Consider the following 55,585-nt stretch of genomic DNA (forward strand, 5'->3'; position numbering starts at 1 on the left):
CCTCGCCCCTGTCCTGCCCAAGGCCCGCGAGCTGATCGCCGACCGCGGCTACGACAGCAACCCGTTCCGCACCGCTCTCGCCGAGCGCGGCATCGCCGCCTGCATCCCGCCCAAGAAGAACCGCAAGCAGCCCATCCCCTACGACAAGGCGCTCTACCGCCTGCGCCACCGCATCGAGATCGCCTTCGGCCGACCCAAGGACTGGCGACGCATCGCAATCCGCTACGACCGATGCCCCACCACCTTCTTCGGCGCCATCACACTCGCCGCCATCGTCATCTTCTGGCTCGGACAATGAGTCCTGAGCCTAGAAAAAGATGATGGTGAGGGGTCTGGGGAGAGGAAGAATTCCTTCTTCCTCTCCCCGGGACAGACCGCGAGATCGAAACAGGCGCTGAAGCCCCGCTTCACCCAGCCGACGCATCGAGCGCCTGGCCGAGATCCGCCAGGATGTCCTCCGGGTGTTCCAGCCCGATGGAGAGCCGGACATAGCCGGGGGAGACGCCGGTCGCGAGCTGATCCTCGGGCGAGAGCTGGGAATGGGTCGTGCTGGCGGGGTGGATGGCCAGGCTTCGCGCGTCCCCGATATTGGCCACGTGGTAGACGAGGTTGAGGGCGTCGATGAAGCGCCGCCCGGCCTCCACCCCGCCCGCCAGCTCGAAGCCCAGCAGCCCGCCATGGCCGCGGGTGAGGTATTTCGCCGTGCGCGCCGCCGCCTCGCCCTTGAGGTATTTCGGGTGGATCACCCGCGTCACCTCCGGCCGCCCCGCCAGGAAGTCGGCCACCGCCTCGGCATTGCGGCAATGCTCGCGCATCCGCAACGGCAAGGTCTCGATACCCTGGAGCGTCAGGAAGGCGTTGAAGGGGGACATGGCGGCGCCCAGGTCGCGCAGCAGCGTCACCCGCGCCTTCAGGATATAGGCGATCGGCCCCATGGCCTTCGCCGCCTCCGCCCAGACCGCGCCGTGATAGGAGGGGTCGGGCCGGTGCAGCGCCGGCTGGCGCTGGGGGTGCGCCGCCCAATCGAAATTGCCGCCATCGACGATGATGCCGCCGATGCTGGTGCCGTGCCCGCCCAGGAACTTGGTGGTGGAGAGCATCACCACCGCTGCCCCGTGCTCGAAGGGCCGCACCAGCGTCGGGGCGGCGGTGTTGTCCATGATCAGCGGGATGCCCATCGGCCGGCCGAGCGCGGCCACCTCCGCGATGGGGAAGACCTCGAGCTTCGGGTTCGGCAGCGTCTCGGCATACCAGGCGCGGGTGCGGTCATCCGAGGCGCGGACGAAGGCTTCCGGGTTCGCCGCATCGACGAAGCGCACCTCGATCCCCTGGTCCTTCAGCGTGTTCGCGAAGAGGTTCCAGGTGCCGCCATAGAGCGCGGTGGAGGAGACGATGTTGTCGCCCGCCACCGCCAGGTTCTGCACCGCCATGGCCGAGGCCGCCTGGCCCGAGGCGACGGCCAGCGCCGCCACGCCCCCTTCCAGCGCCGCCACGCGCTGCTCCAGCACGTCGGTCGTGGGGTTCATGATGCGGGTGTAGATGTTGCCCAGCTCCTCCAGCCCGAAGAGGCGGGAGGCATGGGCCGCGTCGTCGAACTGATAGGAGGTGGTCTGGTAGATCGGCACCGCCACGGCCTTGGTGGCCGGGTCGCGCCGCCAGCCGGCATGCAGGGCGAGGGTTTCGGGGTGCTGGGGCAAGGCTGTCCTCCTGGGGCCGTCTGCGCGGCGATGCCCCGCAGCATCGCCCGGCGGCCCGGGGAAGGACAGGGGGAGGGCCGGGGAGGGCGCTTCAGGCCGGGCCGAAGCCCGCCATCTCCCTCCATTCGGCCTCGGTCAGAGTCTTCAGCTCCAGCTCGGCCGCCTTCTTCGCCTTGGATCCGGCATCCGCGCCGACCACGACGAAATCCGTCCTCTTCGAAACCGACTTCACCACCTTCGCGCCCAACGCCTCGGCCCGCGCCTCGGCCTCCTGCCGCGTCATTGTCTCCAGGCTGCCGGTGAAGACGATGGACTTGCCCGAAAGCGCGCCCTCCGCCACGGCCTCGGCGGGCTCGGGCGAAACCTCGCGCAGCAGGTCGTCCAGCGCCTCCACGTTCCGCCGCTCGGCGAAGAAGCTCACCAGCTCCTGCGCGATGGCGGGGCCGATGCCCTGGATGCCGCCCAGATCCTCCCGCGCCTCGCTGCCCACCACCCGGGCGGCCAGCATCGCCTCCCGCCAGGCTTCGGCCGTGTGATAGTGGCGGGCCAGCAGTCGCGCATTCTGCTCGCCGATGCGGCGGATGCCGAGTGCGAAGATGAAGCGCTCCAGGCTCACGCTCCGCCGCGCCTCGATGGCGGCCAGAAGGTTGGCGACCTTCCTCGATTCCCCCTTGGCGCTGCCGCCCCAGCCCTTCCAGCCCCGCAGCGTCTCCACATGGTCCTTCAGCCGGAAGATGTCGGCTGGGGTGGTGACGAGCTTCGCCTCGTGCAGCAGCACGACGTTCTCGATGCCCAGCCCCTCGATATCCATGGCGTTGCGGGCGGCGAAGTGGATCAGCCGCTCCACCTGCTGCGCGGGGCAGATCAGCCCGCCGGTGCAGCGGCGCACCACCTCGCCCTCGGGCCGGATTGCGGGGCTGCCGCATTCGGGGCAGGTGGTGGGCGGCTGCCAGGGCGGGCCGCGATCCGGGCGGTCCGGATCGACCACCCGGATGATCTGCGGGATCACGTCGCCGGCGCGCTGCAGCTCCACCGTGTCGCCCAACCGCACATCGCGCCGGGCCACCTCGTCCTCGTTGTGCAGCGTCGCGTGCTGCACCATCACGCCGCCGACATTCACCGGCTGCATCACCGCGCGCGGGGTGAGGGCGCCGGTGCGCCCGACCTGGATCTGGATTTCCAGCAGCTTCGTCACGGCACGCTCGGCCGGAAACTTCCAGGCGATGGCCCAGCGCGGCGCGCGGCCGACGAAGCCCAGCCGCGACTGCCAGTCGAGCCGGTCCAGCTTGTAGACGACGCCGTCGATATCGTAGTCGAGCCCCGCCCGCCGCTCGGCCATGCTGGCCTGGAAATCCGCCGCAGCGTGCTCGTCATCCAGTAGCTGCGAGAGCGGGTTCACCTGGAAGCCCCAGCGCCGCAGCGTCTCCAGATAGGCCCAATGCGTCTCCGCCACGGGGGCGGAGGAGGCGCCCTGGGCATAGGCGAAGAGCTTCAGCGGCCGGCGCGCCGTCACCTTCGGGTCCAGCTGCCGCAGCGACCCCGCCGCCGCGTTGCGCGGATTGACGGGAATGCGCACGGCCTCGCCCACCTTGCCCCCGGTCTCGCGGCGATGCTCGCGCTCCTCGAACAGGCGGGTCTGCTCGGCATGGAAGGCGAGGAAGTCCGCCTTGGTCATGAAGACCTCGCCGCGGATCTCGATCCGCTCGGGGAAGGGGGCCTTCAGCGCGCGGGGCAGCTCCGCCAGGGTCTTGAGGTTCTCGGTGATGTCCTCGCCTTCCGTGCCGTCGCCGCGCGTCGCGCCCTTCACGAAGGCGCCGTTCTCATAGGTGAGGTTCACGCTCAGCCCGTCGATCTTCGGCTCGGCCACGAAGCGCAGCACCTCCTCGGCCGAAAGGCCGAGGAAGCGGCGGATGCGCGCCGCGAACTCCGCGAAATCCTCGGGCGAGAAGGCGTTGTCGAGCGAGAGCATCGGCGTGCCGTGCCGCGACTTGGCGAAGCCGGCCGCCGGCTCCTCGCCCACCTTCCTCGAGGGGCTGTCCGCCCGCACCAGCTCGGGGAAGCGCGTCTCGATCGCCTGGTTGCGCCGGAACAGCGCATCGTATTCGGCGTCCGACATGATCGGCGCGTCATGGAGATGGTACGCCGCATTCGCCTCGGCGATGCGCGCGGCGAGGGCTTCCAGCTCCCGCGCGGCCTCGGCCTCGGTCAGCTCCTCGGCGGGCATGGCTTGGGGAAGGGCGGGGGAGGGGGTCTTCGCGGCCATCGCCCCGGGAGATAGCAGGCCCCCGCCCGCCACGGAACGCGCCCGCGCGGCGTTGTGCCCCCATGACCCCCGAGGACTGGATCCGCCCCGCCCATCTGGACGCCGCCCGCAAGGCCCAGCACGAGATCGCCGCCCGCGCCGAGACCGCGGACCGCCTGCCCGAAGCCCCCGCCCTCGTCGCCGGGGTGGATTGCGCGGGCGCCGCCCGTGGCGCGCCGGACCGGGTGCGCGCCATGGCCGTGCTGCTGGGCGCCGAAGCCCGCTCCCGCCCCCTGGCCACCGGCCTGGCGGAAGGCGTGCCGGCCTTTCCCTACATCCCGGGCTTCCTCGGCTTCCGCGAGGTGCCCTTCGTGCTGGAGGCGCTGGCGAAGCTGCCTCAGCGGCCGGAGCTGATCCTGGTGGACGGCCATGGCGTCAGCCATCCCCGCGGCTGCGGCATCGCCACCCATCTCGGCGTGGTGTTGGACCTGCCGAGCATCGGCGTCGCGAAATCGGTCCTCGTCGGGCGGGTGGAGGGCGAGCTGGGGCTGGAGGCGGGCAGCACCGCGCCGCTGGTCTGGAAGGGACGGCGGATCGCGACCGCTCTCCGCAGCAAGCGCGGGGTGCAGCCCCTTTTCATCTCCACCGGCCACCGCGTCTCGCAGGATCGCGCGGTGCGCCTCGTGACGGAATGGCTGGCCGGCTACCGCCTGCCGGAGCCCACGCGGTTGGCCGACAAGCTAGCCGGGGAGGCGCGCCTTGCTGCGAAGGAGGGCGCCACGCTGCTTTAGGCCGCGCCCGCCAACAGCTCGTCAGCCGCCGCCCGCGCCGCCTCGGTCACGCGTTCGCCCGCCAGCATGCGCGCGATCTCCTCGCGCCGCGCGGCCGGCTCCAGCGGGGTGACGCGCGTCTCCGCCCGGTCGCCCCGCACGCCCTTGGCCACCTGGAAGTGCCGGTTGCCGCGCGCCGCCACCTGGGGCGAATGGGTTACCACCAACACCTGCAGCCGCTCGGCCACCCGCGCCAGTCGCTCTCCCACCGCCGCGGCGGTCGCGCCGCCAATGCCGCTGTCCACCTCGTCGAAGACCAGAGTGGGCACGGGCGATCCGCGGGCCAGCACCACCTTCAGCGCCAGCATCAGGCGCGACAGCTCGCCGCCCGAGGCGATCTTGGCGAGCTGCCCCGGCTTCTGGCCGGGATTGGTGGTGACGAGGAAGGTCACGCGGTCCTGCCCATCTGGGCCCCAGGCGCTCTCCTCACGGGCCGCGATCTCGATGTGCAGCCGCGCGCGGTCCAACTTCAGCGGGGCCAGCTCCTTCGCCACCGCCTTCTCCAGCTTCTCGGCATGGGCGCGGCGGTCGGCGGTCAGGGCCCCGGCGGCGGCCACGTAGCGGCCCCGGGCCTCCTTCGCGGCCGCATCCAGCGCGGCCACCCGGCCCGTGCCGGCATCGAGATTGGCCAGGCGCTCCTTCAGCCCAGCGAGCGTCGCGGGCAGGTCCACCACGGCCACGGCATATTTCCGCGCGGCGGCACGGAGGGCGAAGAGGCGCTCCTCCACATGCTCCAGCCGGCGCGGATCGGGCTGGGCATCGCTCGCCAGCCGCTCCAGCACGTTCTCCGCCTCCGCCAGCGCATCCTGCGCGGCCGCCAGCGCCGTGAGGGCGGCGGTCACCTCCTCGGTGGGCGGGGTCAGCCGCTCCAGCGCCCGGGCCGCGTTCCGCAGCCCCGCCGCCGGCGCCCCGCCGCCACGGCGGTCGCGCGGCTGCAGCTCGGAAAGAGCCGAGGCGATGGCCTCGGCCCGCCGCTCGCTGCCCTGCAGCCCCTGGCGTTCGGCGGCCAGCGCATCCTCCTCGCCATCGGCGGGGGCGAGGTCCGACAGCTCGGAGACGGAGTGGCGCAGCCATTCCTCGTCGCGCTGGGCAGCGGCGATGGCCTCCTGCGCCTCCTTCAAGGCGCGCTCGGCGCCCCGCCAGCCCCGATAGGCCTCGGCGACGGCCGTGCGGCGGGGTTCGAGGCCGCCGAAGGCGTCCAACAGCCCGGCATGGCTGGCCGGGTCGGCCAGCCCCACCTGGTCGTGCTGCCCCTGCACCTCCACCAGCAACGAGCCGAGGCGCCGCAGCAGGGCCACGCCCACCGGCTCGTCATTGACGAAGGCGCGGGAGCGGCCGTCGACGGTCACGATCCGGCGGACGACGATCTGGTCCTCGCCCTCGATCCCCTGTTCGGCCAGCAGCGCATGGGCGGGGTGGTTGGCGGGGGGCTGGAAGACGGCAACGACGCCAGCCTGGCTTTGGCCCGCGCGCACCATGCCCGCCTCCGCCCGCTGTCCCAGCGCCAGGCCGAGGCTGTCGAGCAGGATGGACTTGCCCGCGCCGGTCTCGCCGGTCAGCACCGAAAGGCCCGGACCGAAATGCAGGTCCAGGCGCTCGATCAGCACCACATCGCGGATGGAAAGGGAGGCGAGCACGCCTGCCCTTTAGAAAACGGCGTCCACGGCACGCCGGAAGAAGCCCGGCCGCTGTCCATCGGCCCGCGGCGCGCCCTCCACCAGTAGCGCGTAGCTATCCTGGTACCAGGGATTGCCGGGATAATTGTGGCCGAGCACCGAGGCGGTCTTGCGCGCCTCCTCCGTCAGGCCGAGGGCGAGGTAGATCTCGGTCAGCCGGTGCAGCGCCTCGGGGGTGTGGTTCGTGGTCTGGTAGCTCTCGACCACGGTGCGGAAGCGCGCGATGGCGGCCGCGTAGAGCTTCCGGTTCTGGTAGAACCGGCCGATGTTCATCTCCTTGCCCGCCAGGTGGTCGCGGGCGAGGTCGATCTTCAGCCGGGCGTCGCGGGCATAGGTGGAGTTGGGGAAGCGGTTCACCACGTCCTGCAGCGCCGCCATGGCCGTCTCGGTGCCCTGCTGGTCGCGCTCGGCATCCGCGATCTGCTCATAGTAGCAGAGGGCGCGGAGGTAATAGGCATAGGCGATGTCGCGATGCGCCGGGTGCAGCTGGATGAAGCGGTCGAGCTGGCCCAGCGCCTCGGTGTAGCGGTTGCGCGAATACTCGGCATAGCCGCTCATCAGCCGGGCATTGGTGGCCCAGGTGGAATAGGGATGGTCCCGCTCCACCGCGTCGAACAACTCGACAGCCTGGGCGTAGCGCTCCGCGCGCAACGCCTCCAGCCCGGCGGCATAGACCGCCTCGGGCGACATGTCGGCATAACTCGCGCCCCTCGGGCGCAGGTTATCGGACTTGCCGTCCCAGAAATTCAGGCTCTCGCAGCCACCCAGGGCGAGGGGCGCGAGGAGCAGGGGAAGGATCGCGATGCGGCGGATCGTCATGGCGGCGGCTCTATAGCACGCGCTCCCCGGGGTGCGACATAGCGGGCGAGGGAAGGGCGGGGGAGGTGACCTCTGGCGCATGCGGCCCGGCGGAACCCGGGCCCGCCGGTCAGGCCGGCGCGGCCGCCATGGGCAGGCGGGCAGTGGCGCCGGACATGGCCGGCATCGCATCGCCATCCACCCGGCGCCAGGCGCGGGGGTCGGCCAGCAGGGCGCGGAGAAGGCGGTTGTTCAGCGCATGGCCGGAGCGGTGGCCGCGGAACTTCCCCCGCAGCGGGGCACCGGCCAGGGCGAGGTCGCCCACTGCGTCCAGCAGCTTGTGGCGGACGAATTCGTCGGCGTGCCGCAGCCCGCCCGGATTCACCACCAGCGGACCATCCACCACCACCGCATTGGCGAGGGAGCCGCCGCGGGCCAGGCCCACGGAGCGGAGGCGGGCGATGTCCTCGGCCATGGTGAAGGTGCGGGCATCGGCCAGGATGGTGCGGAACCCGTCCTCGGTCACATGCATGGCCAGGGACTGGCGGCCGATGGCGGTGGCTCCGAAATCGATGCTCAGCTCCGCCTCGAAGCCCGGGCCCTCGGCCGGGGAGAGCTCGGCCCATGCGGCATCCGGGCCCTCGCCCTCAGTCACGCGCACGGTGCGCAGAACCTCGATGGCGCCGGCCGGGGCGTCCAGCTCCACCACGCCCGCGCAGTCGATGAGGAAGACGAAGGGGGCGGCGGAGCCGTCCAGGATCGGGATCTCGGGGCCATCGACCTCGACCAGCGCATCGGTCACGCCCAGGCCGGCCAGCGCCGCCATGACATGCTCGATCGTGCCGATCCGCGCCGCGCCCTCGCCGATGGCGGTGCAGAGGCGGGTGTCGGTCACCTCGTCATGCCGGGCGGGGATGTCCACGCCCAGATCGGTACGGCGGAAGACGATGCCGTGCCCGGCCTCGGCCGGCCGCAGCGTCAGCGCCGCACGCGCGCCGGAGTGCAGGCCGACGCCGACGCAGCCGATCGCGGACTTGAGGGTCCGGGCGCGCGCCGTGCCGATCGGGAAGAAACCGTCCATTGAAGTCCCCGGAGAAAACTGTTCCGTGCCGGGATCAACGCTCCGGCAGGAGGCAACGTCGCACCGCAACACGGTCGTTGCCAGTCAAGCCTTGTTTCTCCGTATTTCGCTGTAAGTGCTTGTTTGAACAGGCTTCATGAAAGAAGAAGGGCCCCACCGACATGGTCGGCGAGGCCCTTCCTGAAACCGTTCCGCCCCAAGGGGAGCGGCGCGACCGGCGGTGTCAGTTCCCCTGGCGGCGGAGGAAGGTCGGGATATCCAGCCCCATCCCGTCCTCCTGCGGCTGCTGGGTGCGCGGGGCCGGGGCGGCCGCCTGCGGGGCCTCCACCTGCTCCGGCAGGGTACGGCGCATGCCGCCGATGCCGGTCGCGCGGCGGAAGATCCCGCCCAGGCCGCCGGTCGGCGCCGGAGCCTGCGGGGCCGGGGCCAGGCGCGGAGCCGGGGCGGCGTTCAGCGGAGGCGCCGAGACCGGCGCCATGGCGGGGGCCTGCATCTCGGCCACCGGCTCGGCGGCGACGCCACCGGTCTCGATGGTCGCGGCGCGGCGCACGCCCATGGGCAGGCGCGGACCGGCATTCGGGGCCGGGGCCGCGACCGGCGCCATGCTGGGCGCGGCCGGAGCCATGGCGACCGGGCGGGGCGCACCCACCATCGGGGCCGGGCGGCCGGCGCCGGGCTGCACCACGGAGGGGCGCATGGACGGGGCCTGCGGGGCGCCGGGCACGGAGGCAGGGCTGCCCACCGCCGCCACCGGGGCGCCGCCACCAATGGCGACGACGCGCTGCGGCTCGGCCTGCTCGGCCGCCTGCTCCTGCACGGCGTCGATGCCCGTGGCCACCACGGAGACCCGCAGGCGGCCGTTCAGCGTCTCGTCCACCGAGGTGCCGAAGATGATGTTGGCGTCCTCGTCCACCTCGCGGCGGATGCGGTTCGCGGCCTCGTCGACCTCGAACAGCGTCATGTCATAGCCGCCGGTGATGTTGATCAGCACGCCGCGGGCGCCGCGCATGGAGGTGTCCTCCAGCAGCGGGTTGCTGATCGCGGCCTCGGAGGCCTTGACCGCGCGGTCCTCGCCCTCGGCCTCGCCCGTGCCCATCATCGCCTTGCCCATCTCGGCCATGACGGTGCGGATGTCGGCGAAGTCCAGGTTCACGAGGCCCGGATTCGTCATCAGGTCCGAGACGCCGCGCACGCCCATGTAGAGGACGTCGTCGGCCATCTTGAAGGCCTCGGCGAAGGTCGTCCGCTCATTCGCCTTCCGGAACAGGTTCTGGTTGGGGACGATGATCAGCGTATCGACGTACTGCTGCAGCTCCTCCAGCCCCTGCTCGGCGGCGCGCTTGCGCTTCGGGCCTTCGAAGTCGAAGGGGCGGGTCACCACGCCCACGGTCAGCACGCCACGCTCGCGCGCCATGCGGGCGATCACCGGCGCCGCCCCCGTGCCGGTGCCGCCGCCCATGCCGGCGGTGATGAAGATCATGTGCACGCCTTCGAGGTGGCGGGCGAGGTCCTCGGTGGCCTCCTCCGCCGCCGCGCGGCCGATCTCGGGCTTGGCGCCGGCGCCGAGGCCCTGCGTCAGATGCGGGCCAAGCTGCACGCGCCGCTCGGCGCGGCTGTTCACCAGCTGCTGCGCATCGGTGTTGGCGACGAGGAACTCGACCCCGTCAAGCCCCATGCCGATCATGTTGTTCACCGCGTTGCACCCGGCGCCCCCAACGCCGATGACGGTGATGCGCGGCGTGAAGTCGGTATGCTGCTGACGCGGGATGGTCAGGTTCAGCGTCATCGTTCTGGGCCCCCTTCGAAGACGCGATGATTACGAATCGCCCCCAGGCCCTTATGCATCACACACGGTCCCGGAGCCAATTGACGAAACGCGTGAAAACGCCACGCGATCCCTGTGTTGCATAATCGAAATCCAGCGCCGGCCGTCCCTCGCCGCCACCCCAGGCGAGAAGGCCGAGCGTGGTGGCAAAACCGAGGGCGTGGAAGGCTTCGGGAAGGCCGCGAACCGGCGCCGGCCGCCCCAGGCGGACCTGCCGGCCGAGGATCCGCGCCGCCGCCTCACGCACGCCGACCAGCTGGCAGGCGCCGCCCGTCAGCACCACGCGCTGCCCGGCCTCGGGGCCGAGATTCGCCTCCGCCAGCCGGTCCCGCACCAGTTCCAGCGTCTCCTCGACGCGGGGCCGGATGATCGAGAGCATCAGCGCCCGCGGCACGCGCGACAGGATCTCGCCTTCCTCCCCCAACTGGGAAAGGGACAGCATCTCGCGCTCGTCCTCGATGGTGCCGATCATGCTGCCATGCATGGTCTTCAGCCGCTCCGCCTGGTCCAGCGGGGTCGAGAGGCCGCGGGCCAGGTCGTTCGTCACCTGCCAGCCCCCCACCGGCACCTGCGCGGTATAGAGGAGGTTGCCCTCATGCAGCACGGCGAGGCTGGTGGTGCCGCCGCCCATGTCGATGACGACCGCGCCCAGCTCCCGCTCATCCTCCGAAAGGGCGGAGAGGGCGGCGGAATAGGGGGCCGAAACAGGCTCCTCCACCTCCAGGTCGCAGCGCGCCAGGCAGGTGCCGAGGTTGCGCAGCGAGGCCGAGGCGGCATCCACGAGATGCAGCCGCACGCCCAGGCTCTCGCAGATCATCCCGCGCGGGTCGCCCACGCCGGGGGTGGCGTCCAGGGTGAAGTTGAGCGGCAGGGCATGGACGGCCTCGCGGCCCTCCTCGGCCATGCGGCGCCGGCCCTCGCCCACCATGGCGCGCAGGTCGGCCTCGGTCACCGCGCGGCCGCCGATGGTCCATTGCACATGCTGCTGGCGGCTTTCCGGCTGCCCGCAGGAGAGGTTGACGATGACGCCGGACAGCTTCGTGTCCGCCATCTCCTCCGCATGGGCGACGGCCGCGCGGATGGCGCGTTCGGCGGCGGCGAGGTCGACGATGTTGCCGCCCTTCACCCCATGGGAGCGTTGCCAGCCATAGCCCAGCGCGCGGGCCATCCCATCCGGCTCGATCCGCGCGATGATGCAGACGATCTTTGTGCTGCCGATGTCCAGCACGCCGAAATTGCCCACCCGCGCCTTGGGGTGGCGGGCGCGGGGCGGCGGCAGGCCGGGGCCCGATCCGTCGGGAAGGCGGGACACGGCGTTCACCCGTTCCGCCCCGCGCGCGCACGGGTCGCGGGCGGGGTGGCGGGCTCCGGCGAGGCGACGGGGCGCAGCACCAGCCGGTCCGGCAGGCGCAGGTCCACGGCCTGCATCGGGCGGTCCAGCAGCTGGTTCTGCCGCTGCATCTCGGCCAGGCGCTGAATGGCGGCCTCCTCATGCCCCTCGGGCAGCAGCACGTCGGTGCCGCTGTGCAGCCGCAGGTTCCAGCGCCGCTCGCCGATCCGCACCAGCGCCTGGGTGCGGGCCATCACATCCGGCGCCTCGCGCAGCATGTCATGCAGGGCGGCGGCGGTCTTCTCTGCACCCGCGCCGACGATCAGCGGCAGCGGCCCGAAGGCGTCCAGCCGGTCGGTCGCCACCGTGCGGCCCTCGCGGTCCACCACCGCGAAGCGGCCGTTATTCTGCCAGATCGCGAAGGGCGCGCGCTCCTTCACGCGCACGAGCACGAGGCCGGAGAGGTGGCGCTGCACCTCGGCCTGCTCGATCCAGGCGATGGCCTCCAGCCGCTCCCGCGCCGTGGCGGGGGCGAAGCCGAGAACGGGGTCGCCGGCCTTCACGCCCAGGGCCTGGCGCAGCAGGGCGGGGGGCGTGTTCTTCGCCCCTTCCACCCGCACCTCGTTCACCACCAGCCCGCCCACCCGGGCGCCCAGCGTCGCCATCGCGCCATCCAGCGCGGAGGAGAGGCGGCTCGCCGGGTCGAGGCTGGCCACCCACATCGCCGCCACGCCGAACAGGGCCAGAAGCATGCCGACCTTGCCCGCCGGCTTCAGCAGCGGCTTGCGCCGGCGCAGCCAGAGGCGGAACGCGCTCGGGCGGACGGGCTCGGGCGGGGCGGGGCGCGCGCGGACCCCGGCGGCGAGCTTACGCGGCATCGCGCATCCCCTTCGCCCCCCGCTGCATCCCGTCATGCCGCGCCTGCCGCACCATCCAGGCGCAGAGCTCGGGGAAAGGGATGCCGCGATAGGCCGCCTGCTCCGGCACCAGCGAAGTGGGCGTCATGCCGGGCTGGGTGTTCACCTCCAGGAGCACGAGCCCTTCGGCGCCCGGGCGGGAATCGTCCCAGCGGAAGTCGGAGCGCGAGATGCCGCGGCAGCCCAGCGCCGCATGCGCCGCGACGGCGACCTGCATCGCCCGGTCCCGCACCGCATCCGGCACGGGCGCGGGGATCGTGTGATGCGACCCGCCATCGGCATATTTCGCGTCGTAGTCGTAGAAGGCATGGCCCGTGGCGATCTCGGTCACGGCCAGGGCCCGGTCCTCCATCACCGCGACGGTCAGCTCCTTCCCCGGGATGAAGGGCTCCGCGATGATCTCGCCCCAGCGCCAGCCGGAAGCGATCTCGGCGCGGCGGTTGTCCCGCTCGCGCAGGATATGCACACCGACGGAGGAGCCCTCCCGCACCGGCTTCACCACATAGGGCAGGGGGAAGGGATCGGCTTCCGCCAGCTCGCCGGCATCGAGCAGCCGGTGCGGCGCGACCGGCAGCCCGGCCGCCGCGAAGGCCGCCTTGGCCGCGGCCTTGTCCATCGCCACCGCCGAGGCGCGCAGCCCGGAATGCGTGTAGGGGATGCCCATCCAGTCCAGCACGCCCTGGATGCAGCCATCCTCGCCGAAGCGGCCATGCAGCGCGTTGAACACCACATCCGGGCGCGAGGCGGTGATGCCCGCCACCACCGCGCCGAGATCCGGCCCCGGATCGAAAGTGGTCACCTCGAAGCCCGCTTCCCGCAGCGCCTGCGCGATCTCGCGGCCGGAGGAAAGCGACACCTCGCGCTCGTTGGAGAGGCCGCCCAGAAGGACCGTGACGCGCGTCATGCGGAACGCTCCCCGATGCGCCTGATCTCCCATTCCAGCGAGATGCCGGAATGGGCCAGCACGGCGGCGCGCACCGCCTCGCCGAGATCCTCCAGATCCGCGGCGGTGGCCGCGCAGGTGTTCAGGAGGAAGTTGCAGTGCTTCTCGCTCACCTGCGCGCCGCCCAGCACCTTGCCGCGGCAGCCCGCCGCGTCGATCAGCGCCCAGGCCTTGTGGCCCGGCGGGTTGGCGAAGGTGGAGCCGCCGGTGCGCGCCCGGACGGGCTGCGTCGCCTCGCGGCTCTCGCGGATATCGGCCATGCGCGCCGCGATCGCCTGCGCGTCGCCCGGCACGGCATGGAAGCGCGCCCGCACCACCACCCCGCCGGGCGGAAGCTGCGAGCGGCGATAGGTCAGCCGCAACTCGGCGGCGCGGACGCGGAGCAGCCCGTCCACCGTCGCGATCTCGGCCCAATCCAGCCGGTCCGCCACCTCGGCGCCATAGGCGCCCGCATTCATCGCCACCGCGCCGCCGATGCTGCCGGGAATGCCCGAGAGGAATTCCAGCCCGGAAAGCCCGGCCGCCGCCGCATGCTCGGCCACCGTCGCATCCAGCGCCGCGGCCCCCGCCACCACGCCATCGGCCTCGACCTCGACATCGCCGAAGCCCCGGGCCAGGCGCAGCACGATGCCGCGCACGCCGCCATCCCGCACGATGAGGTTGGAGGCCGCGCCCATCACGGTGATCGGCGCCTCGGCCCGGCGCAGAAGGCGCAGCAGGTCATCGACATCCGCCGGGCGCACCAGCCAGTCGGCCGGCCCGCCCACGCGGAACCAGGTCGCCGCCCCCAGCGGCGCATCCCGCTGCACGCGGCCGCGCAGCGGGGGGAGGGGGCTTTCCGTCATGCTGACGGAGGCGCTCATGCGGCGCCCTTGATGCGGCGCGGGCCGGTCTTGGCCTGCAGCTCGGCGAGCTGCGCGGGCAGGGCATGGGCCCAGCCCGTGATGTTGCCGGCGCCGAGGCAGACGACGTAGTCGCCCGGCCGGGCGATGGCATGCACCATTTCCGCCAGATGGTCCGGCCCCGGCAGCGGCACCACGCTGCGATGGCCATGGGCGCGCAGCCCCTCCACCAGCGCATCCTGGTCTCGCCCCTCGATGGGCTGCTCCCCGGCGGCATAGACATCGGCGACGATGACGGTGCCGGCGTCGTTCATGCAGGTGCAGAAATCGTCGAACAGCGCGTCCAGCCGGGAATAGCGGTGCGGCTGCACCACGGCGACCACGTCGCGCGCGCCCGCCTGCCGCGCGGCCTTCAGCACAGCCGCGATCTCCACGGGATGATGGCCATAATCGTCAATCACGGTGATGCCGCCAGCTTCCCCGGCGCGGGTGAAGCGGCGCTTAACGCCCTTGAACCCGGCGAGCGCCATGCGGATCGTCTCCTCCGGCACCTCCATCTCCACGCCGATGGCGATGGCCGCCAGCGCGTTGAGGACGTTGTGTTGACCGAGCATCGGCAGGCGGAAGGGCTTGAAGGCGCGGGACCGGCGGGTGACGCGGTCCTGCACCACCACCTCGAAGGTGGCGCCCATGCGGTCCGTGATCACGCGCTCGGCCCGCACATCCGCCTGGGGGGAAAAGCCATAGGTGATTAGGCGCCGGTCGGAGAGGCGCGGGATCATCGCCTGCACCTCCGGGTGGTCGGCGCAGAGAACCGCGAAGCCGTAGAAGGGGATGTTGCCGACGAACTGGGCGTAGCCCTCCTTCATCGCATCCGCCGTGCCCCAGTGGTCCAAATGCTCGGCATCCATGTTGGTGACCACGGCCACCACGGCGGGAAGCTTCAGGAAGGAGCCGTCGCTCTCATCCGCCTCCACCACCATCCACTCGCCGGCACCGAGCCGGGTGTTGGTGCCATAGGCGTTGATGATCCCGCCATTGATGACCGTCGGGTCGATCTTCGCCGCTTCCAGCACACAGGCGACGAGGCTGGTGGTGGTGGTCTTGCCATGGGTGCCGCCGATGGCGATGGACCATTTCAGCCGCATCAGCTCGGCCAGCATCTCGGCGCGCCGCACCACGGGCAGGAAGCGCGCCCGCGCGGCCTGCACCTCGGGATTGTCCTTCTTCACCGCCGAGGAGATGACGACGACCTGCGCCTCGCCCAGATTGGCCGCGTCATGCCCGATGGAGACGGGGATGCCCGCCTCGCGCAGGCGGGTGACGTTGTAGCCCTCCGCGATGTCGCTGCCCTGCACCTGGTAGCCGAGATTGTGCAGCACCTCCGCGATGCCGGACATGCCGATGCCGCCGATGCCGACGAAGTGGATAGGGCCGATGTTCAGCGGCAGGGCGCGCATATCAGGCTGCTTTCCCCAAGGAGGGCTGCGGCGTTTCGGCCACAAGGGACAGAACCCGGTCCGCCAGCCTCTCGGCCGCGTCCGGTCTTCCCAGGGATGCCGCAGCCCGGGCCGCTTCGTCCAGGGTTTCCGGTGCGAGAATCCGATTTTTCAGCGCCGTTGCAAGGGATTCCGCCGTAAAGCTCCCTTGGAACATCACCTCGGCCGCGCCGGATGCCGAAAGGGAACGGGCGTTCTCGCTTTGATGGTCGTCGATAGCATGCGGCAGCGGCACGAGAATGCTCGGCCGCCCGGCGCAGGCGATCTCGGCCACCGTCGAGGCCCCGGCGCGCGCGATGACGAGATGTGCGGCCCTGTAGCGGGCATCGACATCGCCGAAGAAGGGCGCCAGCTCCGCCCTCACCCCCGCCGCGGCATAGGCGGTGCGGGTGCGATCCATGTCCTCCTGCCGGCATTGCTGCACGACGCGAAGGCGCCGTCGCAACTGTGGAGGAAGCGCGGCGATGGCGGCCGGCACCACATCGGCGAAGATGCGCGCGCCCAGCGAGCCGCCCAGGACGAAGACCCGCATCTCCTCCAGCGGCGGCTGGTAGCCCTGCCCATGCAGCGCCGCGATGGCGGGGCGCACGGGATTGCCCAGCACCTCCGCCCGCAGGCCCGCCGGGACGCGCCGCGTGCCCTCGAAGCACAGCGCGAGCAGGTCCGCCCCGCGCGCCAGCGCCCGGTTCGCCCGGCCGAGCACCGCATTCTGCTCGTGCAGCACCACCACGGGCCGACGAGCTGCCGGCAGCAGCCGCGCCGCGACCAGGGGCGGCACCGAGGGATAGCCGCCGAAGCCCACCACGGCGGAGGGGTTGAGGTCGAGCAGCAGGCGCCGTGCCTCCAGCGTGCCGCGCGCCAGCGCCACCGCGCCCCGCGCCGCGCCCAGCACGCCATGGCCGGCGAGGCCCGAGCCCTTCAACACGAAGCGCTCCGCATTGGCGAAGACCGGGCTGGCCAGGGCGGAGGAGCGGGCGTCGGTCATCAGCGCGATCCGCTCGCCGCGCCGGATCAGCGCGGCGGCCAGCGCCTCGGCCGGGAAGAAGTGTCCGCCCGTCCCGCCGGCGGCGATGACGATCGGCCGCGCCCCGGGCCCCCTCACCGATAACCCCCTTGGGCCGCCCCTTCCTCGCCCCGGTTCATCCGCCTCCGCGTGAGGGCCAGCAGGAAGCCCATGCCCAGCGCGATGGCGATGACGGAGGAGCCGCCATAGGAGACGAAGGGCAGGGTCATGCCCTTGGTCGGGATCAGGTGCAGGGAGGACGCCATGTTGATGAAGGCCTGCAGCCCGAACTGGGTCAGCAGCCCGGCCGCGGCCAGGATGACATAGAGGTCCGTCTCGGCCAGCAGCCGCATCAGCCCGCGCACCACCACGAAGGTGAAGAGCCCGAGGATGAAGAGACAGATGAGCAGGCCGAACTCCTCGCCCACCACGGCAAAGACGAAGTCCGCATGGGCGTCGGGCAGCACGTTCTTCATCCGGCCCTCGCCAGGGCCCACGCCCATCATCCCGCCGGCGCCGAAGGCTTCCAGCGCCACATCCACCTGGTAGTTCGCGCCGCCCTCGCCGAAGAGGAACTGGTCCACGCGCCGCTGGACGTGGTGGAACACGAAATAGGCGCCGACCAGGCCGGAGACGCCGAGCCCGCCGAGCGCCGCCACGATGGCCAGGTTGATGCCGGCGACGAAGACCTGGGTGAAGAACACCGTGGTGACCACCAGCAGCATGCCGATATCCGGCTGGCGCTGCAGCACCAGTGCCACCAGCCCGTAGAGGCCGAGTACGATGGCCCAGGCCACCCAGCCCCGCCGCCCCGCCGTCTTCGCCTCCGCGATCAGCCAGGCGGCGACCACGGCGAAGCAGGGCTTGAGGAATTCGGACGGCTGGAGCGAGCCGAGCATCGGCAGGTTCAGCCAGCGCCGCGCGCCCTTCACCTCCGCGCCGATCACCAGGGTCGCCATGGTCAGCAGCAGCGCGCCGGCAAAGCCGAGCAGGGCCAGCCGCTTCACCCCCTTCGGGCTCAGCAGCGAAATGCCCGCCATGACCGCCGAGGCGCCGGCCAGGTAAACCACCTGACGGACGAAGAACATGTTGCGGGAGGAGGCGCCGATGCGCTCGGCCACCGCCGGCGCGGCGGCCAGCACCATCACATAGCCGAAGAAGACGAGGGTCAGCAGGGCCGCCAGGGTCCAGCGGTCCACGCTCCACCACCAGCGCCCGAGGGTGGATGTATCGGCGCGCGACAGGGCCATCAGGCGGCCTCCGCTTCACGGTTGAGAAGATCGGCGACCAGCGCGCGGAAGGCATCGCCCCGCGCCTCGAAGCTGCGGAACTGGTCGAAGGAGGCGCAGGCCGGGGAGAGCAGCACCGCCCCGCTTCCCGTGCGCCGCGCCGCCTCCAGCGCGGCGGGCACCGCCGCCTCCAGCGTGGTGACGGTCCGGTGCGGCACGCCATGGGCGGCGAGGGTGGCGGCGAATTCCTCCGCCGCCTGGCCGATGAGAAGCGCCTCCGCCACGCGCGGGAACCATTGGGCAAGCGGGGCGATCCCCCCCGCCTTCGGCACCCCGCCCGCGATCCAGACCACCCGTTCCTGGCAGGCCAGCGCATAGGCGGCGCTGTCCGCATTCGTCGCCTTGCTGTCGTTCAGAAAGGCGATGCCGTCGATCTCGCCCACCCGCTCCTGCCGGTGCGGCAGGCCGGGATAGGTGAGCAGCGCGGCCGCCACCACCTCCCGAGAAATTCCGAGGCCGAAGGCCAGGGCGCTGGCGGCTGCCGCATTCTGCGCGTTATGCGGGCCGGGCAGGGCCGCGGCGCGGGACAGATCCGCGATCACCCCGGTCTCGTCGCGCAGCAGCGGGCCCTCGGCCCAGATGCCGCCGGGCTGGGGCGTGCTGCCGGAAATCCGCACCATGGAGCCGCAATGCGCGGCCGCCACGGCCCGCGTCTCCGCGTCGTCCATGCCGAAAACCGCAACCGCATTGCCCTGCATCACCCGCGCCTTGGCCGCGGCATAGCCGGCCATGTCGCCATGCCGGTCCAGATGGTCCGGGGAGAGGTTCAGCAGCGCGCCCAGATCGAACCGCGCCTGGTCCAGCCGCTCCGCCGAATAGGAGGACATCTCGAGGATATAGGCCCCGGAATCGGGCAGCACGGGCATGTCGAGCGCCGCCGGGCCGAGATTGCCGCCCGTGGCCACCGCCATGCCGGCCGCGCGCGCGAGGTGGTCCAGCAGCGCCGTGGTGGTGGACTTGCCGTTCGTGCCGGTGATGCCGACGAAGCGCGCCTTGCTTCCCGCCGCCCGCACCGCGCGGAAGAGGAACTCCACGTCGCAGAGGACCGGCGCGCCGATCGACGCCGCCCGCTGCGCCACCGGATGCGCCTTCGCGCCCCGGTGCGGGATGCCCGGCGAGATCATCAGCAGGTCGAAATCGGTGGGCTGCCCGACGGTCAGCCCGGCCGCCTTCGCGGCGTCCCGCGCCACCTCGCCATCATCCCAGGCCGTGACATCGGCGCCCCATTCGCGCAGGCGCAGGGCCGCCGGAAGCCCGGCCCGCCCCAGGCCGAGCACCGCGATCCGGCTTCCGGCGAAGGGGCGCATGCCGCTCACCGGATCTTCAGCGTGGAAAGGCCGACCAGGGCCAGGATCATGGAGATGATCCAGAAACGGATCACGATGGTTGGCTCCGCCCAGCCCTTCTTCTCGAAATGATGGTGCAGCGGCGCCATGAGGAAGACCCGCCGCCCCGTGCGCTTGAACCAGAAGACCTGGATGACGACCGACAGCGTCTCGACCACGAACACGCCGCCGACGATGGCCAGCACCACCTCATGCTTCGTCGCCACCGCCACAGCGCCGAGCGCGCCGCCGAGGGCGAGGCTGCCCGTATCGCCCATGAACACCGCGGCCGGCGGCGCGTTGAACCAGAGGAAGCCCAGCCCCGCGCCGATCAGCGCCGAGCAGAACACCGCCAGCTCGCCCGTGCCCGGCACGAAATGCAGCTGCAGGTAGTCGGAGAAGACGCGGTTGCCGACGAGATAGGCGATCAGCGCGAAGACGCCGGCCGCGATCATCACCGGCACGATGGCCAGCCCGTCCAGCCCATCCGTCAGGTTCACGGCGTTGGAGGCGCCGACGATGACCAGCATTCCCACCAGCGGGAAGAAGATGCCGAAGGGGATCATCAGCTCCTTGAACACGGGCAGGGTCAGGCTGCTGTCCAGCCCCGGCGGCAGGAACCACAGGATGGCCACCGCCACCATCAGCCCCAGGCCGAACTGCACCACCAGCTTGCCGCGCGCGGAGACGCCCTTGGTGTTCCGCTTCGTCACCTTCAGCCAGTCATCGGCGAAGCCCAGCAGCCCGAAGCCGAGTGTGACCAGAAGCACCGCCCAGACCATACCGTTGCGCAGGTCCGCCCAGAGAAGCGTGGACACGGTGAGCGCGAGCAGGATCAGCACGCCGCCCATGGTGGGCGTGCCCTTCTTCTCGATCAGGTGGCGCTCCGGCCCGTCCGTGCGAATGGGCTGCCCGCCCCGCTGGAAGCCGCGCAGCCAGCGGATCACCATCGGCCCGAAGAGCATCGAGACGATCAGCGCCGTGATGCAGGCCGCGCCGGCACGGAAGGTGAGGTAGCGCAGCAGGTTGAAGATGATGAGGTCGCCAGGGCCGGCGAGCAGGGCGGGGATCATGCCGCGGCTCCCTGGCCGCCAAGGCCCTTGATGGCGCGCACCACCACCGCCATGCGGCTGCCGAGCGAGCCCTTGACCAGCACCGCGTCCCGCGCGCGCAGCGCATCGGCCACCATCGGCGCCAGCGCCGCGCTATCGGCCGCATGCGCGCCGCGCTTCCCCGCGGGAAGCGCGTCGTGCAGCGCCGCCATCTGCGGGCCGCAGGTGAAGACGAGGTCGGCGCAGTCCGCCGCATCCGCGGCCAGCGCGGCATGCATGGCCACTCCCTCGTCACCCAGTTCCAACATGTCGCCCATCACCGCCACCCGCCGCATTCCCTTCTGAGCCGCCAGGACGGCAAGGGCCGCACGCATGGAGGTCGTATTGGCATTGTAAGATTCATCGAGCAGCAGCACCGTGCCGCCCGGGACGGGGATTGCCACGCGCGCCCCCCGCCCGGCCAGCGCGGAAAACGCAGAGAGCCCTTCAGCAAAACGCGATGGATCGGCCCCCAGCGCCCGCGCGGCCGCGAGCGCCGCCACCGCATTCATCGCCATGTGCCGCCCGGGAACCCCGAGGGTGACGGCGAATTCATCCCCGTCGAGTCCGACGCGGAAGGACTGCCGGTCCGCGCCGCCCTCCCAGCGCAGGAGCCGCGCGTCGCCGCTCTCGCCGAAGGTGATCACGGAGGCACCCGCCGCCTCGGCGCGACGCCGCAACAGCCCGGCCTGCGGGCCTTCCGCCGGCAGCACCGCGACGCCGCCCGGCTCCAGCCCGGCGACGATGTCCGCCTTCTCCTGGGCGATCGTCTCCATGGAGCCGAGCCGCCCGAGATGCGCCGGCGCGATGGTGGTGATCACCGCCACATGCGGCCGGGCGAGGCGCGAGAGCGGCGCGATCTCGCCCCGCGTGTTCATCCCGATCTCGATCACGCCGTACACGGCCGAAACCGGCATGCGGGCGAGGGTGAGGGGCACGCCCCAATGGTTGTTGTAGCTGGCCACCGCCGCATGCACCGCGCCGCAGGCCAAAAGCCCCGCGGCGAGCATTTCCTTCGTGCTGGTCTTGCCCACGCTGCCTGTCACGGCGACGAAGCGCGCGGCGGAGCGCGCCCGCCCGGCAACCCCCAGGGAGGTCAGCCCGGCCAGCGTCTCCGCCACCCGCAGCAGCGGCCCGGAACCGGGGATGTCGCGGTCCACCATCGCGCAGGCCGCCCCGCGCGCCAGCGCATCCGGCACGAAGTCATGCCCATCCCGCGCGTCGCGCAGCGCGACGAAGAGATCGCCCGGCCCGATCGCCCGGCTGTCGATGGAGACGCCGGTGATGGCGACGCCATCCGGCACCGTGCCCCCCGTGGCCGCGCGGAGCGAGGCCGATTCCCAGAGAGGCGCGGTCACGAGAGGGTTCCCGCCAGGCGCCGCACCACCTCGACATCATCGAAGGGGTGGATCACCCCCGCGATGGTCTGCCCGCTTTCATGCCCCTTGCCGGCGACCGCCAGCACCTCGCCCGGCCCGAGCGCCGCCATGGCCTCCGCAATCGCGGCCTCGCGCCCGCCGATATCGACGGCGCCGGGGCAGGCGGCGAGCACGGCGGCGCGGATCGCCGCCGGATCCTCGCTGCGCGGATTGTCATCCGTCACCACCACCCGGTCGGCATGCCGCGCGGCCGCGAAGCCCATCAGCGGCCGCTTGCCGGGGTCACGGTCCCCGCCCGCGCCGAACACCACATGCAGCCGCGCCGCATGGGGCCGCAGCGCGAGCAGCAGCCGCTCCAGCGCATCCGGCGTGTGCGCGTAATCGACATAGACGGCGGCACCGTTCGGCAGCCGCGCCGCGAGCTCCATCCGCCCGCGCACGCCCGCCAGATGGGGCAGGGCGCGCAGCACCCGGTCCGCCGGCATGCCGGTGGCGACGGCGAGGGCGGCGGCCACCATCACGTTGTCGGCCTGGTAGCGGCCGACGAGCGGCAGATGCACCGCCTCCCGCCGGCCGAAGAGGCTGATCTCGATCTCCTGCCCATCCGCCTTCGGCGCGTGGCGCAGCAGGCGCAGGTCCGATCCGGCCTCGCCCACGGTCAGAAGCCGCAGCTTGCGGCTGGCCGCGATGGCGCGCAGGGCGGCCAGCGTCGCGCCCTCCATATCCGCATTCACCACCGCCGGGCGGCCGGGCTCCAGCAGCGTGTCGAACAGCCGGAGCTTGGCCGCCCGGTAGGCCTCGATGGTGCCGTGATAGTCCAGGTGGTCACGCGTGAGGTTCGAGAACCCCGCCCCGGCGAGCGCCACCCCATCCAGCCGCCGCTGCTCCAGCCCATGGGAGGACGCCTCCATCGCGGCATGCGTCACCCCGCCGCGCGCGATGGCTGCGAGCGTGGCGTGCAGGGAGACCGGATCGGGCGTGGTCAGCGAGGGGCCCTGCGGGAACCCGTCGGCCACCAGCCCCAGCGTGCCCATGGAGGCGGCGCGGGAGCCGCCATCGGCCCAGATCTGGCGGAGGAAGTCGGCCGTGCTCGTCTTGCCGTTGGTGCCGGTGACGGCCACCACCGTGCCGGGCTGCACGCCATGGAAGCGCGCGGCCATCAGGGCCAGCGCCCGCCGCGGGTCGCGCGCGGTCAGCAGCGGGCGGGGTGGCACGCCGGGCGGCCATTCCGTACCCTCCGGCGCCAGCACGGCGGCGGCGCCGCGGCGCACGGCCTCCTCGATATGCGTGCGCCCGTCGGTGCGCGCGCCGGGCAGCGCGGCGAAGAGCGCGCCCGGCACCACCTGGCGGCTGTCCGCCGTCAGCGCCGTCACATCCGGCCGGTCCTCGATCCCCGGGGCGAAGCGCCTCTCGATCGGGTCCAGCCGGGCCATCAGCTCATCGAGCCTCATGGCTCTCGGGCCGCGTCAACGTGGCGGCCTGGGCTGCCATCGAGAAGCGGATCCGGCTCACCGACTGCTCCCGCATCTGGTCCAGCTCCGTCACCCGCAGCGGCACGGGCGGCGCCAGGGTGGGGGTGGAGGGCACGGGCTGCGGCGTGGCCGGGCGCGGCGCGATGGCGGGCGTCGTCGCCGGGCGGGTCGGCGAGGCGGGCGGCGCGGCCGTCGTACCCGGGCGGGCCGCCGGCGCGGAAGCGGTCGCAGGGCGCGGGCCGGGCCGGCCGGGCTGCAGCGGGATGCCGACCGCCTGGAGGATGGAGGGCTCCTGCGGGTTCTCGGGCACCAGCCCGAGCACCGGCGCGATGCGCGCGATGACCGACCCGGCGGCGGGCGCCGCCACCCAGCCCGCCGTCGCATAGCCATGGCTGCGCGCATTCGGGTTCGGCTCGTCCACCATCACATAGACGGCGTAGCGCGGCGCGTTCATCGGGAAGGCGCCGACGAAGGCGGCGATGCGCTTGTTCGGCAGATAGCCGCCGCGGGGCCCGGTCTTCTGCGCCGTGCCCGTCTTGCCGCCGACGAAATAGCCGGGAACATCCGCGCCCTTGCCTGAGCCATCCGTCACCACCAGCCGCATCAGCCGGCGCATGGTCTCGGAGGTGCGCTCGCTCACCACGCGCGTGCCCTCCCGCACTGTTCCGGGCGGCTGCGCCAGCAGCGTCGGCTGCCGCAGGATCCCGCCATTGGCGATGGCAGCCACGCCGCTGACCACATGCAGAGGCGTGACCGAGATGCCGTGGCCGAAGGCGATGGTGAGCATGTTGATGTCACGCCAGCCATTGGCCGGCGGCACCAGGGGAAGCGCCGTCTCGGTGATCTCCACCCCAATTCGGGAGAGCATGCCCATACGCTGCATGAACTCGCGCTGGCGCTGCGGCCCGAAGCCCTGCGCCATATGCGCGGCGCCCAGGTTCGAGGAATAGGCGAGGACCTCGGGGAAGGTCAGCCAGCGCCCCTTGCCCTTGTAGTCGCTGATGGTGAATCGGCCGTAGCGGATGGGCGAGGAGGCGTTGAAGCTGCTGGTGTTGACGTTGGCGGTGCCGAATTCCAGCGCGGCCGCCGCCGTCAGCAGCTTGAACGTCGAGCCGGGCTCGTAGGTGCCCACCGTCACCCGGTTGAAGCGCTGCTCCGTCGTGGCCGCCCCGATATCGCCCGCGTCGTAGTCGGGCAGGGAGACCATGGCCATGATCTCGCCGGTGTTGATGTCCAGCACCACACCCGCGCCGCCGATGCCGGTATAGTCGTCGATCGCCTTCGCCACCGCATCGCGCAGCGCGAGCTGCACGCGGATGTCGATGGAGGTGCGCAGCGGGTCATGCGGCCGGGCCCGCAGCCGCTCGTCATGGTAGCGCTCCATGCCCGAGAGGCCGGCGCCGTCCACGTCCACATTGCCCAGCACATGCACGGCCGCCCGGCCCTGCGGGTAGTAGCGGCGCTCGCCCTCCTCGAAATGGAGGCCGGCGATGCCAAGGTCGTTCACCGCCTGCTTCTCGCGCGGGGTCAGCGCGCGGGCGAGGTAGGAGAACTGCCGCTCGCCCGAAAGCCGCCCGACGAGGCGCGAGGCATCCAGTTGCGGCAGCACGCGCGCCAGGCGCTGCGCCACCTCCGCCGGATTCTCGACCTGCCGGGGATTGGCATAGAGCGCCGTGACCGGCAGCGAGACGGCGAGGATCTCCCCGTTGCGGTCGGTGATGGGCGCGCGGCCCGTCACCGGCTCGGCGGAGGGAGTGGCAGTCGAGCGCGGCTGGGCGATGCGCCGCGGCTCGCGCGGGTCGATCACGGTCGCGATCGTCGCCTTCAGCGCCACCGCGCCGAAGAGAAGCCCGAAGCCCGCGGCAGCCAGCACCAGCCGGCCCCGGCTCTTCTCCAGCACCGCGCGGCGCGCGAGGTCCGGCTGCCCCGTGCGCGCGGCGGTGCGGGGGTCGCCCAGGCGGGAGGCCCGCACCGGCTCGCGCAGGTGATAGGCGATGGTGGCGTTGGGGTCCGGGGCGGAGGGCTCGATCACCGCGCGCCGCCCAGCGTCGCCGCGTTGGCGCTGGCCACCGGCACCGGCGGCGCCAGCATCGGGCGGGAGGCGCCGCCGAGCATCGAGCCCGTGGAGGCCGGCATCTCCGGCATGCGCGGCGAGGGCGGCTGCACGGCGGGCGTCGTCTGGCGCAGGTGCAGGGCGGTACGCAGCAGCGCCGGCGGCTGGGGCGGCGCGGCCAGGTTCATCCCGCGATCAACCTCACGATCCGCCAGGCGCGGCTCGGCCTGCCGCGCTTCCGCCGGGCGAACGGGGGCGGCGAGGCGCGGCGCCACGCGCGGCGTGGCCTCACGCGGCTCGGGTGTGCGAAGGCCGGCCACCTGCGGCAGATGCGAAGGCGGCACGCGCGTGGGCGCGCCGCGCTCGGCGGTGGCGGTGCTGCGTTCCACGCGTTCCGGAGCGCTGCGCTCGACCGGCGCGGGGCGGGCGGCCATCTGGGCGGGAGCGGCGGCGCGCGGCGGGGCAGCCGGCAGCGGCACCACGGAAACCGAGGCGGCGGCGGGCGCGGCCGTTGCCGGGGCCTGCGCCAGGCGAGGCGCGGCATTCGCGGCCTGCTCCGCGACCGGCGAGGTCACTGAGACCGGCACGGCGGAGGCGATCGCGACGTTGCTGGCGCCCGGCCGCTCGTTGGGCGCCGGCGCGAAGAGGCTCGGCGCGCCGGCGAAGGCGACGGCGGCCGGCAGGCGCCGGTCCAGCTCGGCGGGGCGCACGAACTGCGAGGTCTGCATCACCTCGAGCGGAAGGTTGCGGACGGCGGCAGCCCGCAGCCGCTCCGGCTCGTTCAGCAGCGCCCATTCGGCGCGCAGCACCGCCGTGCGCTCCCGCGCCGCCTCCGTCTGGCGCACGGTCTCGCGCAGCGTCTTCTCCAGCTGCGAAACCTCGTGCTTCACCGAGTACAGGTGCAGTCCCGCCCCGGCCGCGGCGACGAGCGAGAGGAAGGTGAGCGGTCGGATCATGCGGCCAGCCTCTCGATGGCACGGAGCCTTGCGGACCGCGCTCGTGGATTCGTTGTGGACTCTGCCATGGAAGGCCGCAGAGCGGTGGTGGTCAGCAGGCGGAAATCCGCCTGTTTCGTGGCTTTTTTTAACGAAGCCGGATCGAATCGGGACGCGCCGGGTGTGCGACCTGCCGCATCGCGCATGAAGCGCTTCACGATCCGGTCCTCCAGCGAGTGGAAGGAGACGACGACGAGCCGGCCGCCAGGCGCGAGCAGCCGCATGGCCGCCTCGAGTCCGCGCTCCACCTCTCCAAGTTCGTCATTCACCTTGAGGCGCAGCGCCTGGAAGCTGCGCGTCGCGCTGTCCATGCCCGAGGGGTCGCGCGGCATCACCGCATGGATCGCTTCGGCCAGCTGCAGCGTCGTCTCGAAGGGCGCGTCGCCGCGCGCGGCGACGATCTTGCGCGCGATTCGGCGGGAATGCCGCTCCTCGCCGAGTTCCCAGAGCAGGTCAGCGAGTTCGCGCTCGGGCAGGGTGTTCACCAGCTCGGCGGCGGTCGGGCCGGACTTCTCCATCCGCATATCGAGCGGCCCGTCCGAGCGCAGCGAGAAGCCGCGCTCCGCCTGGTCGATCTGATAGGAGGAGACGCCGAGGTCGAGCACCACGCCGTCCAGCGAATCCACCCCGCGCTCGGCCATGAGGGAGAGCATGTCGCCGAAGCGCCCCTCCACCAGGTGCAGCCGCCCCGGGAAGCGCGCGGCGAGGCCCGCCCCGCGCGCGATCGCATCGGGGTCGCGGTCCACGGCATAGAGGGTGCAGTCGGCGGCGGAGAGGATGGCGGCGCTGTAGCCGCCGCCGCCGAAGGTGCCGTCGAGAAGGGTGGCGCCGTCGCGCGGGGCGAGCGCCGCCAGCACCTCGGCCAGCATCACCGGCACATGGCCGCCCTCGGTCGGGTCGGGCGCGACCATGGGGGAGGGCGAGGCCGCGCTCATGCGCGCCCCACGATTGGCGGGGCTGCGGGCTGGGCGGACGGAACGGTCAGGCCTCGCTCGCGGGCGCGCTGGCGGGCCGCCTCCGTGCGGGCCCGCGCCGCCTCCGGCTCCCAGATCTGGAACTGCTTGCCCAGGCCCATGAAGCTGACCGCCTCGGTCAGCTTCGCATGGCCGATCAGCTCTTCGGGCAGCACCAGGCGGCCATCGCCATCGGGGCGCATCGGGAAGGCATCCGCGAAGAGGCTGAGGGAAAGGTCGTCATGGGCGTCGGAGAAGACGTCCAGCCGGTCGAGCCCGCCGGCCATCGCCTCGAAGGTTGGAAGAGGCCAGGCCTCGACGCAGGGATCACGGTGGGAAAGGCGCAGGACCAGCTCCAGCGTGCCCAGGCGCTCCAGGGCAGAGCGGAAGGACGCGGGGACGGAGACCCGTCCCTTCTTGTCCAGCTTGCCCGTGAAGGTGCCCATGAAATGGGTCATCCGCTGGACGTCCGCCCCCTCGCGGTCGCACCGGGCGACTGTGGATCCCCTTCATCAGATGGCCGGCGAGGCCCCCCGACCCCGCCGGCTCACCCGACCACCCCGCCAGCCCCTCGCCCCCCTCAGGTCCGGGCCCTTGCGGGATGAGCTGGGATAACATGGGATCATCTGGGCCAACAAGCACGATTGCACGGAGCCGACGAAGTGTTGCAGAAGAGCAACGCGCCGTATTTCCGATCATTTCAATCGGTTGTGCGATCCGTTTACAGTTGGATAACAGGATAAATGCCAGACGGCCTGTAAGCCGGGTTCTGTCGGCCCTTGCGGACCGGGCGACCATTCCTCTGGAGTCGCCGTCACCGGCGACTTCTCGCGGCCAACCCGGATGGCGGGGCGGAAAAACCCCTGGCGACGAGCCCTTGCGGACCCTCTCCGGCCATCCCTATTCGGCCTTGCTCCCGGTGGGGTTTGCCGTGCCGCCCCTGTCGCCAGGGGCGCGGTGGGCTCTTACCCCACCGTTTCACCCTTGCCCCTTGCGCCTTTCGGCGGCGGGGCGGTCTCTTCTCTGTGGCACTGTCCCTGGGGTCGCCCCCGCCGGCCGTTAGCCGGCACCGTTCTTCCGTGGAGCCCGGACTTTCCTCCACCGCCTCTCGCGAAGCTGGCAGCGGTCGCCCGGCCGTCTGGCGGCCGGGGTATGCGACTCGGTGGGGCGAGGGTCAAGCCGGCGCGCGTGCCGGATCCAGCGGGAAGCCGGTGTCGATCGCCCGCGCCACCTCCAGGCGCTGTCGCAGCAGCCCGAACTTCAGCGCGCGGTCGGCCGCGCCCTGCAATTCCGCCAGCACCGCCGAGGCGAGGATGAAGGAGCGGCGGGAAGGAGAGATCGTCATGCGCCCGATCCTTCCCACCCGGACCGTGCGGGGAAAGGGAGGCTTTTCAGCGAAGATTCGGCCGGAACCAGCGCCCTGTGCTCCGCCCGGGGCACTCCGTGGCACGGGCATCTCCGGCTGGAGAAGGAGAGCGTTCTGTGCTGATGGTCCGTCCCGGGGAGAGGAAGAAGGAATTCTTCCTCTCCCCGGCCCTCTCACCATCATCTTCTTTTTCGAGTTGGAATCACGGGGCTGACGGTGCGCCTCGGGTCATAGAGCCGAGGCGACTGCAAAGGCAGGAACACCCCCCCTGCAACCAGAGACCCCACTGATCCGGGATATCCACGGCAGTCAGACGGGGTTCCAAGGGCCTCAGGCCCTTGGCGGGTGCAGGGCGGAGCCCTCCCAAGGAACCCACGAAGCCGGCCCGGCGGTATCAGCCCGCCCCGGCCAGTGCCGCCACGGCTTCCAGCCGGGCCAGCGTCCCGGCATCCGGGCGGCCGCCCCATTCCTCCTGCCGCCAGTGCCGCTGGAAGGCGACCAGCGCGACATCGGGCCGCGCCGGATCCACCGGATAGCCGATGCGCCGCATCAGCTCCGCCGCGCGCGCCATCCCGCCCGGCACCACGCTCAGATCCCCGCCCTCCACCCCTTCCGGCCATAGCCCGACGCCCAGCGAGGCCAGGCCCCGCCAGTCGAACAGCTCGCCCGGGTCGCGCTTGCGGTCCGGCGCCACGTCGCTATGCGCCACCACGTTGCGCGCGGGGATCGGGTGCCGCGAGAGGATGCCAAGGCACAGGTCGGCCAGCGCCGCCATCTGCAGGGCGGGGAAGGGTCGGTAGCCGCAGGAATGGCCGGGATTCACCACCTCGATCCCGATGCTGCGCCCGTTCAGCATCTCGTTGCCGCGCCAGGAGGAGAGGCCGGCATGGAAGGCCCGCCGCTCCTCGGGCACCAGCCGGAAGACCTGCCCGTCCTCCTCCACGACGTAGTGGGAGGAGACCCGCGCCTCCGGGTCGCGCAGCCGCGCGATGGCGGCCGCGCCCGTCTCCATGTCCGTATAATGCAGGATGAGGGTGTCGATCGGCAGGCCGGGCGGCCGCTCGTCCTGGTTCGGGCTCGGCAGCTCCGTGATGGCCAGCCCACCCTCGTTCGGCACGAGCGCCAGCACCGACCTGCCCCGGTTGCGCGCGGCCGGGGGGCGGGGCAGGGGACCGCGCCGGGCGGTCAAATCCCGCGCTCCCGCTTGATGCGGTCCCAGGCCGCGTTGATGTCGGCCACCTTGCCCGTGGCCCGGCGCACCAGCTCGGCCGGCAGGCCGCGGGCGGTCATGCTGTCCGGGTGGTGCTCCCGCATCAGGCGCTTCCAGGTCTCGCGCACCTGCTGGTCGGAGGCATCGCGGGGCAGGCCGAGCACGGCATAGGGGTCGGGCCCCTCCGGCGCGAGGGCGGGGCTGGCGGGGTTGGGCCGCCCGAGCCGCGCCCGCTCCCAGGCCGCCGCATCCAGCCCCAGGCGGGCATGGATGCCACCCAGGAAGGCCAGCTCCGCCCGGTTCACCGGCCCATCCGCCTCCGCGATGCGGAACAGGGCCGCCAGCACGTCCTCCAGCACCGTCTTCTCGGCCGCGAAGGCGGCGGCCAGCCGGTCGGCATAGGGCTCGGCGCCGTCGGCATTCTCCCGCGCGCGGTCGAAGAGCTGCGCCACCTCCCGCATGTTCTCGGGCGGGATGCGGAACAGGCGCTTGAAGGCGTCGATCTCCGCGCGCCTCACCGGCCCGTCGGTCTTGGCGAGCTTGGCCGAGAGCACCACGACGGAGATGGCAAAGAGGCTCTCGCGCGAGCCCAGCATCGCCGCGATCTGCGCGCCATCCATGCCGGGCAGCCCGCGCACGAGATTGCCCTCATCGGCCGCATGGCCGAGCGCGCTGCCCAGCACGGCACCCACCGGCCCGCCCATGGCGAAGCCGACCGCGCCGCCGATGATCTTGCCCCAGAAGCCCAAGGCCCCTCCGCGCATCAGGAGAACGAGCCTATGCCCGGTTTCGGCCGCAACCGGAAGCGCGCGGCTTCCTTGCCGCAACTCCGCGCCTCAAGCATGGTCGGGCCGAGGGAATCGAGGGATTCCACGCGCGCGGAGGTGTCTTGTCCAGAACCGGTGCCAGTCCCGGAAGCCTGACCGGAGGGGCGCCGGCCGGAGGGGTGCCGGGAATGCCGCATGCCACGGCCCCGCGCGGCCGTGCCCGATGCGTGGCCACAGGCTGACATGCGCCGCCTTCTCCTTATCGGCCCGGCACTGGCGCTGCTCCTGCTCGCGGCCCTCTACGCCGCGCCGCTCTTCACCGACTGGACGGCGCGGCGGGACCAGCTGGCCGAACTCGCCTCGGCCCGCATCGGCCGGCCGGTCACGCTGCATGGCCCGGTGCGCCTGCGCCTGCTGCCGCATCCGGTGGTGGAGGCCCAGGGCGTCACCCTCGGCGATGCCGGGGACGGGCTGGGCTTTTCCGCCAGCTCGCTGCGCCTGCGCGTGGATGGCGGGGCCCTTCTTCTCGGGCGCATCGCCCCGCGCGAGGTCGCGATCGTCGGCGCCGAGCTGCGCCTGCCCTGGCCGCCGGTCGAGGCGGCGGTGCTGCCGGGCAGCCTCTCCACCCTCACCGCCCAGCTCGTGGACAGCCGCCTCATCATCGGCGGCGTGCGGCTGGAGGGCGTGCAGGCCCGGCTGATCGCGGGCGATCCCACCCAGGGCACGCGCGCCGAGGGCCGCTTCGCCTGGGGCGGCCTCGAATGGCGCTTCGAGGCCGGGGTCGGCCGCCCCGGCTATGACGGGATCACCCCGGTCGAGCTCACCCTCGCCATGGGCAATGCGAGCTTCCAGGCGCGCGGCGTGCTCACCCTGGACGGCACGGTGGAGGGGAGCCTGGAGGCGTCGGGGCCGGACCTCGCCCTTCTCGTGCCCGGCCCGCCCGGCCCCTTCCGGGCGCGCGGGCGCGTCACCGTCACCACGGATCTTCTCGCCGCCGACGACCTCAACCTCGATATCGGCGGCAGCCCCGCGCGCGGCGCCCTCACCCTGCGCCTCTCCCCCACGCCGCGGCTGGATGCGGCGCTGCTCGCCAGCCGGATCGACCTGGACCCCTGGCTGGCCGCCCTGCGCGCCCGCCCCACCGCCCTTCCGGTCGGGCTCGACCTCTCGGCCGAGGCGGCGAGCTTCCGTGGCGTCGCGCTGCGCCGCCTCCGCGCCGCCGTCTTCCGGGAGGGCGCGGCCGAGGGCGGGCGCCTGACCTTCTCGGACGTCTCCGCCACCCTGCCCGGCGGCACGCGGGTGGAGATGAACGGCGCGACGGCGGGCGAAAGGCTGGAGGCCGGGCTGCACTTCTCCGGCTCCGACCTGCGCGGCACGGTGGATGCGCTCGGCATCGGCACGGACTGGCTCGCGCCCGGCCGTCTGCGGCAGGGGGAAGGGCGCGCCCGGCTCGTGCTGGAACCCGGTTCTGTCGCTGTGCCGGAACTCTCGGCGACGCTGGACGGCACCCGCATCTCCGGCGCCGGCGTGCTCCGCTTCGGCGCCCGCCCCGCCCTCGGCCTGGGCCTCACCCTCGACAGCCTGGAGCTGGAGGGCTGGCTCCGCCCGGGGCTCGACTGGCCGACCGCCAGCCGGCTGCTCGGCGGCATCGACGCCAATCTCCGCCTGGCGGCCGAGCGCGCCCGCTGGCGCGGCGCGGTGCTGGAGCGCGCCTCCCTCGACGCCGCGCTGGAAAACGGGCGGCTCACCCTGCGCCGCCTCGCCGGGCAGGTGGCGGGCGGCGACCTCTCCGCCTCCGGCACGGCGCTGCTCGGCCCCACCCCCCGCCTTTCCGATGCGGTGGTGGAATTCGCCGCCCCCAATGCCCGGGCGCTCTCGGGCCTGCTGCCCGGCACCTGGCCGGACGGGACGCGCCTGGCGACCGAGGCGGTGACGCTCCGCGCGACGGGCGGCGGCGCGCCGGACGCGATGTCCATCCAGGCCGGCGCCGAATGGGGCGATGCCCGGCTGGAGGCCGCCGGCACGCTCGACCTGCCGGGCCGCCGCGGCAACGGCACGCTCACCCTGCGCCACCCGGGCGCGCCCCGCCTGCTCAGCGACGCGCTGGGCATCACGCCGGGGGAGCCGATCGGCCAGGGCTCGCTCTCCTTCATCGCCGCCTTCTCCGCGGGGCCGCAGGGCGTGGCCGCCGAGCGCTTCGACCTCGTCCTCGGCACGCTTCGCGCCAATGGCCAGCTCGCCCTGGCGCTCGATGCCGCGCGCCCGCGCCTGACCGGGCGCCTCGCGGCGGAAACGGTGACCCTGCCCCCGCTCTCCTGGCGCGCGCGCGAGCCCTTGCCCGTCGCGGCGCTGCGCGCCCTGGATGCGGATCTGGCCCTGTCCATCGCCCGGCTGGAGCCCGACGACCGGCCCGTGCTGCGCGACCTGCGGGGCAGGCTGCGTCTCTCCGCCGGAATCCTGGCGGTGGAGGAGGCGGAGGCGACACTCGACGGCGGCGCGGCGAGGGGCGGGCTGCGCCTCGACGCCTCGGGCGAGACGCCCCGGATGGGCCTGAGCGGCAGCCTGCGGAACGTGACCATCAACGCTCCGCTGCTCGGGCTGCCATTGGACCTCTCGGCCGGCGAGGCCGAGGGTGAGCTGCGGCTGGAGGCCAGCGGAAGCAGTCCGGCCGCCCTTCTCGCCACGCTTTCCGGCGAGGCGGCGCTGACCGTCCGGCGAGGCATGCTGGCCGGGATCGACGCCGCCGCCGCCGGGCGCGCCGCTGAGGCCGGCGACGAGCCTGCCCTGCGCCGAGCCCTCGCCGAGGGCAGTACGGGCTTCGACAGCCTTTCCCTGCGCGCCTCCCTGGCCGCGGGCCGCGCGACGCTGCGCGAGGGGCGCGCGACAGGCGAAGGGGTGGCGCTCACCTTGGGCGGCGAGCTGGACATCGCCCGCGCCGCGCTCGATCTGACCGCGACGCAGAAACCGCCCGACCCGGTGCCCGAGGTGGGCATCCGCCTGACGGGACCGGCCGCGCAGCCGCGGCGCGTGCCGGAACTGTCCGCCTGGCTGCGGTGGCGGGCCGAACGCTGAACGGGATGGCTCCGGGGGAAGGGGTACTTCTCCGGAGCCACCGACGTTAGCCGACGTTACTTGCCGATCTTCGCGAAATTCGCCGCGATGCGCTGGTTCAGGAAATCCTTCGCCGTGATCGGCTCGTCCCGGCCGGAGGGGGAGCGGATCACCGCATCCCGGTTGGCCTGGCAGAAGAAGGGGAGGGAGTATCGCGGGCCGAGATACTCGTCTGCGCGCGGCATGCGCACGCGGTGGAGGGTGGATCGCAGCTGATCGTCGCTCCAGCGCATCAGCATGTCGCCGATGTTGCAGGTGATGACCCCGGGCAGCGGCTCCACATCGGTCCAGGCCAGCTCGCCGCCCTCGGCCTCCTTGCCGGGGCAGAGCTGCAGCCCGCCCTGTCCGGGGCGCTGATGCAGCAGGGTGAGGCAGCAGTAGTCGGTATGCGCGCCCGCGCGCCAGCCGGCGAAATCCTCCGGCTTGGCGTCCTGCATGGCCATGTAGTGGATCATGCGCAGCGTGGACTGGTACTCCGGCGAGGTCGGGTCATGCGCTTCGGTGAAGAAGTCCTCGGGGAAGCCGAGCTTCATCGCGAAGCAGGAGAGCACCTTCATCCCCAGCGCCCAGTTCGCCCGCTCCAGCGCCAGCATGGTCGCCTTGAAGCCCGGAAGCTCCTCGCCGCTCGGCCACAGCCCCTGCATCCTGGGCACGGTGATCTGGTAGGATTCCTTGTTGTCCGCCGTGCCGGTGGAGGGGCGGACCTGCGCCTTGTACTCCCAGCCCCAGTTGGTCCCCTTCGTCATGGGGTAGCGGGCCTTCACCTCCATCGGCAGGTCGAAGAAGCGGGCCGCCATCTCGAACCCCTCGTCGATCAGCTCCTGCGGGATGCCGTGATGGACGAGCTGGAAGAAGCCCGTGTCGGTGGAGGCATCCCAGAGCTGCTCGGCGATCTCAGCCTTGCGCGCCTTGAAGTCCGACATGTCGATCTGCGGCACGCGGCGGGCCTTGGTTGTGCCCAGACCGCCGAAACCCTTCTCCTTGTTCAGCTCCTTGAGCGCGTATTCCTGGGTGGCAGACATCTCACTCTCCTACGTGCCTGAAGGAGCAATGTCAGAGCGCCCTCGTGAGAGCCGCCCGCCGCTTCTACTCCTGAGTTCCCCGCCCGCCGGACCATCCGGGGCGGGTGACGCCGTGATGCCCCCTCAGCCCTCCGCCATCCCGCACGCATGACGAAGCCACGGCGGCGCACAGGAGCCGCTCCGGTGGAAATCCGCATGAGGGAGAAAGAGTGCGAGCAAGAGGACACCTCGATCCGTTCGATCGTGGAGCAATGCCCCGGGCACCTCTGAGAGGGCCCTGGCCGCTTCTACCCGCGCCCCCTGGTTAGGATGGGCGCGTGTTCTTCCGCAAGCAAAAACCGTGCTGGACTATTTGCCTGGTCCTGTAGCGCTTTGGTCCTGATCGGTGTGTCTGTCCCGGGGAGAGGAAGAAGGAACTCTTCCTCTCCCCGGACCCCTCACCTTCTTCTTTTTCTTCAAGTTGGAGCCACTCGGCTGACGGTGCGCCTGAGGTCGACGACCTCAGGCGACTGCAAGGGCAGGATCAATCTCCTTCAACCCGACCCCCCTTCGATCGGGGCATCCACGGCAGTCAAACGGGGTTCCAAGGGCCTCAGGCCCTTGGCGGGTGGAGGGCAGAGCCCTCCTCGCAAACGCCCCGGCCAGGTCGGAACCCTGCGTGGGAAGGGATCACCCCGCCCGCCGCTCCTCCGCCGGTGCCAGCTCTTCCTCGATGAGGAAGCGCGGGCGTTGCTTCGCCTCCAGGTAGATCTTCCCGACATATTCCCCGACGACGCCGAGGCAGAAGGTCTGGAGCCCGCAGATGAAGTAGATCGGCACCACGGTGGAGGCCCAGCCCGGCACCGTGACGTGGAAGACCAGCTCCGCCAGCAGGGCCCAGATGCCGAGCAGGACCGAGATCACCGAAACCACGGAGCCCAGCACCATGATCAGCCGCAGCGGCCGGGTGGAGAAGGAGGTGACGCCCTCGAAGGCCAGGGAGAGCATGCGGCGCAGCGGGTACTTGGATTCGCCCGCGAACCGGCTCGATCGCTCATAGGTCACCACGGCCGTCTTGAAGCCGAGCTGCGGGATCAGCGCGCGCAGGAACAGGTTGCTCTCGCGGTAGCGGTGCAGCGCGTCGAGGGCGCGGCGGCTGAGCAGCCGGTAGTCCGCGTGGTCGTGCACGATCTCCACGCCCAGCGCGGCGAGGAAGCGGTAGTAGCCCTGGGCCGTCAGTCGCTTGAAGGCCGTGTCCGTGCGGCGCGCGCTCCGCACCCCGAACACGATCTCGGCGCCCTCGCGATAGGCATCGACCATCCGCCCGATGGCGGCCGGGTCGTCCTGCAGGTCCGCATCCACCGAGATGACGGCATCCCCGCCCGCTGAGGAAAGCCCGGCCATGAGCGCGTTCTGGTGCCCGCGGTTGCGGGAGAGCTTCACGCCCCGCCAGCGTGGCGACTGCGCGTGGAAGGAGGCGATCAGCGCCCAGGTCCGGTCGCGCGACCCGTCATCGACGAAGGTGACATGGCTGGAAGGCGCGATCCGCCCCTCGGCGATCAGCCCGTCCAGGATCTCGTCCAGCCGCCGGGCCAGTTCGGGAAGGACCTCTTCCTCGTTGTAGCAGGGCACGACGATGCCGAGCACGGGCGCGGGCCTGAGCACGGCGGCCCCCGCCCCGGGAAGGGCGGCGCTCATGGGCGGCGGGCGCTGGCGCTGTACTGGGCGCCGAGCGGAAACCAGGCCAGGCGCGCCTCCAGCGGCCGCAGCGCGGCCAGGGCATGCGGGAAGAACACGTGGTAGCGCAGGCTGACCTCGCGCCACCCCGCTTCCTCCAGCCGGTGCTTCAGCTGCCGCGCGCGGATCAGCTTCGCATTGGCATCGAAGGGGCAGGTGTTCACCGCGCGGACGGTGAGCGGGTTCAGCGGGTTGTGCTCGAAGATGGAAACCAGCCCGCCCGGCCGCGTTGCCCGGCGCAACTCCCGCAGCCAGTGCACATGCTCCTCATGCGGGATGTGGTGGAAGACGCAGGCGGAAAAGGCGAGATCGGCGGTCGCATCCGGGGCCGGCACGGCATCCCCCTCCACCAGCGCGTATTCCTCGCTGCCCTCCGGGAAGCGCTCGCGGCTCATCTCCAGGCTGCGCGCGGAGGTGTCCGTGCAGGTCAGCCGCGCCTCGGGGAAGTACTGCCGGAAGAAGGGGATGGAGTTCCCGATCCCCGAGCCGAAATCCAGGATCCGCCCGACGCTCACGCCGTAATCGGCGGCGATCCCGCGCAGCGCCGCGATCTTGTACTCGGAGAAGAAGGCGGGGTCCTCGCCGGTGATCGCGATATTGGCCCGGTGCTGGGCGTCGTACTCATCCGCCACGCTGTCGAATTCGGCCTGGGCCATGCCCTGCTCCACTCTTGTCCGCCGCCCGTCAGGGCGCTGTCCGGACGGTGAATTCCCTGACGGCCCAGCTCAGCAGCCGGGGGTCCGTGTTCATGCCGAGCTGCTGCGGCGAGCGCAGCCCCTCGAAGCGTAGCCCGATCTCCACCCGCTCCGTGCAGCCGGGATTGGGCAGGCGGGCGAGGACGCGCTGCTCCCCCGGCCCGGCCACGCGCGCGGGCGGGGCGGCGCGGTCGTTCAGCGTGACCGCCGCCTCGCGCACGAGATAGGGCCCGCTGGAGAGCGGGATGACCAGGGCCTCCATCACGAGGTCGCCGCAGGCCGGCTGGGCGAGCCGCGCGGAGATCCGGGATTCCGGACCCATCCCGAAGCTGCCCCAGGGCCCCGGCTCGGACCAGCCGGCGCCGAGGAAGCGCAGCCCGTTCGCGCCCGCGAAGGTGGAGACGGGCTCGTTCAGGCCGATGGTCTCCTCGGGCCCGAGCGGGCCGCCCAGGGCCAGCACCGAAGGGCGCAGCGGCTCGCTGGAGCAGGCATAACCGAAGCTGGCCCCCACGCAGGCCAGCCCCGCCGCCTTCGCCACCCCGCGGGCCAGGTTCGGCGTCACGTCGCTGCCCAGCAGCACCACCAGCGGGTCACGCCCCTGCGCCCCGTGGCGCAGGTCGCGGGTGAAGGCGAGCGCCTCGGCCTGGCAGTCGAGGCCGGAGCGGTTGACGATGGCCGAGTTGGTGGAGATGCCGAGCCGCGCGGCGACGACGCCGAGCGCATAGAGCACGGGGCGGTTCGCCTCCGAGGCGCAGAGATATTGCGGGCGGATCAGCAGCTCGTCATGGCTCCGCAGCGCCTCCATCCAGGCCGCGCGGTCGATCACGGGGGCCTCGGCCTGGGCCCTCTGCTGGACCGAGGCGAAGAGCGGGCGGATCTCCACGGCCTGGAGGAGCAGGGCGGCCAGGGCGAGGACCACCACCCCCCGCGCGCCCAGCCGGGCCCGGAGCGCCACCAGCGCGGCGGCGAGGAGGAAGTAGCCGAGCGGCCAGAAGAAGCGCCCGCTGGAGCGGAAGATGCCGCTGATCGCCGCGAAGGGGCCGAAGCGCTCCAGCGGAAGGCTCAGGATGTGATGCGTGCCGGCATACACCTCCGTGGACAGCGCATAGGCGGCCATGCCGAGCAGGGCGAGAACCAGCAGAACCCGGCCCCGCAGCAGCGCAAGGAGCGGCCGCCAGCCCAGCACCACCGCCAGCACGAGCAGGCCGAGGATGCCGAGGCCAAGATAGTTGAACCCCTCATACTGCCCGGGCGGCCCCGCCAGGATGAAGCTGGCCCGCCCGGGCCAGATGCTGAGCTGCGGGATAACGGGGGAGAGCAGGTTCATCGAATAGAAGCCGAAGCCGCCGCCGGCGCTCGGCGGCCGCCCCGGCTCGATGAAGCCGAAGGCCACCGAGAGCACCCCGACGCCGAGGAAGAGCAGAGCGGCACCCCCCAGCGCCTGGGCCCAGCCCAGCCGGCGGCGCAGCAGCCCGTCTCCCAGCCCGGCCACCACCACCCCGGCCGCCATCACCATGAGGTAGGGGTTGATGACCACCATCAACAGCACGAGCCCGGTGCCCAGCAGCACCGGCCGCCAGCCGCCATCCCGCGTCATCAGCACATAGAGCGCGAGCGCGGCCAGGATGGCCCAGTGCCCCACCAGCGGAAAATGCCCGTAGCGGAAGATGAAGGTGGGCACGACGAGGAAGAGCAGCGATCCGGCGAGGGCGGCGGCGCGTTCCAGCCCGAGCACGCGCAGCAGCGCATAGCCGCTGAGCGACTGCAGGCCATAGGCCAGCAGCAGCCAGGGGCCGAAATAGTTCGGCAGCCACCCCGTGGCCTTGAAGACGATCTTCCCGAGCAGCGCCATCAGCGGGATGGGGTCGGTGAAGAGGATGTTCACCCCGTCCGGCGGCGCCAGCAGGGTGGTGCGGAAGAGCGGCCAGCGCCACGCATCCCGCGCGAAGGCCTCGTAGCCGATCCAGTTCGCCGCGTTGTCGCCGCTGACCAGGTCCCAGTAGGAGGCAAGGCCGAAAAGCAGACCTAAGGGGAAGATCAGGAGAGCAAGCGCAATCCCGGCACCGAAGGCCACCGCTGGATACATTTCGGGTCCTTCCCGGCGCGCATCGAGGCGCGAAGGGGCCCCGATTTCCATACGGTCACGGCAAAGTCAATTCATCGCGCAGAACGGAAAGACCGCGCCTCAGCGCCCCCGCGCCACGCCGAGCGCGAGCACCCGCAGCGCCGAGGCGAGGGGGAGGGAAGGGTCGTCCCGCGCCGCATCGGCCGCGGCCACCAGGCGCAGCAGGGCCTCGCCCCGCCGCGCCGCCTCCTCCTCCAGCACCGCCCAGAATTCCGGCTCCAGCGCCACGGAGGTGCGATGCCCCGCCAGGGTGAAGGAGCGCTTGACCAGATGTCCCGCCATCAGCCCCCGGCCAGGGTCGCCCCCGGGCGCGTCATCTCCTCCGGCCGCACCCAGCGGTCGAAATCCTCGGGCTTCACATGGCCGAGCTGCGCCGCGGCGTCTCGCAGCGTCAGGTTCTCGGCCAGCGCCTTCTTCCCGATCTGCACGGCCTTGTCGTAGCCGATCTTCGGGTTCAGCGCCGTCACCAGCATCAGCGACTTCGCCAGGTTCTCGGCGATCCGCTCCCGGTTCGGCTCCAGCTTGTCCACCATGTTGTGGGCGAAGCTGGCGGCGGAATCGCCCAGCAGGGTGGCGGATTGCAGCACCGCCTGGATGATGACGGGCTTGAAGACGTTCAGCTCCAGATGTCCCTGCGCGCCGGCCACGGTGACCGTGGTCGTGTTCCCCATCACCTGCGCGCAGACCATGGTCAGCGCCTCCGACTGCGTCGGGTTCGTCTTGCCCGGCATGATGGAGGAGGAGAGCCCGTCCGCCGGGATCACCAGCTCGGCGAAGCCCGCCCGCGGGCCGGAGCCCAGAAGCCGCACGTCATTCGCGATCTTGTTCAGCGAGACGGCGACCGTGTTCATCGCGCCCTGAAGGGCCACCAAGGCGTCATGCGCCATCATCCCCTCGAAGGGGTGCGGATGCGCGGTGAAGGGCAGGCCGGTGAGCGCCGCCATCCGCTCGGCGAAGACGCGGGCGAAATCGGCATGGGTGTTGAGCCCGGTGCCCGCCGCCGTGCCGCCCTGGGGCAGGCGCATCAGGTCCGGCAGTGCGGCCTTCACGCGCGCGATCCCCAGCTCCACCTGCATCGCCCAGGCCCGGAACTCCTGGCCCAGCGTGACCGGCACCGCATCCATGAGATGCGTGCGCCCGAGCTTGACGATCCCGTCCCATTCCGCAGCCCGCCGGGCGAGGCTGGCCTGCAGCGCCTCCAGCCCGGGGAGCAGCCGCTTCACCACCGCCTCGGCGGCCGCGACATGCATCACCGCGGGGAAGCTGTCATTGGAGGACTGGCCGCGATTCACATGGTCGTTCGGATGCACCGGCTTCCGCGAGCCGAGCGGCTGGCCCAGCATCTGGTTCGCGCGGTTCGAGATCACCTCGTTGGCGTTCATGTTCGTCTGGGTGCCGGAGCCGGTCTGCCAGACGGGCAGGGGGAAATCCGCGTCGCGCTCATTCGCCGCGATCTCGCGCGCGGCGGCGATGATGGGGTCGGCGATCTCGGCCGGCAGCTCGCCCAGCTGCCTGTTGGCCTCGGCCGCCGCCTGCTTCTGGAGGCCCACGGCGCGGATGAGCGAGGGCGGGAAGACCTCCGACCCGATCTGGAACAATCGCCGCGCCCGTTCAGTTTGCGGCCCCCAGAGCCGGTCGGCGGCGATCTCGATCGTGCCGAGACTGTCCGTCTCGGTGCGGGTGGGTTGGGTGCGGGTGTCTTGGGCTTGCGACATGGCGGAGGAGTTGGGCAGCCGCCCCGTCAGCCGCTAGCCCTCAGTGCCAGCCATCGACACGCGCCCAGCGCGCGATGCTGTTACCCGTTCCGTCCAGCACGTCATACGCGCCATAGCCTCCCGCGGCCGTGAGGCAGGCATGGTTGGGATAGACCCGGACGAGGCTGCCCACGGGCAGGCGCTCGAACCAGCTCTCATCCGGCACGGGCACCATCCCATGCTCCTGATAGGCGCTGGTCACATGCAGCGGCAGCGCCGCCCCGGTCTGCGCGTCCCCGAGCGTCCCATAGGCCGTCTCGGGCGCGAAGGCATTGGCCGTGACGTCCTTCGAAAGCGCCAGCGCCCCCGCATCCAGCACCAGGGCGCGGGACTGCCGGTTGTGCCCGATCACGGTCGAGAGGACGGAAAGCGCCATGTCGTCCCAGGCGCACATCCCGCGCGACATCTGCGCCAGGTCCCAGAAAAGGGAAACGCCGGCGCGCACCTCCGTCACCCCCGTGAGGTGCCGCGCATGCAGCAGGGTGGGCGAGGAGCCCACGGAAACGATCGGCGCCGGCATCCCGGCGCCACGGATGGCCTCGGCCGCCGAAACCGTCGCGACGCGCTCGGCCTCCGCGATATCGGCGATTGCCTCGGGATCGTTCGAGCCATAGGAATGCCCGCCATGGGTCATCACCCCCGCCAGGCGCAGGTTGCGCCCGCCATGGATGGCCCGGGCCACGGCCAGGGCCCGCTCGGGCGGCACGCCGGCGCGGTGCTCGCCGGAATCCACCTCCACCAGCACCTCATGCGGCATGGTGGCGGCCGCATCGAGCATCCCGGCCATCTCCGGCGTGTCCACCACCAGCACCAGACGCGCACCGTGGCGGCGCATCAGCGCCTCGGCACGCGGCAGGCGCGCGGGAATGGCGGTGGCGGCGAGGAGGATGTCGGTGGAGGCCCCGGAAGCCGCCAGGGCCTCCGCTTCCTTCATGGTGGAGACCGTCGCCGGGCCGGGCTGCCCGCCATGGGAGACCAGCGCGACCTCGACCGACTTCGCGGTCTTGAAATGCGGCCGGAAGGAAACCCCCAGCGCCGCCGCCCGGTCCCGCAGGCGCCGCGCATTCGCCTCCAGCCGCGCCGCGTCCAGCAGCAGCCGCGGCGTGTCGAGCATCGTGCTCACCGCACATCCCCATAGGAGGAGATCTCGATCAGGTTGCCATCGGGGTCGCGGCAATAGACCGAGTTGATGGTGCCGAGCGCGCCCGCCTTCTCCACCGGCCCCGCCTCGACCGTGACGCCGCAATCCCGGAGGTGCGACACCACGTCCTCCCCCATCACCGTCACAATGAAGCACAGGTCGTTGCCGCCCGGCGCGGCGCCGCGGCCGGTGAACCAGTCCTCCTGCGTCGCCTCCTTCGGGCGGAGATTGAGCTTCTGCCCGCCGAAGCGCAGCGAGGTGCGGTTGTACGGGCCGAAGCTCTCCCGCTCCATGCCCAGCACGCGCTGGTACCAGCTCGCCATGGTCTCCACGTCGTTGCAGGTGATGACCAGATGGTCCAGGCGGTCCACGGCGAAGCGCATCGGGGCGGTCCTCAGAAGGGCGTGTGCGGGGGGCGTGTTCAGGGCGTGGGGCGGAGGCGCGCGGTCACCTCGATCTCGATCCGCATCGCATCCGTCTGCAGCCCGGCATGGATGAGGGTGGAGGCGGGGCGGGTCTCGCCGAAATGCCGGCGCAGCACGGGCCAGCAGGGTTCCCAATCCGCGCGGTCGGGCACGATGTAGAGGATGCGCACGACATCGGCGAGCGTCGCTCCGGCCTCGTCCAGGGCGGCGGCGATGTTGCGCAGCGCCTGCTCGCACTGGGCCTGCACGTCCTCGGCGATGGTCATGGTAGCGTAGTCATAGCCGGTGGTGCCCGAGACGAAGACAAGGTCCCCATCCACCACCGCGCGCGAATAGCCGATCTCGCGCTCGAAGCGCGAACCGGAGGAGATGAGGCGGCGGGTCATCCGTCCTGCTCGTCTGGCCGTTTCGGGGGCAGCAGATGGCAGGGGGCGGCCATGGCGGTCAACCCGCGCTCTGACAAGACCATTCAGGGGGCGAGCCACCCCGGACTTCTTATCACGATTTCGTGGTTGTGCCGGGGAATCTGGCAGGGGCCGTGTCGTATCCAGTACCTTCTGATCACCTCAGTGAAGTGACGGCCCGATGCTTCCAACTGAAACCACCTACTACAAGCTCGATCTCCTGGAGGGTGCGGAGGACCTCATCCTCGTCTTCCCCGGTTTCACGGAGAGCGAGGGGCGCTTCGGGTCGCCGACCCGCTTTTCCGGCGTGCGGGCCAGCCGTCTCCAATACACCAACATGCGGCCGGAATGGGCCACGGGCGGCATTCCCGCGCTGGTCGAGAGCATCCCGGGCATGCTCGAGGAACTCCGCCTCCTCATCGCGCAATCCGGTGCGAAGCGCGTCTACAGCTTCGGCTTCTCCTTCGGGGCCTTCGGCGCCCTTCTGTTCGGGCTGCTGCTGAAGGCCGAGCGCATCGTGGCCGTATCGGGCCAGACCGCCCTGGGAATGCCCGGCACGCGCAGCGCCCGCCTTCTGGGGCGCCGCCTGGACCTGCCCTATACCGATCTCCGCAAGGTCGCGCTGGAGCACCCGCCGAAGGAGGCGCATCTCCTCTTTGGGGAACGCGATGCCCAGGACCTCATCAGCGCCGTGCACATGGTCGGGGTGCCCGGCGTGCGGCTGCACTTCTTCCGCGGTGCCGCGCATACGCTCCCCGGCGACCTGCGGCGCGCCGGCGTCTCCCACGACCTGCTGGCCGACACGGTCTCCGGCGGCGGCCTGCTCGGCAAGCATCCCCGCCGCCTGCCCTTCGACCTGAAGCCGCGCATGGTGGAATGGATCCGCACCGGCTTCGACGCGCTGGCGGAGAACGATCCCTTCACGGCGGAGGAGGCGTTCCGGGCGCTCGCCCAGGCCCTCCCGGGCAGTGCGATGGCCTGGCACAATCTCGGCCACAGCCTGCAGCGGCAGTCCCGCTGGGCGGAAGCGGTCCAGGCCTATGAACGCGCCATCGCTCTCGACGCGGATGACGCGACGCTCATGAGCTATGCGGCCCAGGCCATGGCGCAGGCCGGAAGGCAGGCGGAGGCCCTGGCGCTCTGCGACCGGGGGCTGGCCATCAGCCCGGGCCAGTCGCGTCTCACCCGCATCCGGCAGGCAATCGCCGCGAGGCAGGAGCAGCCGGCACTGGAGGAAAGCGCCGCCTGAGCGGGCGGGCCTGAGAACAGCCGTGGGGTCAGGGGCTGGCGGGCGCGAGGCCCGCCAGCCTAGCCCTCACTCCAGCCCGTCGTAGAAGTCGTTGCCCTTGTCATCGACCACGATGAAGGCGGGGAAGTCCTCCACCTCGATCCGCCACACGGCTTCCATGCCGAGCTCCGGATACTCCAGCACCTCGACCTTGCGGATGCAGTCCTGCGCGAGCCGTGCCGCCGGCCCGCCGACCGAGCCGAGGTAGAAGCCGCCGAACTGCTTGCAGGCATTGGTCACCGCCTTGGAGCGGTTGCCCTTGGCCAGCATCACCAGCGAACCGCCCGCGGCCTGGAACTCGGCCACGTAGCTGTCCATGCGCCCCGCGGTGGTCGGGCCGAAGGAGCCGGTGGGCATGCCCTCAGGTGTCTTGGCCGGGCCCGCGTAATAGACCGGGTGGTTCTTGATGTAATCCGGGAGCCCCTGACCCGCGTCCAGCCGCTCCTTCAGCTTCGCATGGGCGATGTCGCGCGCCACGACGATGGTGCCGGTGAGCGACACGCGGGTCTTCACCGGGTGCTTCGACAGCTCGGCGCGGATCGCATCCATCGGCTGGTTCAGGTCGATCTTCACGACCTCCCCGGCTTCCTCCAGCCCCTCCGTCTGGTCGGGCAGGAAGCGGGCGGGGTCATGCTCCAGCTGCTCCAGGAACACGCCCTCGGGCGTGATCTTCGCCTTGATCTGCCGGTCGGCCGAGCAGGAGACGCCGATGCCGATGGGAAGGCTGGCGCCATGGCGCGGCAGACGGATCACCCGCACGTCGTGGCAGAAATACTTGCCGCCGAACTGCGCGCCGATGCCGATGTTCTGCGTCAGCTTGTGGATCTCGGCCTCGAGCTCCCGGTCGCGGAAGGCATGGCCCGCCTTGCTGCCCTTCTCCGGCAGCGTGTCGTAATAGCGGGTCGAGCCCATCTTCACCGTCTTGAGGTTCGTCTCGGCCGAGGTGCCGCCGATGACGATCGAGAGGTGGTAGGGCGGGCAGGCGGAGGTGCCGAGCGTCTTGATCTTCTCCTCCAGGAAGGCGAGCAGCTTCGGCTTGTTCAGCACCGCCCGCGTCTGCTGGTAGAGGAAGGTCTTGTTGGCCGATCCGCCGCCCTTGAGGATGAACTGCAGGCTGAACTCGTCGGCATGGTAGTCGCCGGGGGAGGCGTAGATGTCGAACTGGACCGGCAGGTTGTTGCCGGTGTTCACCTCGTCATACATCGTCAGCGGCGCCATCTGCGAATAGCGCAGATTGGTCTCGGTATAGGTGCGGTGCACGCCGTAGGAGAGCGCCTCCTCCTCGTCGCCCTCCACCCAGACCCGCTGGCCCTTCTTGCCGAAGACGATGGCCGTGCCCGTGTCCTGGCACATCGGCAGCTTGCCGCCGGCCGAGATGCTGGCGTTCTTCAGCAGGTCCAGCGCCACGAAGCGGTCATTGGCGCTCGCCTCCGGGTCCTTCAGGATGTTCGCCAGCTGCTGCAGGTGCCCCGGGCGCAGCAGGTGGGAGACATCCTTGCAGGCCTCGAAGGCCAGCTGCTCCAGCACCTCGGGCTTGATCTTCAGGACCGTCTTGCCCTCCACCTCGATGGTGGAGACGCCGGCGATGTCCAGCTTGCGATAGGGGGTGGTGTCCTCGGCCAGCGGGAACATCGGGCTGAAGAGGAAGCCCGCCGTGCGCTGGGAGACGGGGGTGCCGGCATCGGCCTCCGCGCCGTCGCGGGTGGCGACCGGGGTCGCGGCGCTGCTCGGCCCGGACGGGACCGGCGGCTGCGCGGCTTCGAGGATCTGGTCGGAAGGGGAGGTCACGGAAGCGCTCTCCGAAGGCTGGCCCGCCGGAGAGGCGGCAGGCGCGGGGCGGCGCGGCATTCGGCCACGCAATGGATGGGGGTGGTGTTAGCGCGCGCGGGTCCGGCGCGCCAGCAGGCAGAACAGAGATGGAAACCGGCCCCCGCCGGTTGAAGGGGGATCACCCCTCCCGCAAGGCCGCCACGACCGTGATCTCCACCAGGTCCTCACCCTCCAGCGCCACGCCGAGGCAGGCGCGCTGGGGCGGGTTTTCCATGTCCACCCATTCCAGCCAGGCTTGGTTCATCTCGGCCTTCTGGCTCATATCCGTGATGTAGACTGTCGCGCTGAGCACGAGGCTGCGGTGGCTGCCCGCGGCCTCCAGCCGCGTATCCAGGGCACGGAGCGCGCCGCGCGTCTGCGCCAGCAGGCTCGGCTCCTTCTCGGGCGCGGTCACCACCGCGAAGACGCGCCCGTCATGCACCACCGCGGCGCTCCGGCCGGGATGGCCGCCGGGGAAGCGCCGGATCATGCGTTATTCCTTGGTCGGCCGGCGGCGGAAGGCGTCCAGGCTCACCACCTGGGCCGGCGCGTCGGGCTTGGAAGCCTCGGGCGAGGGGGGAGGGGGCTCGGACTCCACCGCATCCGGCACCGCCTCGGCTTCCGCGTCCGGAATGGCCATGTCGCCGAAGCGCAGCCCTACCCGCACATGCGGGTCCCAGAAGGCCACCAGCGCCGCGAAGGGGATCACCAGCGTCGCGGCCACGCCGCCGAAGGAGAGGCCGACGGACACCTTCTGCTCCGCCCGGTCCACCGTCAGATCCCAGAACTGGTGCTGCAGGACAATGGTCATCTCCTGCGGGTAGCGGGCCTTCAGATGGCCGGGCACCTTCGTGTCCGGATGGTCCGTGCGGAAGGTGAGATAGAAGTGGTGCTCCCCGGGCAGCCCGTTCTTCGCCGCGAATTCGAGGGCGCGCAGCGCCACGTTCCGCATCGCCTCCTCGGTCCAGCGGTCATAGGGCAGCAGGCTCTCGGGGGGCGGCGTGTGCTCGCTCATAACATCATGTCCAAGGCCGGGCGGATTATGAAGATAACCTGCGTATAGGGGAGGTTCCGCACGCGGCCTAGCGCCCGGCTGAAACGGCCGCCTGGGGGGAGGGGGGCGCGCCCCCGAGCACCTCCCGTACCAGCGCCGCCGGGTCCTCGGCCGGCAGGGCGCCGTCGAGCAGCAGCATGGCCAGGCCATGCACCATGCCCCAAGCCCGCAGCGAGGCGGCGCGCGAGCCGGCCTGGGCGGAAAGCGCGGCGAAGGCAGCCTCCCGCGCCGCGTCCAGCGCGGGATCGCGCCCCTTCGCGCGCGCGATCACCGGCCCGAACATCAGGCGGAAGCGCGCCGGGCGGGCCAGGGCGAAGTCCACATAGGCCACGCCCATCGCATCGAGCGGCGCATCCGGCGCGCCCGACGCCGCCTCGCGCAGCGCCTGCCCGAAGGCGGAGAAGCCGCGGGCGGCGATGGTGGCCAGCAGCGCGTCCTTGTCGGGGAAGTGGCGATAGGCCGCCGGCGCGGACACGCCCGCCCGCCGGGCGGCCTCGCGGAGGGAGAGCGCGCCGTCGCCGCCTTCGTCGAGCAGCTCTTCCGCGGCCGCAATGAGCGCCGCGCGCAGGTCGCCATGATGATAGGGCCGGTTGAATGTTGACATCGTTCACATCGGAGGTAAGTTAACAGCATTCACATAGAGGTTTCCGGTGGCCATGACCATCCCTCTCCCAGTCCTCGTTCATCTCGGCTTCTCCGCCTTTGCCATGCTGGCGGTGCCCCTCGCGCTGCTGCTTCCGCGCCTGGGCCTGGCCGGGCACCGCCCCCTCGGGCGCATCGCCGCCCTGGCGCTGGCCGGCGCCGCGCTCAGCGCGCTCTTCGTGGCACGGGACGGGCTCTCGCCCCTCCACCTCCTCGCCCTGGTTCTGCTGGTGACGCTGGCGCGGGCGGTGGTGATGGTGCGCCAGGGCCGGATCGCCGCGCACCGGCGCATGATGCTGATCGCCGCAGCCAGTCTCTATGTCGCGGGCGGCGCGGCCATCTTCATGCCGGGGCGCGTGGCGCACCGGCTGCTCTTCGGCTGAATGAAGTAGGTGGGGGGATTCTGTTGCCCCGTTCCCCCCGGACGGCGCTTACCTATCTCTAGGCAGCGAGCGCCATGGTCTCGCGACCATTATCGTTGGCACTTGTGATTTAGCCCGATAACGGCGGTACAATGCCGGGCAAAGGACACGTCTTTACCGCGCGCGTCGAGCCTGTTTCGCCCCCAACGTCCCGCTGATAAGGCGGGATGGTTTGGTGGAGGCGCCGGGCACTGCCCCCGGGTCCACAACGCTTATTCCACGTGCCGTTTATCACCATAGTCGCCCGAAGGCGGCACCAACCCATATAGTGCGTCACGCGGACGATTGCTAGGCACCTCGCCCATGGACGAAGCGATGGTGGCGGTTCCACGAAATATCGGGCCAGCCGCTTGCCAGCCCACCGAAGTAGTTGCACAGTTTCAAAACGATACAACCAGGAGGCAACAGTGATTCGGCTGTCATCCATGCTTCGCGTTTCGGCCGTGCTGGCCGCCGTCGGCCTGCTCTCGGCCTGCGCCAACCAGGCCCCCTCGTCCGCCAGCGCGCCGCCGCCGCCGGGCACCGGCGCCATGACCGGCGACGTGACCGACCCGGGCTCCCGCGCCTCGCGCGGCGGCCCGATGACGGCCCCGACCGCTTCTGGCAGCGCCACCTCCAACGCTCCGGTCGCCAGCGACGTCGCCGATCCCGGCTCGCGCTCCAGCCGTGGCGGCGGCACCGGCCGCGCCGCCTCCGGCCGCGCCCGTTCCAACGCCCCGGTCGCCGGCGACGTGGCGGATCCGGGCTCGCGCGCCAACCGTGGCGGCCCCGTTCAGTAAGGCGAATCGGGCCGGCGCCTGACGCCGGTCCGGCTTCCTGAGCCGCACAGAGCCGCCGGCCGCCCTCATGGGGGAGGCCGGCGGTTTTTTTGCGGCCGTGGCGGAGCTTCGGCCCGCCATCCACCCTCCGGCCCGCCGTCGCGCCGGCTCGATACCTGGGCTTTCGCACCCCTGCCGGCCCCGCTAAACCGCCGCCTCAGGGTCAGCCGCCGGGCTGACGGGGGTCGGATCATCCATGGAACTTTCTGAGACGCAGCGGCGGGAACTGGCCGAGGCCGAGGCGCAGCGCCACGAGACCCGCCGCCCCGTCTCCCCGGGGCTGGAGGCGATGCTCTTCCGCCCCATCCCCGTGCTCGACCACGGATTCGTCCGGGTGGTGGACTATATGGGCGACGATTCGGCGGTGGTGCAGGCCGCCCGCGTCTCCTATGGCCGCGGCACGAAGGCGGCGAACGAGGATCGCGGGCTCATCCGCTACCTCATGCGCCACCGGCACTCCACGCCCTTCGAGATGTGCGAGATCAAGTACCACGTGAAGCTGCCCATCTTCGTGGCGCGGCAGTGGATCCGCCATCGCATGGCGAATGTGAACGAGTACTCCGCCCGCTACTCGATCCTGGACCGCGAGTTCTACCTGCCCGCCCCGGACCAGCTGGCCGCGCAATCCGCCGTGAACCGCCAGGGCCGCGGGGACGTGCTGCAGGGCGCGGAAGCCGCGCGCGTGCTCGACCTGCTTCGCGAGGACGCGACCCGCAACTACGACCACTATCTCGACATGCTGAACGAGGATGCGGAAGGCCGCGTGATCGATGAGGGCCGCCACGGCCTGGCGCGCGAGCTCGCCCGCATGAACCTCACGCTGAACGCCTATACCCAGTGGTACTGGAAGTCGGACCTGCACAACCTCCTCAACTTCCTCTCGCTGCGCGCCGATGCCCATGCGCAATACGAGATCCGCGTCTATGCGGAGGCGATGCTGGAGACGGTGAAGGCCTGGGTCCCGCTCGCGCACGAGGCCTTCCGCGATTACCGCATGGGCGCCGTCACCCTCTCGGCCCAGATGCTCGCCGCCGTGCGCGCCATGGTGGAGGGGAAGGACCCGCAGCAGGAGGGCAGCGGCCTCTCCAAGCGCGAATGGCGGGAGCTGATGGCCATTCTGGGCCGCGAGGCCTGATCTTCCGGCGGCGATGAGCAAGGCCCCCGCCGGCAAGGCCGGCGCCACCCCCCGCAAGCCGGCCCCCGCCCGTGCCCAGCCCCGCGCCCAGGCCCAGGCTTCGGCCCAGTCTTCAGGGCGCGGCAAGGGCGGGGCGGGCAGCCGGGCCGCTGCGGGCGCGGCGCGCGCCGCCGGCTGGCGCGCCCGCCTGCTGGGCGGAACCTCCTGGACCGGGGTCGCGGTGATCGTCCTCACCCTCCTCGTCATTCTGCCCATCGCGGCCGCCGTGCTCGGCGATATCTGGGCGGTCATCATCGGGGCGCTGGTGGGCGGCTTCGCCCTGGGCCGGGCGACCGCCTAGGCCTTCCCGCCCCCCGCGAGCCCTGCGCCCCGGGCATGATGGCCATCCTCAGGAATACCGCCGGCCTCCTGATGCGTTGTTTGCGGCGCAACAGCGAGGAAGCGAGCCATGGCGCGTTTCGAGGGCAAGGTGGCGGTCATCACGGGCGCGGGTTCCGGCATGGGGGCAGCCACCGCGCGCCGGTTCTCGCGGGACGGCTATGCGGTCGTGCTTGCCGGTCGGACGAAGGAGAAGGTCGACCGCGTCGCGCAGGACCTGCCTTCGGAGCGCACCCTCGCCCTCTCCGTCGACGTGTCGGAAGAGGCGCAGTGCATTTTCCTTGTGAACCAGACGCTGGAGGCCTTCGGCCGGCTGGACGTGCTGGTGAACAACGCCGGCACCGTCGTCACCGGCCCGCTGGCGGAGGCGAAGACGGCGGAATGGCGGGCCGTGATGGGCACGGATCTCGACGGCGTGTTCTTCCTCACCCGCGCCGCCATCCCCCAGCTCGTCGCCACTGGGGGCTGCGTGGTGAACGTCTCCTCCGTCTCCGGCCTCGGCGGGGACTGGGACATGAGCATCTACAACGCCGCCAAGGGCGCCGTGACCAACTTCACCCGCGCCCTCGCGCTCGAGCTGGGCCGCCATGGGGTGCGGGTGAATGCCGTCTGCCCCAGTCTCACCGCCACCGACATGACGAAGGACATGCTGGGCGACCAGAAGCTCATGGCAAAGTTCGCCGAGCGCATCCCGCTCGGCCGCGCGGCGGAGCCCGAGGAGGTGGCCGGCGTCATCGCCTTCCTCGCAGGCCCCGATGCGCGCTTCGTCAACGGCGTGAACCTGCCGGTCGATGGCGGCCTCTCCGCCTCCAACGGCCAGCCGCCCCAGGCCTGAGGCCGCCGCTTGACGCCGAGCCCAGGCCTGAGAGGGTGTCCGGCTCAGCGGCGGATGAAGACGACCATCCCCTTCCGCCGCCGCACGTCGAAATCGGCGGGGATGCCCAGCCGGTCCCGCCAAGTGGTCATCCGCCGGGCGATGCGGAAGGCAAGCGGCGCGGCCAGGGCGAGGCTCGTCAGCCCCGCGGCAAGATAGGCCGGGCCCGCGGCCTGCAGCGCGGAACCGGGTGGCAGCGCCAGGGTGGTCGCCAGCATCGCCGTGCCGAGCATGAGCGAGGCGAGGGGCAGGTAGACCAGGGCGGCGATCGGTAACATCGGGTTCCTCCCCGCGCATCACCGGGCCCCGCGCCCGGCCAGTCCGGAACGGCCAGCCCCGCGGCCGGGTTGCCTTGCGCGCGGCCCGGAGCCATGCCGGTTCGATGCGCGTCACCGTCTTCGGCTCGGCCAATGCGGACCTCGTCTTCCCTGTCCCGGTCCTCCCCGCACCGGGGCATACGGTGCTGGGCGGGCCCTGGCGCGCCCTCCCGGGGGGCAAGGGGGCGAATCAGGCCGTGGCCGCGGCGCGGGACGGGGCCGTCGTGCGCTTCGCCGGGGCCGTGGGACGGGACGCAATGGCGGCAATCGCGCTTTCAGCCCTGCGCGGCGCGGGGGTGGATGTCTCCGCCGTGGCATGGACCGATTCGCCCACCGGCGCCGCCTGCATCTGCGTGGACGCGGCCGGGCGCAACCAGATCGCCGTCTCGCCCGGGGCCAATGCCCTGGCCCGGGCGGATCAGGTGCCGCCGCTTGCCGAGGGGGAGGTGGTGCTGATGCAGATGGAGGTGCCGCCGGAGGAAAACGCGCGCCTCATCCACCGCGCCCGCGCCTCGGGCGCGCTGGCCGTGCTCAACCTCGCCCCGGCCCTGCCCATCGCGCCGGATGCCCTGCGCGCGCTGGGCCTGCTGATCGCCAACGAGCATGAGGCCGCCTGGCTCGCCGCCCAGCTCGGCTGCGCCACCAGCGCCGCCGCGCTGCACGCGGCGCTCGGCATCCCGGTCGCCGTCACCCTCGGGGAACGGGGCGCCGAGGCCGCCGGGCCCGAGGGCCGCTGGCGCAGCCCTGCCTTCGTGCCGGACCGGGTGCAGGACACGACCGGCGCGGGGGACAGCTGGTGCGGCGTCCTCGCCGCCACGCTGTCCCGCGGGACGCCGCTGGAAGACGCCATGCGGCGCGCCTGCGCCGCGGCGGCCATCGCCGTCTCCCGCCCCGGCGCGGCGGATGCCATGCCGCTGGCCGAGGAGACGGACGGCCTCCTGTGATGCGCGGGCGCTAGTCCACCACGATTCGCGGCCCGGCCGCACGCGCCCCGCCCGCCTTGGCCCAGACCCGCTCCGCGATGGCGCGATAGGCCCGCGCCTCGCCCGAATCCGGCGCCCCGAGCACCACCGGGTGCCCCGCATCCGCATGCTCGCGGATGGCCAGCGTCAGCGGCAGCTCGCCCAGGAACTCGACGCCCAGCCGCTCCGCCTCCACCCGCGCGCCGCCATGGCCGAAGACCTCGCTGCGGTGGTTGCAGTTGGGGCAGCAGAAATAGCTCATGTTCTCGATGAGCCCGAGCACGGGCACGTTCACCTTCTCGAACATGCGGATGCCGCGCCGCGCATCCAGCAGCGCGACATCCTGCGGCGTGGAGACGATGACGGCGCCCCGCAGCGCGACGCGCTGCGACATGGTGAGCTGCGTGTCGCCGGTGCCGGGCGGCATGTCCACCACCATCACGTCCAGCGCGCCCCACTCCACCTGGGACATCATCTGCTCCAGCGCGCCCATCACCATCGGCCCGCGCCAGATCATCGGCGTCTCCTGGTCCACCAGGAAGCCGATGGACATGGCCTTCAGCCCCCAGCGGTCGATCGGGATGATCCGGTTGCCATCCACGCGCGGCTTCTCATGCGCGCCGAGCATCTGGGGCAGGGAGGGGCCGTAGATGTCCGCATCCAGCAGCCCCACCCGCAGCCCCTTCTGCGCCAGGGCCACGGCCAGGTTCACGGCGGTGGTGGACTTGCCCACCCCGCCCTTGCCCGAGGCGACGGCGATCACCGCGCCCACATCGCCCAGCAGCATGCCGCCGCGCGGCGCCCCCTGGGGGGCACCGTGAGCATGACCATGCGGCGCGGCCTGTGGGGCTGCCTGGGGGGCGGGGGAGGGGCCCGCCCGATGCGCCGTCAGCACGGCGCTGGCCGAAATCACGCCGGGCACGGCGCGCGCCGCCGCCTCCGCCGCGGCGCGCACCGGCTCGAACTCCCGCGCCCTTTCCCGCGGCACGGCGATCTCCACCTGCACCATCCCGTCCCGCACGGCGACTCCGCCGACCATGCCCGCCGAAACAAGGTCCCGCCCGCTCGTGGGGTCCCGCAGGCCGGCCAGCGCTGCCCGGACCGCCGCCTCGATGCCGCTCACCATCGCTTGAAAACCCCTACATCCCGGCCAACATGGCCATCTGCCCGGACCAGCCCCGACAGGGTATGGACCGCGAATGCCATATGGGCGGCCCCCAGCCTGCGCAAGCGGACGGGGCCGCCTTGCTATCGAGGGAGAGTGACCGGCCCATGCCGTGGAACAACAGCGGCGGACCGAGCCCCTGGGGATCGCCCAGCGGGAACAACCGTCCGCAAGGCCCCTGGGGCACGCCACCCCCGGGCGGCAGTGGCCGCGGCCCCGATCTGGACGATGCGATCCGGCAGGCCCAGGAGGCGGTGCGCCGCTGGCTGCCGCGCCGCATGGGCAGCACCGGCGGCGGCAAGGGCCTGGCCGTGCTGGCCGTCCTCGGCCTCGCCGCCTGGGGCGCCTCTGGCTTCTATCGCGTGCAGCCGGACGAGCAGGGTGTGGTCATGCGCTTCGGCGCCTTCAACCGCACCACCCCGCCCGGCCTGAACTACCGCATCCCCTGGCCGGTTGAGAGCGTGACGACCCCGCGCGTCACCCGGATCAACCGCGTCGATGTCGGCTTCCGCAGCGCCGTCGATTCCGGTTCCATCACCCAGCGCCCCACCCCCAGCCGCGACGTGCTGGAGGAAAGCCTGATGCTGACCGGTGACGAGAACATCATCGACATCGACTTCGCCGTGTTCTGGCGCATCCGCGATGCCGGCGAATACCTGTTCAACACGCGCAACCCCGAGGTCACCGTCAAGTCGGCTTCCGAGAGCATGATGCGTGAGGTGATCGGCCGCACCCCGATCCAGCCCGCCCTCACCGAGGCGCGCGCGCAGATCGAAAGCCAGGTTCGCCAGGGCACCCAGGCCATCCTGGACCAGTATGGCGCGGGCATCGAGATCACCCAGGTGCAGCTGCAGAAGGTCGATCCGCCCAACGCGGTGATCGAGGCCTTCCGCGACGTCCAGCGCGCGAATGCGGACCGCGAACGCGCCCGCAACGAGGCCGAGAGCTACCGCAACGACATCATCCCCCGTGCGCGCGGCGAGGCGGAGCGGATGGTGCAGGAAGCTCAGGGCCAGAAGGACAGCCAGGTCGCCCGCGCACGCGGCGAGGCGGGGCGCTTCATCTCCGTCCTTTCCTCCTACCAAGTGGCGCAGGACGTCACGATGCGGCGCATCTACCTGGAGACGATGGAGGAGATCCTCCGGAAGAATCCGAAGATCATCGTGGATGACCGGCTCCAGGGTCTCGTGCCGCTGCTGAACCTGGATACCGGCCGCGCGGCCTCCATCCCCCGCAACGCCACGCCCCCGGCCGTCTCGGCCCCCACGCCGCCCCCGGTGCCCCAGCCGCCCCGCACCATGCCGCAGGGGATCGCCCGATGAACCGCGTCACCGCCCTGGCCGTCCTGTTCGTCCTCGTCGTCGTCACGGCCGCCTCCTCGCTCTTCACCGTGCATCAGACCCAGCAGGTGCTGATCACCCAGTTCGGCGAGCCCAAGCGCGTGATCCGCGAGCCCGGCCTGCATGTGAAGCTGCCCTTCATCCAGAGCGTCATCGCCCTCGACCGGCGCCTGCTGGATTACGAGGCCTCGGGCGAGGAACTGATCCTCGCGGACCAGCGCCGCCTGATCGTGGACAGCTTCACTCGCTTCCGCATCACCGACCCGCTGCTCTTCTTCCAGACGGTGGGCGTGGCCGAGAACGGGATCCGTGGCCGACTGGCCTCCATCGTCTCCTCCGCGCTGCGGCGCGTGCTCGGCAACGAACGGTTGCTGGCCGTCCTCTCGGCCGACCGGCTGCGGATCA

51 protein-coding genes and 2 other RNA genes (1 of these 53 cut by a window edge) are annotated in these 55,585 nt (G+C 71.7%); 12 read left to right on the forward strand and 41 right to left on the reverse strand.

The annotated features are described in order from the left end of the window. The coding region (locus BUB97_RS20485) for an IS5/IS1182 family transposase (RefSeq protein ID WP_073138242.1) at positions 1–298 on the forward strand (298 nt) is incomplete at its 5' end. Between the two features lie 109 nt (positions 299–407). Here the strand turns inward: BUB97_RS20485 and BUB97_RS20490 are convergent. Both BUB97_RS20490 and ligA read right to left on the reverse strand, forming a co-directional pair. Continuing rightward, positions 408–1,697 (reverse strand): O-acetylhomoserine aminocarboxypropyltransferase/cysteine synthase family protein, encoded by a 1,290-nt coding sequence (locus BUB97_RS20490; RefSeq protein ID WP_073138244.1) that lies wholly within the window; start codon positions 1,695–1,697, stop codon positions 408–410. Between the two features lie 91 nt (positions 1,698–1,788). Beyond that, positions 1,789–3,978, reverse strand: a complete 2,190-nt coding sequence (ligA, locus tag BUB97_RS20495) for an NAD-dependent DNA ligase LigA (protein ID WP_073138338.1) — start codon at positions 3,976–3,978, stop codon at positions 1,789–1,791. Between the two features lie 44 nt (positions 3,979–4,022). Here ligA and BUB97_RS20500 point away from each other — a divergent pair, with 44 nt between their 5' ends. Further along, on the forward strand, positions 4,023–4,730 hold the full coding sequence (locus BUB97_RS20500) for an endonuclease V (RefSeq protein WP_073138246.1): 708 nt from the start codon (positions 4,023–4,025) through the stop codon (positions 4,728–4,730). Here BUB97_RS20500 and recN read toward each other — a convergent pair. From recN to BUB97_RS20610, 23 genes are all read right to left on the reverse strand, one after another. Next, positions 4,727–6,406 carry a DNA repair protein RecN gene (recN, locus tag BUB97_RS20505; RefSeq protein WP_073138248.1) on the reverse strand — a complete coding sequence of 560 codons (1,680 nt, stop codon included), beginning with the start codon at positions 6,404–6,406 and terminating at the stop codon, positions 4,727–4,729. The two genes, BUB97_RS20500 and recN, sit on opposite strands and share 4 nt — an antisense overlap. A gap of 9 nt (positions 6,407–6,415) precedes the next feature. Next, a complete protein-coding gene (locus BUB97_RS20510; protein WP_073138250.1) occupies positions 6,416–7,264 on the reverse strand; it encodes an outer membrane protein assembly factor BamD in 849 nt (282 codons plus the stop codon). Positions 7,265–7,373: 109 nt separating this feature from the next. Beyond that, positions 7,374–8,324, reverse strand: a complete 951-nt coding sequence (gene lpxC / locus BUB97_RS20515) for a UDP-3-O-acyl-N-acetylglucosamine deacetylase (RefSeq protein ID WP_073138252.1) — start codon at positions 8,322–8,324, stop codon at positions 7,374–7,376. A gap of 223 nt (positions 8,325–8,547) precedes the next feature. Beyond that, positions 8,548–10,110 carry a cell division protein FtsZ gene (ftsZ, locus tag BUB97_RS20520; protein WP_073138254.1) on the reverse strand — a complete coding sequence of 521 codons (1,563 nt, stop codon included), beginning with the start codon at positions 10,108–10,110 and terminating at the stop codon, positions 8,548–8,550. Between the two features lie 58 nt (positions 10,111–10,168). Further along, positions 10,169–11,470 (reverse strand): cell division protein FtsA, encoded by a 1,302-nt coding sequence (gene ftsA, locus BUB97_RS20525; RefSeq protein ID WP_073138256.1) that lies wholly within the window; start codon positions 11,468–11,470, stop codon positions 10,169–10,171. Then, positions 11,467–12,357: a cell division protein FtsQ/DivIB gene (locus BUB97_RS20530; RefSeq protein WP_073138258.1), complete on the reverse strand. Its 891-nt coding sequence runs from the start codon at positions 12,355–12,357 to the stop codon at positions 11,467–11,469. The genes ftsA and BUB97_RS20530 overlap by 4 nt, the downstream gene beginning before the upstream one ends. Next, entirely contained in the window at positions 12,347–13,300 is a 954-nt protein-coding gene (locus BUB97_RS20535) for a D-alanine--D-alanine ligase (protein WP_073138260.1), read from the reverse strand. The genes BUB97_RS20530 and BUB97_RS20535 overlap by 11 nt, the downstream gene beginning before the upstream one ends. After that, on the reverse strand, positions 13,297–14,202 hold the full coding sequence (gene murB / locus BUB97_RS20540; RefSeq protein ID WP_073138262.1) for a UDP-N-acetylmuramate dehydrogenase: 906 nt from the start codon (positions 14,200–14,202) through the stop codon (positions 13,297–13,299). Before murB ends, BUB97_RS20535 begins: the two co-directional genes overlap by 4 nt. After that, positions 14,199–15,641, reverse strand: a complete 1,443-nt coding sequence (murC, locus tag BUB97_RS20545) for a UDP-N-acetylmuramate--L-alanine ligase (protein ID WP_073138264.1) — start codon at positions 15,639–15,641, stop codon at positions 14,199–14,201. The genes murB and murC overlap by 4 nt, the downstream gene beginning before the upstream one ends. A gap of 1 nt (position 15,642) precedes the next feature. Continuing rightward, on the reverse strand, positions 15,643–16,782 hold the full coding sequence (gene murG / locus BUB97_RS20550; protein WP_073138266.1) for an undecaprenyldiphospho-muramoylpentapeptide beta-N-acetylglucosaminyltransferase: 1,140 nt from the start codon (positions 16,780–16,782) through the stop codon (positions 15,643–15,645). After that, positions 16,779–17,936 carry an FtsW/RodA/SpoVE family cell cycle protein gene (locus tag BUB97_RS20555; protein ID WP_086062419.1) on the reverse strand — a complete coding sequence of 386 codons (1,158 nt, stop codon included), beginning with the start codon at positions 17,934–17,936 and terminating at the stop codon, positions 16,779–16,781. The genes murG and BUB97_RS20555 overlap by 4 nt, the downstream gene beginning before the upstream one ends. Next, positions 17,933–19,279 carry a UDP-N-acetylmuramoyl-L-alanine--D-glutamate ligase gene (gene murD / locus BUB97_RS20560; RefSeq protein WP_073138342.1) on the reverse strand — a complete coding sequence of 449 codons (1,347 nt, stop codon included), beginning with the start codon at positions 19,277–19,279 and terminating at the stop codon, positions 17,933–17,935. The genes BUB97_RS20555 and murD overlap by 4 nt, the downstream gene beginning before the upstream one ends. 5 nt (positions 19,280–19,284) lie before the next feature. Further along, entirely contained in the window at positions 19,285–20,370 is a 1,086-nt protein-coding gene (gene mraY / locus BUB97_RS20565) for a phospho-N-acetylmuramoyl-pentapeptide-transferase (RefSeq protein WP_073138270.1), read from the reverse strand. Beyond that, positions 20,367–21,746 (reverse strand): UDP-N-acetylmuramoyl-tripeptide--D-alanyl-D-alanine ligase, encoded by a 1,380-nt coding sequence (locus BUB97_RS20570; RefSeq protein WP_073138272.1) that lies wholly within the window; start codon positions 21,744–21,746, stop codon positions 20,367–20,369. Before BUB97_RS20570 ends, mraY begins: the two co-directional genes overlap by 4 nt. After that, positions 21,743–23,218 carry a UDP-N-acetylmuramoyl-L-alanyl-D-glutamate--2,6-diaminopimelate ligase gene (locus tag BUB97_RS20575; protein ID WP_408906146.1) on the reverse strand — a complete coding sequence of 492 codons (1,476 nt, stop codon included), beginning with the start codon at positions 23,216–23,218 and terminating at the stop codon, positions 21,743–21,745. The genes BUB97_RS20570 and BUB97_RS20575 overlap by 4 nt, the downstream gene beginning before the upstream one ends. Further along, complete coding sequence (locus BUB97_RS20580; protein ID WP_073138274.1) at positions 23,205–25,271, reverse strand: peptidoglycan D,D-transpeptidase FtsI family protein; 2,067 nt, start codon at positions 25,269–25,271, stop codon at positions 23,205–23,207. The genes BUB97_RS20575 and BUB97_RS20580 overlap by 14 nt, the downstream gene beginning before the upstream one ends. Then, a complete protein-coding gene (ftsL, locus tag BUB97_RS20585; protein WP_073138276.1) occupies positions 25,268–26,248 on the reverse strand; it encodes a cell division protein FtsL in 981 nt (326 codons plus the stop codon). Before ftsL ends, BUB97_RS20580 begins: the two co-directional genes overlap by 4 nt. Continuing rightward, positions 26,245–27,198, reverse strand: coding sequence for a 16S rRNA (cytosine(1402)-N(4))-methyltransferase RsmH (gene rsmH, locus BUB97_RS20590; protein ID WP_245818396.1), 954 nt, complete (start codon positions 27,196–27,198; stop codon positions 26,245–26,247). Before rsmH ends, ftsL begins: the two co-directional genes overlap by 4 nt. Positions 27,199–27,218: 20 nt before the next feature. Continuing rightward, the gene (gene mraZ / locus BUB97_RS20595) at positions 27,219–27,698 is read right to left on the reverse strand and encodes a division/cell wall cluster transcriptional repressor MraZ (RefSeq protein WP_073138280.1); all 480 of its coding nucleotides are present in this window, start codon (positions 27,696–27,698) and stop codon (positions 27,219–27,221) included. Positions 27,699–27,982: 284 nt separating this feature from the next. Then, positions 27,983–28,382: RNase P RNA component class A (rnpB, locus tag BUB97_RS20600), an RNA gene on the reverse strand. Positions 28,383–28,414: 32 nt separating this feature from the next. Then, a complete protein-coding gene (locus BUB97_RS26360) occupies positions 28,415–28,585 on the reverse strand; it encodes a hypothetical protein (RefSeq protein WP_175562696.1) in 171 nt (56 codons plus the stop codon). A 415-nt stretch (positions 28,586–29,000) separates the two neighbouring features. After that, entirely contained in the window at positions 29,001–29,723 is a 723-nt protein-coding gene (locus tag BUB97_RS20605; RefSeq protein ID WP_408906147.1) for an N-acetylmuramoyl-L-alanine amidase, read from the reverse strand. Positions 29,724–29,791: 68 nt separating this feature from the next. Continuing rightward, positions 29,792–30,565, reverse strand: coding sequence for a TerB family tellurite resistance protein (locus BUB97_RS20610; protein WP_086062420.1), 774 nt, complete (start codon positions 30,563–30,565; stop codon positions 29,792–29,794). A gap of 213 nt (positions 30,566–30,778) precedes the next feature. Here BUB97_RS20610 and BUB97_RS20615 point away from each other — a divergent pair, with 213 nt between their 5' ends. Continuing rightward, a complete protein-coding gene (locus BUB97_RS20615) occupies positions 30,779–33,655 on the forward strand; it encodes an AsmA family protein (RefSeq protein ID WP_139281408.1) in 2,877 nt (958 codons plus the stop codon). A 56-nt stretch (positions 33,656–33,711) separates the two neighbouring features. Here BUB97_RS20615 and BUB97_RS20620 read toward each other — a convergent pair whose 3' ends face one another. The 9 genes from BUB97_RS20620 to BUB97_RS20660 all read right to left on the reverse strand — a co-directional run bounded on the left by BUB97_RS20620 (position 33,712) and on the right by BUB97_RS20660 (position 42,958). Beyond that, positions 33,712–34,716 carry an isopenicillin N synthase family dioxygenase gene (locus tag BUB97_RS20620; protein WP_073138286.1) on the reverse strand — a complete coding sequence of 335 codons (1,005 nt, stop codon included), beginning with the start codon at positions 34,714–34,716 and terminating at the stop codon, positions 33,712–33,714. A 669-nt stretch (positions 34,717–35,385) separates the two neighbouring features. After that, positions 35,386–36,393 carry a glycosyltransferase family 2 protein gene (locus BUB97_RS20625; protein ID WP_073138288.1) on the reverse strand — a complete coding sequence of 336 codons (1,008 nt, stop codon included), beginning with the start codon at positions 36,391–36,393 and terminating at the stop codon, positions 35,386–35,388. Next, positions 36,390–37,088 carry a class I SAM-dependent methyltransferase gene (locus BUB97_RS20630; protein WP_073138290.1) on the reverse strand — a complete coding sequence of 233 codons (699 nt, stop codon included), beginning with the start codon at positions 37,086–37,088 and terminating at the stop codon, positions 36,390–36,392. The genes BUB97_RS20625 and BUB97_RS20630 overlap by 4 nt, the downstream gene beginning before the upstream one ends. A 28-nt stretch (positions 37,089–37,116) precedes the next feature. Next, complete coding sequence (locus tag BUB97_RS20635; RefSeq protein WP_073138292.1) at positions 37,117–39,213, reverse strand: DUF6311 domain-containing protein; 2,097 nt, start codon at positions 39,211–39,213, stop codon at positions 37,117–37,119. Positions 39,214–39,312: 99 nt separating this feature from the next. Further along, entirely contained in the window at positions 39,313–39,534 is a 222-nt protein-coding gene (locus tag BUB97_RS20640) for a ribbon-helix-helix domain-containing protein (RefSeq protein WP_073138293.1), read from the reverse strand. Then, positions 39,534–40,967, reverse strand: a complete 1,434-nt coding sequence (locus tag BUB97_RS20645; RefSeq protein WP_073138295.1) for a class II fumarate hydratase — start codon at positions 40,965–40,967, stop codon at positions 39,534–39,536. Before BUB97_RS20645 ends, BUB97_RS20640 begins: the two co-directional genes overlap by 1 nt. A gap of 40 nt (positions 40,968–41,007) precedes the next feature. After that, positions 41,008–42,120 (reverse strand): alanine racemase, encoded by a 1,113-nt coding sequence (locus BUB97_RS20650; protein ID WP_073138346.1) that lies wholly within the window; start codon positions 42,118–42,120, stop codon positions 41,008–41,010. Between the two features lie 5 nt (positions 42,121–42,125). Next, positions 42,126–42,530: a VOC family protein gene (locus BUB97_RS20655; RefSeq protein ID WP_073138297.1), complete on the reverse strand. Its 405-nt coding sequence runs from the start codon at positions 42,528–42,530 to the stop codon at positions 42,126–42,128. 38 nt (positions 42,531–42,568) lie between these two features. Further along, the gene (locus BUB97_RS20660; RefSeq protein ID WP_073138299.1) at positions 42,569–42,958 is read right to left on the reverse strand and encodes a RidA family protein; all 390 of its coding nucleotides are present in this window, start codon (positions 42,956–42,958) and stop codon (positions 42,569–42,571) included. Between the two features lie 199 nt (positions 42,959–43,157). On the opposite strand from BUB97_RS20660, the gene BUB97_RS20665 reads away from it, so the two are divergent. Beyond that, positions 43,158–44,225: a tetratricopeptide repeat protein gene (locus BUB97_RS20665; protein ID WP_073138301.1), complete on the forward strand. Its 1,068-nt coding sequence runs from the start codon at positions 43,158–43,160 to the stop codon at positions 44,223–44,225. A gap of 66 nt (positions 44,226–44,291) precedes the next feature. Here the strand turns inward: BUB97_RS20665 and BUB97_RS20670 are convergent, their stop codons facing one another. From BUB97_RS20670 to BUB97_RS20685, 4 genes are all read right to left on the reverse strand, one after another. Next, positions 44,292–45,896: a fumarate hydratase gene (locus BUB97_RS20670; protein WP_073138348.1), complete on the reverse strand. Its 1,605-nt coding sequence runs from the start codon at positions 45,894–45,896 to the stop codon at positions 44,292–44,294. A 316-nt stretch (positions 45,897–46,212) separates the two neighbouring features. Continuing rightward, on the reverse strand, positions 46,213–46,563 hold the full coding sequence (locus tag BUB97_RS20675; RefSeq protein WP_073138303.1) for a RidA family protein: 351 nt from the start codon (positions 46,561–46,563) through the stop codon (positions 46,213–46,215). A 3-nt stretch (positions 46,564–46,566) separates the two neighbouring features. Further along, positions 46,567–47,088 (reverse strand): SspB family protein, encoded by a 522-nt coding sequence (locus BUB97_RS20680; RefSeq protein WP_073138305.1) that lies wholly within the window; start codon positions 47,086–47,088, stop codon positions 46,567–46,569. Positions 47,089–47,155: 67 nt separating this feature from the next. Beyond that, positions 47,156–47,731 carry a TetR/AcrR family transcriptional regulator gene (locus BUB97_RS20685; RefSeq protein WP_073138307.1) on the reverse strand — a complete coding sequence of 192 codons (576 nt, stop codon included), beginning with the start codon at positions 47,729–47,731 and terminating at the stop codon, positions 47,156–47,158. Positions 47,732–47,783: 52 nt separating this feature from the next. Here BUB97_RS20685 and BUB97_RS20690 point away from each other — a divergent pair, with 52 nt between their 5' ends. After that, entirely contained in the window at positions 47,784–48,152 is a 369-nt protein-coding gene (locus BUB97_RS20690; protein WP_139281409.1) for a DUF2306 domain-containing protein, read from the forward strand. A gap of 8 nt (positions 48,153–48,160) precedes the next feature. Here the strand turns inward: BUB97_RS20690 and ssrA are convergent. Continuing rightward, positions 48,161–48,486: a transfer-messenger RNA gene (gene ssrA, locus BUB97_RS20695) on the reverse strand. A gap of 130 nt (positions 48,487–48,616) precedes the next feature. On the opposite strand from ssrA, the gene BUB97_RS20700 reads away from it, so the two are divergent. The 4 genes from BUB97_RS20700 (at position 48,617) to BUB97_RS20715 (ending at position 51,357) form a co-directional block, all read left to right on the forward strand. After that, positions 48,617–48,970, forward strand: a complete 354-nt coding sequence (locus tag BUB97_RS20700) for a hypothetical protein (RefSeq protein WP_073138311.1) — start codon at positions 48,617–48,619, stop codon at positions 48,968–48,970. A 235-nt stretch (positions 48,971–49,205) separates the two neighbouring features. Further along, positions 49,206–50,144 (forward strand): FAD-dependent thymidylate synthase, encoded by a 939-nt coding sequence (thyX, locus tag BUB97_RS20705; RefSeq protein ID WP_073138313.1) that lies wholly within the window; start codon positions 49,206–49,208, stop codon positions 50,142–50,144. Between the two features lie 13 nt (positions 50,145–50,157). Beyond that, positions 50,158–50,484 carry a hypothetical protein gene (locus BUB97_RS20710; protein ID WP_073138315.1) on the forward strand — a complete coding sequence of 109 codons (327 nt, stop codon included), beginning with the start codon at positions 50,158–50,160 and terminating at the stop codon, positions 50,482–50,484. Between the two features lie 108 nt (positions 50,485–50,592). After that, positions 50,593–51,357: a meso-2,3-butanediol dehydrogenase gene (locus BUB97_RS20715; RefSeq protein ID WP_073138317.1), complete on the forward strand. Its 765-nt coding sequence runs from the start codon at positions 50,593–50,595 to the stop codon at positions 51,355–51,357. A gap of 44 nt (positions 51,358–51,401) precedes the next feature. Here BUB97_RS20715 and BUB97_RS20720 read toward each other — a convergent pair whose 3' ends face one another. Continuing rightward, positions 51,402–51,674: a hypothetical protein gene (locus BUB97_RS20720; protein ID WP_073138319.1), complete on the reverse strand. Its 273-nt coding sequence runs from the start codon at positions 51,672–51,674 to the stop codon at positions 51,402–51,404. Positions 51,675–51,778: 104 nt separating this feature from the next. On the opposite strand from BUB97_RS20720, the gene BUB97_RS20725 reads away from it, so the two are divergent. Beyond that, positions 51,779–52,657, forward strand: coding sequence for a ribokinase (locus BUB97_RS20725; protein WP_073138321.1), 879 nt, complete (start codon positions 51,779–51,781; stop codon positions 52,655–52,657). Positions 52,658–52,667: 10 nt separating this feature from the next. Here the strand turns inward: BUB97_RS20725 and BUB97_RS20730 are convergent, their stop codons facing one another. Further along, positions 52,668–53,801, reverse strand: coding sequence for an Mrp/NBP35 family ATP-binding protein (locus BUB97_RS20730; RefSeq protein WP_073138323.1), 1,134 nt, complete (start codon positions 53,799–53,801; stop codon positions 52,668–52,670). Between the two features lie 146 nt (positions 53,802–53,947). Here BUB97_RS20730 and hflK point away from each other — a divergent pair, with 146 nt between their 5' ends. Together hflK and hflC are read left to right on the forward strand one after the other, a co-directional pair. Further along, positions 53,948–55,162 (forward strand): FtsH protease activity modulator HflK, encoded by a 1,215-nt coding sequence (hflK, locus tag BUB97_RS20735; protein ID WP_073138325.1) that lies wholly within the window; start codon positions 53,948–53,950, stop codon positions 55,160–55,162. Then, on the forward strand, positions 55,159–55,585 hold the 5' portion of the coding sequence (gene hflC, locus BUB97_RS20740; protein WP_073138327.1) for a protease modulator HflC. 449 nt of this gene lie beyond the right edge of the window; the window shows 427 of its 876 coding nt (coding positions 1–427); its start codon is at positions 55,159–55,161; the stop codon falls past the right edge of the window. Before hflK ends, hflC begins: the two co-directional genes overlap by 4 nt.

Origin of the sequence: Muricoccus roseus (assembly GCF_900141905.1) — a bacterium.
In the GTDB taxonomy this organism is placed as follows: Bacteria; Pseudomonadota; Alphaproteobacteria; order Acetobacterales; family Acetobacteraceae; genus Roseomonas; species Roseomonas rosea.

Excerpts from the sequence above, each read along its gene's own strand:
- BUB97_RS20500 (WP_073138246.1), top strand. The coding sequence starts at position 4,023 with ATGACCCCCGAGGACTGGATCCGCCCCGCCCATCTGGACGCCGCCCGC.
- BUB97_RS20510 (WP_073138250.1), bottom strand. The coding sequence starts at position 7,264 with ATGACGATCCGCCGCATCGCGATCCTTCCCCTGCTCCTCGCGCCCCTC.
- lpxC (WP_073138252.1), bottom strand. The coding sequence starts at position 8,324 with ATGGACGGTTTCTTCCCGATCGGCACGGCGCGCGCCCGGACCCTCAAG.
- ftsZ (WP_073138254.1), bottom strand. The coding sequence starts at position 10,110 with ATGACGCTGAACCTGACCATCCCGCGTCAGCAGCATACCGACTTCACG.
- BUB97_RS20530 (WP_073138258.1), bottom strand. The coding sequence starts at position 12,357 with ATGCCGCGTAAGCTCGCCGCCGGGGTCCGCGCGCGCCCCGCCCCGCCC.
- BUB97_RS20535 (WP_073138260.1), bottom strand. The coding sequence starts at position 13,300 with ATGACGCGCGTCACGGTCCTTCTGGGCGGCCTCTCCAACGAGCGCGAG.
- murB (WP_073138262.1), bottom strand. The coding sequence starts at position 14,202 with ATGAGCGCCTCCGTCAGCATGACGGAAAGCCCCCTCCCCCCGCTGCGC.
- murC (WP_073138264.1), bottom strand. The coding sequence starts at position 15,641 with ATGCGCGCCCTGCCGCTGAACATCGGCCCTATCCACTTCGTCGGCATC.
- murD (WP_073138342.1), bottom strand. The coding sequence starts at position 19,279 with ATGCGCCCCTTCGCCGGAAGCCGGATCGCGGTGCTCGGCCTGGGGCGG.
- mraY (WP_073138270.1), bottom strand. The coding sequence starts at position 20,370 with ATGATCCCCGCCCTGCTCGCCGGCCCTGGCGACCTCATCATCTTCAAC.
- BUB97_RS20575 (WP_408906146.1), bottom strand. The coding sequence starts at position 23,218 with ATGAGGCTCGATGAGCTGATGGCCCGGCTGGACCCGATCGAGAGGCGC.
- ftsL (WP_073138276.1), bottom strand. The coding sequence starts at position 26,248 with ATGATCCGACCGCTCACCTTCCTCTCGCTCGTCGCCGCGGCCGGGGCG.
- rsmH (WP_245818396.1), bottom strand. The coding sequence starts at position 27,198 with ATGGTCGCGCCCGACCCGACCGAGGGCGGCCATGTGCCGGTGATGCTG.
- mraZ (WP_073138280.1), bottom strand. The coding sequence starts at position 27,698 with ATGACCCATTTCATGGGCACCTTCACGGGCAAGCTGGACAAGAAGGGA.
- BUB97_RS26360 (WP_175562696.1), bottom strand. The coding sequence starts at position 28,585 with ATGACGATCTCTCCTTCCCGCCGCTCCTTCATCCTCGCCTCGGCGGTG.
- BUB97_RS20615 (WP_139281408.1), top strand. The coding sequence starts at position 30,779 with ATGCCACGGCCCCGCGCGGCCGTGCCCGATGCGTGGCCACAGGCTGAC.
- BUB97_RS20620 (WP_073138286.1), bottom strand. The coding sequence starts at position 34,716 with ATGTCTGCCACCCAGGAATACGCGCTCAAGGAGCTGAACAAGGAGAAG.
- BUB97_RS20625 (WP_073138288.1), bottom strand. The coding sequence starts at position 36,393 with ATGAGCGCCGCCCTTCCCGGGGCGGGGGCCGCCGTGCTCAGGCCCGCG.
- BUB97_RS20630 (WP_073138290.1), bottom strand. The coding sequence starts at position 37,088 with ATGGCCCAGGCCGAATTCGACAGCGTGGCGGATGAGTACGACGCCCAG.
- BUB97_RS20635 (WP_073138292.1), bottom strand. The coding sequence starts at position 39,213 with ATGTATCCAGCGGTGGCCTTCGGTGCCGGGATTGCGCTTGCTCTCCTG.
- BUB97_RS20640 (WP_073138293.1), bottom strand. The coding sequence starts at position 39,534 with ATGGCGGGACATCTGGTCAAGCGCTCCTTCACCCTGGCGGGGCATCGC.
- BUB97_RS20645 (WP_073138295.1), bottom strand. The coding sequence starts at position 40,967 with ATGTCGCAAGCCCAAGACACCCGCACCCAACCCACCCGCACCGAGACG.
- BUB97_RS20650 (WP_073138346.1), bottom strand. The coding sequence starts at position 42,120 with ATGCTCGACACGCCGCGGCTGCTGCTGGACGCGGCGCGGCTGGAGGCG.
- BUB97_RS20655 (WP_073138297.1), bottom strand. The coding sequence starts at position 42,530 with ATGCGCTTCGCCGTGGACCGCCTGGACCATCTGGTCATCACCTGCAAC.
- BUB97_RS20660 (WP_073138299.1), bottom strand. The coding sequence starts at position 42,958 with ATGACCCGCCGCCTCATCTCCTCCGGTTCGCGCTTCGAGCGCGAGATC.
- BUB97_RS20665 (WP_073138301.1), top strand. The coding sequence starts at position 43,158 with ATGCTTCCAACTGAAACCACCTACTACAAGCTCGATCTCCTGGAGGGT.
- BUB97_RS20670 (WP_073138348.1), bottom strand. The coding sequence starts at position 45,896 with ATGTTCCCGCTGGCCGAGGACACCACCCCCTATCGCAAGCTGGACATC.
- BUB97_RS20675 (WP_073138303.1), bottom strand. The coding sequence starts at position 46,563 with ATGATCCGGCGCTTCCCCGGCGGCCATCCCGGCCGGAGCGCCGCGGTG.
- BUB97_RS20680 (WP_073138305.1), bottom strand. The coding sequence starts at position 47,088 with ATGAGCGAGCACACGCCGCCCCCCGAGAGCCTGCTGCCCTATGACCGC.
- BUB97_RS20685 (WP_073138307.1), bottom strand. The coding sequence starts at position 47,731 with ATGTCAACATTCAACCGGCCCTATCATCATGGCGACCTGCGCGCGGCG.
- BUB97_RS20690 (WP_139281409.1), top strand. The coding sequence starts at position 47,784 with ATGACCATCCCTCTCCCAGTCCTCGTTCATCTCGGCTTCTCCGCCTTT.
- BUB97_RS20700 (WP_073138311.1), top strand. The coding sequence starts at position 48,617 with ATGCTTCGCGTTTCGGCCGTGCTGGCCGCCGTCGGCCTGCTCTCGGCC.
- thyX (WP_073138313.1), top strand. The coding sequence starts at position 49,206 with ATGGAACTTTCTGAGACGCAGCGGCGGGAACTGGCCGAGGCCGAGGCG.
- BUB97_RS20710 (WP_073138315.1), top strand. The coding sequence starts at position 50,158 with ATGAGCAAGGCCCCCGCCGGCAAGGCCGGCGCCACCCCCCGCAAGCCG.
- BUB97_RS20715 (WP_073138317.1), top strand. The coding sequence starts at position 50,593 with ATGGCGCGTTTCGAGGGCAAGGTGGCGGTCATCACGGGCGCGGGTTCC.
- BUB97_RS20720 (WP_073138319.1), bottom strand. The coding sequence starts at position 51,674 with ATGTTACCGATCGCCGCCCTGGTCTACCTGCCCCTCGCCTCGCTCATG.
- BUB97_RS20725 (WP_073138321.1), top strand. The coding sequence starts at position 51,779 with ATGCGCGTCACCGTCTTCGGCTCGGCCAATGCGGACCTCGTCTTCCCT.
- BUB97_RS20730 (WP_073138323.1), bottom strand. The coding sequence starts at position 53,801 with ATGGTGAGCGGCATCGAGGCGGCGGTCCGGGCAGCGCTGGCCGGCCTG.
- hflK (WP_073138325.1), top strand. The coding sequence starts at position 53,948 with ATGCCGTGGAACAACAGCGGCGGACCGAGCCCCTGGGGATCGCCCAGC.